Source organism: Oceaniferula marina, assembly GCF_013391475.1.
Classification (GTDB): domain Bacteria; phylum Verrucomicrobiota; class Verrucomicrobiia; order Verrucomicrobiales; family Akkermansiaceae; genus Oceaniferula; species Oceaniferula marina.
In genome coordinates this window covers 115,343-172,601 of record NZ_JACBAZ010000008.1, presented here as the reverse complement: position 1 = coordinate 172,601, position 57,259 = coordinate 115,343, and the positions used below count along the sequence as shown (strand labels likewise).

The following is a 57,259-nucleotide window of genomic DNA, read 5'->3' as shown; positions in this document are numbered from 1 at the left end:
TGATTTTTCCTCACCTGCCTGACGGTAGGCGAGGTCGTAGTGGTTGACCAGAATGGAGGCGACGAAGTCGGGCCATTGTTGCTTATCGATTTGCTCTTGCCATTCGCGGATTTGGTCGTGACCTCTAAGCTTGATGAGTTTATCGAGCAGGGACTTCAGGTCTTGCGGGGAGCGGGTGAAATACGGGTAATCATCGAGTAGGAATGCCGCACGGTGCTTGAGTGGTAGGCTGATGCTGACGACCTGGCTTTGCGCCAGTTTTTTCCAGAGTGCCGGAGGGCAATGCAGCTTGCCGATGCGATTGCTCTCGGATTCGGTGAAGATCGGCTGTGAGGGGTCGAACTCCGAGAGTGTTTTCCAGAGTTTGGTTTCGAAGTGTTTTTGGCTGGGTTGGTAGGTGTCCGGGGGGAGGCCGAGGATGGACCCTTTATGTTTGGCGAGTCCCTCGAGGTCGAGCACCTGGGCGCCACGGGCTTGCAGGGTTTTGAGCAGGCGGGTTTTGGCCACGCCGGTGGGTCCTGCGAGCACGGTGAGTTGGAGTTCCGGGTGTTCCAGGATGTGTTCGAGTTCTCGACTGGAGAATGTTCGGAATGCCTTGTAGCCGCCTTCGAGCACGCGAGCCCTCCAGCCGATCGAGCGCATGACGTGTGCCAGAGAGTTCGACCTCATGCCTCCTCGCCAGCAATGAACCAGAGGGGCGTAGGATTTATCTTTTTCGGCGAGGTGATCGGACAGGTGGCGGGCAATATTGGCAGAGATCAGCCCTGCGCCCAGTCTGCGGGCTGCAAAGGGGCTGGTTTTGTGCAGCGTTCCAATCTTGCGCCGTTCGTCGTCGTTGAGGACCGGAAGATTGATGGCTCCCGGGAGATGGTCTTCTGAAAACTCCGACGGGGAGCGTACGTCGATGATCTCGGTGAATTCACGGAGATCGTGGGGAAGTTTGATGGTTTCGACGTGGTGCATGAACCCCGGCGGGGTGAAGGGTCGGTTTATTTCGTTTCAGTCACCTTGGCTTTGACGCTGAACGTGGGGCGGTGTTTCGCCAGATAGACAGAGCAGAGCCCGAGGGTCAGGATGAGAACCCATGCGGTGAAGCCGTTGATGACACTCTTTTTAGCCAGCACGAGGAATCCTCCGAAGGCAACCCAGATGAGTAGTTTGAGGATGATCCAGATCGGAAAACCATGGTTCATGACGGCTTGCATGCCAAATCCGCTGACGAGAATCAACAGTAGCCCGACGCCGTGTAGCATGGCGGCTCCCTTGTTGTAGTTTTTGCCAATGAAAAGAGAGCCAAAGGCATACAACAGGGTGAAAATGCCTGCGAAGTGGAGGAGACGGTAGATTTCGAATTTGGACATGGTTCAATATAGGGTTTGATGCAGCGTAAGATCGTGCGGAGACGAGTTATGTGGAATTATTGCCGTCAGGTAAACTTAATAATTGGCTTAGGACATTGTTTTCAGTTGGCAGGGCGGGTATTCGCGGGCAGGATGCGCGCATGGCACGTTTTACAGATAAAGTTGCAGTCGTGACCGGCGCAGGCCGGGGAATTGGATTGGAAATTGCCAAGGCCTTTGTCGCTGAAGGTGGCAAGGTGGCGGTAGTGAGCCGGAGTGAGAGTAGTTGTGGTGCCGCCGCAGAGGCGATCAATGCGGAGACTCCCGGAGCAGCCAAGGCTTATGCGGTGGATGTTGCGGATTATGATGCTGTGCAGGAGCTTGGCAAGCAGGTGATCGCCGATTTTGGAGGAGTCAATATTATCGTTAACAATGCCGGAGTGACCCGTGACGGGTTGCTGATGCGGATGAAGGATAGCGATTGGGATTTGGTGCTCAACACCAACCTCAAAGGGGCCTTTAACACGGTGAAAGCCTTTCAACGGCCCTTGATGAAGGCTGCAGATCCGCGGATTATCAACATCAGTTCCGTGATTGGCCTGATGGGGAATGCGGGCCAAGCCAATTATGCCGCGAGTAAAGCGGGCCTCATTGGTTTCACCAAATCCGTGGCTCGTGAACTCGCAGGGCGCAAAGTGACCTGCAACGCGATTGCTCCCGGCTTTATTGTCACCGACATGACGGATGAATTGAATGATGCTCAGAAAGAGGGCATCGTGGGGAACATTCCTCTCAAGGAGATGGGGCAACCTGAAGATATTGCCACATTAACGCTCTTCCTCGCAAGTGCTGAGGCTCGTTATATTACCGGCCAGGTGATCGCCAGTGACGGCGGGATGACCATGTAAGATCTGCTTGGGCGACCCGACTCGTCGGGCGAAACATGGTAGCATGGGCCTTGGTGAAACATCCACCAAGGTCTGCATCACCCATTGAACTTAAATAATGCAATCATGGAACTACTATTGATACGCCACGCTCAGGCTGAGTCCCATCGTTTTGACGATGCTGCTCGGGTCTTGACGGAAAAGGGAGAACTCCAAGCCCGCAGTGTGGGGGAGTTTCTCAAAAAAAATAAACTGCTTCCGGAGGTGACGCTGGCCAGCCCGCTGATCCGGGCAAAGCAGACCGCTGAGATTTTTTGTGATGTTTGCGGCTTGGACGCACCGGTGATCGAACCGTGGTTGGCCTGTGGGATGCGTCCCAACCGAGCCGCGGCTGAACTGAAGGCCTACGCTGAGTTCGAGCGTGTGGCGATCGTTGGGCACGAGCCGGATTTTTCCTATCTCGCCGAATGGTTGCTGGGTTGCGAAGCCGGTGGCATACACGTTCGCAAGGCCTCGGTGATTCAGATCAGCGATGTTCGCCCGCCATCTCAAGGCGGCTACCTGCAGATGCTGGTCCCAGCCAAGGTGCACCGAGCGGTATCCGAATAAGCGCGTGCACGCAGCAGAGCGACGAGCCCTAAGACAACTTTTAGGCTGTCGGTAGGCAGGCGATCAGTGTGTCGACACGTCTGCCTGGGCTTAGTCGAGAGATGGCTGCTTTGCCGAGATGCAACAGCATCAGGCTCAAGCATTCCCGTCTGTTTTGCTGATCTTATGCGCAAGACGGGAACCCGTCGTTTATACCATTCTCCCGGTTATTTTATCGGAATGGACAAATAGTGAAGAGCTTGAGGTGGAAGCTAGTCAGCGTAGCTGATGGGAATGAAAAGCGGTATTTCTTTGGCTTGATTTCGGCGTTTTTCCTCAGTCATGTAGCTCGCTACATTCCTTTGTCACGCCTTGAACTCAAGGCCAAACGAACACCGCCATTCCGACAAACGAACCACTCAAATGGTATTAGTCTTCGAGGACTTCGACTTTGCAGTGGACTACGCCGGTTCTGATGAAATCGAGTTTTTTGGCGGCCCCTTTGGTGACGTCAATGACTCGGCCCTTGATGTATGGCCCGCGGTCGGTGATTTTAACCACAACGGACTTGCCGTTACGCTTATTGGTGACGCGCACTTTGGTGCCCATGGGCAGGGTTTTGTGGGCCGCTGTCATGGCATGGTCCTTGAGAGGAATGCCACTCGCGGTATGGGTCCCTCCGTTGCACTTGATTTCATACCAAGATGCCTTGCCGTGCTCGGTCTTGAGCACTTTGGCTTCTTTGTCTTTATCAGGTGCGGTCTTGTTTGTTTTAGCGACGCTGGGCGTCAAAAACATCAAGGAGGCGGTGCTGAGAAGTAATGGAAGTTTCTTCATGGCGGAGGGGCCTATCGACGCTAAGTCGCTGCATGTCAAGGACGACTCCCGAAAAAAAAGAACTTTTTACGTCTTTTGAACCGGCTGCATCAAGACAAATGGGGATACGACGAGGGCGTTGAAGGTTTCGGGGTTTTTCTTCCACCATTCGACATGTAATTCGGATGGCTTAACTAGATCTCCCGATTTGAGCCATGTTTCGACCGCTGCTTTGTTGTCGTCTGCCAGTGCCTGTCCCACCTCGGTCAGGCTGAGCGAGGGGTCGACGTAGATGAGGGCACCTGAATCAAAATGAGGCTGTAAATACTCCCAGTCGACCGTTCCGGTATACTTCTCGAGTCGCTCCGGCGTGCTTTGTTTGTCATCACCGAGGATGCCGTAGTTCATCGACTCGGCAGCAGTATGTTGATGTTCAGGGTCTTGGTTCATCGTTGTGTGGCGAAACTGATACACTGTCACATGCGTCGTCAATGTCGGACTGTGGCTTAATAGCTGCGGAATATTAGAAAAAGAAGATGAGAATTGAAATTGTAACGGATACATATCGACCGGACGTGAACGGAGTGGCCATGACGCTGGGGAAATTGGTGGATGGATTACGTGCCAGAGGCCACCTGGTCTACGTGCTGCATACAGCCCCTGAAGAGGGGCAAGGGGAAGTGAAGCTGCAGTCATTGCCTCTGCTCGGCTATCCCGAAGTTCGGTTCGGGTTTCCCAAAAAGGGCAAATTGCTCAAGCGATGGCAGAAAAAACGTCCGGATGCCCTGTATGTGGCGACTGAGAGTCTGCTTGGCTTTTCGGCCATGAAGGTGGCCCGTCGTTTGGGGATCCCCACCATTGCTGGGTTTCACACCAATTTTCACCACTACATGAAGCAATATCATCTAGGAAAGATGCAGAATGCCGCACTGGCATACTTGCGGCGGGTGCATGACATGGCGAACTGCACCTTGGTTCCCTCGGAGGATGTGAAGTCGATGTTGGAGCGTGATGGTTTTAACAATATCAAGCTCATGGGGAGAGGGGTGGATACCACCTTGTTTTCGCCGGACAAACGGTCTGCAGAGTTGCGTATGCGTTGGGGGGCGAGACCTTCGACACCGGTTGCCATGGTGGTGGGGCGTCTGGCTCCGGAAAAGAATCTGGAGTTGGCAATGGAGGCGTTTCGGATGATGCGGCAGAAAGTGCCCGATATGCAGTTTGTTGTTGTTGGCGGAGGCCCGATGCGTGATCGGCTGAAACAGGAACATCGGCATGTGCATTTTGTAGGTGTGCAGCAGGGGACGGCTTTGGCGACTCATTACGCCTCGGCGGATATTTTGCTCTTTCCGAGTGAAACCGAAACCTTTGGCAATGTTTTGTTGGAAGGGATGGCGAGTGGCATGGTTACTGTTTCCTACAACTATGCAGCGGCCAGGCAGCATGTCGTGGATGGTGTCAACGGTTTGGTCGCAACCAAGGGGGATGCGTTTGAGTTCTTGCAAAAAGCCGAACAAGCGGTGGATTTGAGAGGCTTGAATCATTTGCGGCAACGTGCTTGCCGTGATACGCAAAAATTAGGGTGGAATGAAATCACTCGTCAGTTTGAATCCCATCTGCAAGAGGTCATCCGGCAAAATGGTAGAGGGAAGCAGTCGAGCAAAACCAGAAAGCCGATGAATGTGAGGACTCTATTTTTATCGGACCTGCATTTGGGGTCACACGACAGCAAGGCCCGGGAGGTGGTTGACGTTCTCAAGCATACCCGATGCGAGAAGGTGGTGCTCAATGGTGATATTATCGATGGTTGGGCGCTGAAGCGCGGGAGCAAGTGGAAAAAGATCCACACCCGGGTGGTTCGAATGCTGCTCAAGAAAATGGAAAAAGAGGAATCGGAAGTGGTGTATTTGCGTGGCAATCACGATGATTTTCTTCAGCAATTTCTGGCAATGGAGTTAGGTCGCTTGCGTTGCCGGAATGAAATCGTTCATGTGGCTGCTGACGGACGCAAGTTTCTCGTGCTTCACGGAGATGGCTTTGATGCGGTATCCACGGATTTCAAATGGATGGCGGTGTTAGGTTCTTTTGGTTACGATGCCTTGTTGCGCTTCAACCGTGTTTATAACCGGTACCGAAGCTGGAGAGGGAAGGAGTATTACTCCGTAAGTAAGGCGATTAAAGGTAGGGTGAAATCAGCGGTGAACTTTGTGGGCAAATACGAAGAAAAACTTGTCGAACTGGCGGTGAAGCGAAATTGCGACGGCATCATCTGCGGCCATATTCATACCCCGGCGGATGAGGTGATCGATGGCGTTCACTATCTGAACAGTGGCGACTGGGTGGAGACCCTTAGCTGTGTGGTGGAACATCACGATGGTCGGATGGAAGTGCTGTATTATCACGACTTTCTTGAACGCACCCGGAAAAATCAAGATCCGGAAATTGATGTCATCGAGCAGAAGTTGCCCGAGCAAGAATGGGAGGTTTCCGGAGGCCTGTTTGATCGCGACCGGATCGAGGAAGATGAGAAAATGGGGCTGTTTAGTTAGCTTTTCGCTTGTCGGGAATGAAGCGTCGGTGCGGGCTGAGGTATGCCCTACTTTTCTGCGTGCCATATGCGGATGAATTCGGTAAGATTGCAAAATCACCTCCCGATTTTCAAAGCTGAAGTGCCTTCCCCGAGTGCAGTTGCATCGACCGGGGCTGGAGCCGTTGACTCTTTTGACGGTATCGTTGATTGCGGTTTATGCCTTGCTTGCCGTGGGCGGTGGTGTTGAGCGGTGGCCTGAGCCATTTGTGTGGTTTGGCTTGTCGTGGGACGGATTGTCCAAGGGGCGGGTGTGGCAGTTGTTGAGTTATGGTGTGCTGCATGGGAACTGGCTGCACCTTTGGGTGAATGTGTTGATGTTGTGGATGGTCGGTGGCCGGGTGATGCACATTCTGGGGTGGCGGAAGTGTATGGAGATTATCTTTTACGGTGTATTATTTGGAGGTGTTTTGCATGCCTTGACCGGGTTGGTTTTTGCCTGGACCGGACATGACGAACTTTATTTGGTCGGGATCTCCGGCGCCTGTTTCGCTCTGCTGCTGGCTTTGGTGTCCTTGTCTCCCGAGGTTCGAATGTGGCCGGTCCCTGTGAGTGGTAAACATTTGGGGATGGGTTTGATCCTGGCAGAGCTCGGTATGTGGTTGATGCATCCGGGGCTGGGTTTGCCCGGTTTGTCCCAGATGGGAGGGCTTGTCGCGGGGTGGGCCGGAGGCGGATTGTTTGAAATCAGTCACGCATGCCACTTCGGCGGATCGGTTGCGGGGTGGTGGTGTGTCAGACGTTTGTTGACGTCTCCTCCGACCTTGCAGCAGCTGCAGGACGAACGGGCACAACGCGAAGGCCCGCCGCCGCGTGGGTGAGATGTCAGAGAGTGTTCAAGATCATACTTGCCATGCTGCAATAACGTGGCTTAGTGTCCGGAGTTCTTACGACGGTCCATGGGAAATTCTCAGGCTTGAACGTGAGATACTGATCGGTCTAACGGATCTCCTGATGGGCTCCAAGATTGATTCAACCTGACTTAGATACTATCGATCAAACCACCATTAACCACCAAACTACCATGTCTATTCAAATTGGCGACCAAGCCCCTGATTTCTCCCTTGTCTCTCAAACTGCCGATGGCCCCCAAGTCATTGCCTTGTCCGATCTAACGGCTGATTCCCATGTGTTGCTTTTGTTTGTGCCGATGGCATTTACCGGTGGTTGCACTGCTGAATTTTGTTCGATTACCAAGAGCCTGGATGCTTACACCGCTTTGGATGCCAAGGTTGTTGGAATTTCCGGAGACAATCCCTTTGCTCAGGAAGCTTGGGCGAAAAAAGAGGGGATTGGCCTGACCTTACTCAGCGACTACGAACACGAAGTCTCCGAGGCCTATGGCGTGGCGTATGAAAGTTTCATTCCCGAGGCCAATTTGATTATGGGAGGTGTTTCCAAGCGTTCGGCTTTTGTCGTCGATAAGGGAGGAGTGGTTCGTTATGCCGAAGTGCTCGACAATCCACATGATATGCCTGACTTTGATGCGATTCAGGCTTGTTTGAAAGCGCTCTAATCTTTAGTGCTAGCCCCATGATATGGGCATTGCATGGAGCCGTTGGACGCCCGGCCGACTGGTTGGGTTTGTCCGACGCCTTACGCGCCCACGGGCTTCCCTTAAGAGGGGAAGTTCGGCGTCTGGACCTGTGGCGTTTTCTTGATTGCTGTCCGATGCCCTTGAGCCAGTTTGGTGACACTCTGGCTTCTGAGATTGCACGGGTTGATGATGAGCCGATTCTGATTGCCTATTCGATGGGTGGACGATTGGCGCTCCATGCCCTGATCGCCCGTCCCGAGCTCTGGAAGGCTGCCGTCATTATCTCGGCTCATCCCGGGCTGCAGGAGGAATCGGAGCGGGCTGTAAGGAGGGCTCAGGATGCGATCTGGTCGGCTCGGGCGTTGAAGGGGGACTGGCGGGAGTTTTTAGAGCAGTGGCAAGCTCAGTCGGTTCTGGCTGATGGTCCAGCGATGCCGGACCGGATGCAGCTCAAAGATCGGCGGACGTCGGTGGCTCGTTCCTTTGTTGACTGGTCACTGGGGGCTCAGCAGGACCTTCGACCACAATTGAGGGCGGTGAGCTGTCCGGTTCTGTGGTTAAGTGGTGCCAGGGATGAGAAATTCACTGCATTGGCTGAGGAGGTTGTCCCATTCTTCCAGAATGCGAGCCACCAGGTGCTTGAGGATTGCGGGCACCGGGTTCCCTGGGAAAAATCGGAAGCCTTTGCCGGTGTCTGTGTGCAATGGCTCGAAGCGCTTGCAGAGAAGTGACCCCGGGACATACCAGAGCCCGGCTGAGAATTTTGCTTTTTTAGCGGTTGCACGCTTCCATGGATGTATGGATGATTTCGGCATGTGGAAATCTGCCCAACCTGATGACTTTACCGATGTTCTTTACGAAAAGAGTGAAGACGGCCAAATTGCCAAAATCACAATCAACCGGCCGGAGGTGCGTAATGCATTCCGCCCTGAGACCACCCAAGAGTTGTTGAAATCGCTCGATCTCGCCCACGAAGACCCCGAAGTGGGTGTGATCATCCTGACGGGAGCGGGAGACAAGGCGTTTTGTTCCGGAGGGGATCAAAAAGTTCGTGGTCATGCCGGATACATTGGTGGTGACGGAGTGCCTCGGCTGAATATTCTGGATGTGCAACGCAAGATTCGCAACCTACCGAAACCCGTGGTCGCGATGGTCGCTGGTTATGCCATCGGAGGTGGACATGTCTTGCATGTGGTCTGCGATTTGTCGATTGCTGCCGACAATGCCATCTTTGGCCAGACCGGGCCGAAGGTCGGGTCCTTTGACGGAGGATTGGGCTCGAGTTACCTGTCACGGATCGTCGGACAGAAAAAGGCTCGTGAGATCTGGTACTTGTGTCGCCAATACAACGCGGAGCAGGCGCTTGAGATGGGGCTGGTGAATACCGTGGTGCCACTGGCCGAACTTGAAACCGAAACGGTGCAGTGGTGCCGTGAAATGCTTGAGCACTCGCCGATCGCTCTCCGCTGTCTGAAGGCTGCCCTCAATGCGGATTGCGACGGCCAGATGGGACTTCTTGATTTGGCTGGAAATGCCACCATGCTTTACTACATGAGCGAAGAGGGTAAGGAGGGTAAAAATGCCTTTGTCGAAAAACGTCAACCTGACTTCTCGAAGTTCCCGCGTGTGCCATAATACCACTCCGCAAAGCAGACGAGACGATTGATCGTTGTTGAGGTATTTGGAAAAGCACTGCGTGATCCATGAGCGTTCCGTATGAATGACTCCTTTGGCTTTGTTTCTCCTTATACCATTTGATCCGTTAAATTGGCTGAATGGCACTGAAGGTTTTCGATTTTAACTAGGCGCAAGGAAGGCGCATAGCGGGCTATGCAACCGACGCGCAACAACGGTAAAATCTAAAAGATTCAGTGCCTCCTTGCCGTTCAGCTTGCTGACTGACTCATCATCTTAAACTCAAACCATTCTGCCAATTTAACTGGGAGAATGGTTTGAGTCATGGTGCCCGCACCATTCCTTCGTCGTGCCTTACCAAAGAACTCATTCATCTCGGCTATCGTCCCGTCTGTTTACTACTTGGTATAAGGCTTTGAAGAAAGGATAAAAAAAGCCCCGTCCTGTGAGGGTGGGGCTGATGGTAGAAGCTAAAATTTGAAAGTAAAAAGCATGGGTTTGGAGCCCATGCTTTTTTGTATTTAGGCGGCCTCTCCTGAAGCGGCTTCTTGTTCACCTTCGGCATCGACCATGGCCCCATACTTGGTTCTCAGGGCGACAGTAACCACCCCGAAGATTTGCCCGACAACGCAGGAAATCAAGATGACGGGAATCGATTTGGAGTAGTCGCCTCCGAGCAAGTTGTTGGCCCCAAAGAAACAGGCAGCCCCGACAAACCAAGCCGGGATGAAATCGAGCCCCGGAACTTTTTCAAAGAGAATCACAAAAAAGGCGATAAAACCAACGGCAATCGGGAACCCCACAGAGGCATTGCCGGACGCTTCGGTTAGTTTGAGACCCAGTTCGATGATGGCAACCGAGGCGATGACTCCGGTGACCCAGCACGAGATCACTTTGACTCCTCCCTTGGGCGTGCATCCTGCAAGAAAGTAACAGGCCCAGGCTGCGAAGCCGACCCAGGCAAAAAAGTAGCCTCCGGATTGAAGGTCGAGGAGTTGCATCAACCCGGCAAGCAGGGCAATGATCAGGGCGTGTGGCGCGAATTTGAGGAAGTCTTTCATCGTTGGTTTGTCTTAGTGGTTCCAGCTTGTGAAAAATGAATCACAAGCATTGTTGGAATTTAGATTTCAACTATTGATCTATATGACAAACTAAAACGTGTGCTGGGGCAAGTAAGGTGTAGCGATGAGCAAGATATGCGGGGTGCGGGTCTGATTCTCGGACATCAATTGTGACCTATACCCAAATCATTCTACAGGCAGGGGCTTTAGTCGGTCGCGATAAAGTGAACCGTCCGGAGAGATGACATCGGCTTGAAGAACAAGAACGATGGTGCGTTTGCCGCTGTCAGGGTGTCCTAGTTCGACGATGGTGGGGACGCCGTCTGTCATGACAAAATTAGAATTCAGTTTGGTTGTGGTTTTGTTACTTCCTAATGGAGGTATTTCCAGATGCACTCGCATATTGAGGACTTGCTTATAATCACTGATGGTGGTTTCGATTTCGCAGCACGGTTTATATCTGAGTTCTTTCTGGGCTGCTTTGTTCGGTAGGGCTAGAGGCTTGCTGGTATACTCCCCGAAAATGGATTTTTCACCACTCCGGGTAACGGTTGCATATGATTTGAGCAACAGAGCGTTGTTATCTTTTATTTGATCAAGCTTCCAAATTGGATTTGTGTCAGGGTTATTTGAGATTTCGTAGAATGTGATTTTCATATTCACCATGACGATTTGAGGTAAAAGATCGTCTATGATGGTCATGATCTCGTGGCCTTGATAATCAGGGCTGTAAATGATGATTTTTTGCGTGCTTTTGTTGTAGTGTACCCATTGTTGAGCTTTGAAGCTATAGCCAATAGCACGGAGACATGGTGTGATATCGAAGACATGCTGGTCCGGCGGGTAAGCTTTGCCATTTTGTTGTTGTGTCCGAATTAGAGGTTGGGCTTTGACCTCTGTGTATTCATTGAGAAAATCGAGCAGCGATGAATTCGCATGATAGTGTCGTATGATATTTTTTTGTTCTGTTTCAGTTTTGTTAGTTGGGCGTTTTGCATAGATGCCCTCGATTTTGTCCATGCGTTTGAGAATTTTGATGCCTGCATCGGAGTGGGGAGGGGTGATATCCTGTTGATGAATGATGAGTAGGAAAGTTTCATTCTCATTTCCATAGGTGCCGCAATCAATGATGAAGGGTGTGTCAAGTTGTCCGGTGTAGGCTGTTTGTTGTTGAATGAAAATGTCAGTGTCTGGGATTTGGCATGTAAAATGGATTTGTCCGTCGTAATAAAGGTTGTTTTCTCCGATAGTGAGTTCGAAATCGAGGGAGCCTGAATGGCGGGGTGATTTGAGATGTAGTCTGCTTCTTTCGCCACTGATAGTGACTGCTCCCAAGTGCATGCGTGGAATGGGATTGAGCTCTTGCAGGTTCTTCCATGTTTTGATTGGGGGGGCATGGTTGGTCATCTTCAGTGAAACCAGATCTACGTGGGTGATAAAGGACTTGGGCATGCCCACGCACATGACCATGAAAATTTGGTCAATGATGTCGGCATTATGGGATGTGGAGCAAAAGTAGATTCGATGATCTGCATTCGGGCCTGTTGAGAGGAGTATCCACTCTGGATTTTTTATATATAATCCATATTGCGAGACTGCTTTTGAAAGGTCGCGGTAGCGGGCTTGTTGAGGAAGGCACAGTGGTATGCTGCTAGGATCGAGTAAGGGAGCAAACTCAGATAGTGTTTTTCTAGGCTTAAGCTTTGTTTCGGGCTCCTGTGCAGCAAAGGGGTCATCTTCTGAACTCTCTTCTTCATCTTTTTGAAGCATGTTCAGCAGGTTGAGTGGAGTCGAAATGTATCCGAATACATATTTTCCGGACTGAGGGGGTTTGTCTGCTTTTGCCGGTTCTTCTTCGGCGTGCAGCCACGGGCTGAAGAAAAGAGCAAAGATTAGAATGAGCATGCAGCGGGCATTCATGGTAAGTAGATGGCTAACATAAGCTTCACTTCGGAGAAAGAAGAAAGCTGATTTCAGCAGGATGGAAGAGCTGCTTCAGCAAATGGGAGAGCTTTGGGCGCTTCTCCCCGGCCAACTTCTGTGTTTTCCGTGTCTTCTGTGGTTAAAAAAGGTTGCAAATCCCTTCCGGTAGTGGCTTTTTCGCTGCAACATGTCCGAAGCAAAAAACGAACGTAAGACGCTGGAACAGCGTCATCAAATGAGTGATCTGGAGCGCCTGCGGCATTCTTGTGCCCACGTTCTGGCGACCGCCATTCTGCGGATTTGGCCGAATGCCCAGTTAGCGGGTGGTCCTCCGGTGGATAGCGGCTTCTATTACGATGTGGAGCTGGATCATGCGATTTCAACGACGGACTTTGAGCGGATTGAGGCTGAAATGAAGAAGGTGGTGAAGGCCAATGAAACCTTTGAGAAGGTGGTGGTCAGCCGTGAGGAAGCTTTGGCACTCGCTGAGAGCGGTCGCTTGGGTGGGTTGTCCGAGCGCGATGCGGTGAGCCAATTCAAGGTGGATCTTCTGAATGACATTCCGGAAGGGGAGGAAATTTCGATTTATAAAAATGGAGAGTTCTGGGACCTCTGTGCCGGACCACACGTGGGCCGGACCGGCAATTGCAAAGCGTTTAAGGTGATGAGTGTGGCGTCTGCCTTTTACAAAGGCGACAACACCCGACCTCAGTTGCAACGGGTCTACGGGACCTGCTTTAAAAATAAAACCATGCTCAACGAGCATTTGGAAAAACTTGAAGAGGCCAAAAAGCGAGACCACCGCCGCCTCGGTAAGGAATTGGGGATTTTTCATATCGATGAAGCGGTTGGTCAGGGCTTGATCCTCTGGAAACCCAAAGGCGGCCTGATCCGCCGTGCCCTCCAGGATTTTATTACCGGTGAGTTGGACAAACAGGGATACTCCCAGGTGTTTACTCCGCACATCGGGAAGCTGGATTTGTATCGGACGAGCGGACACTTCCCATATTATCAGGAGAGCCAGTTTGCAGCGATTCCTGAGAGGGATGCGCTCGAAAAGCTATCGGATGAGGGCGCCACCTGCGCGACGCTGACCAATGGCCTGAATACAGGGACTATCGAGGGATACATGTTGCGTCCGATGAACTGTCCGCATCATATCAAAGTTTATGCCAGTGAGCACCACAGCTACCGTGACCTTCCGGTTCGCCTTGCTGAGTTTGGTACGGTTTACCGCTGGGAGCAGTCCGGTGAGCTGGGCGGCATGACCCGTGTGCGTGGTTTTACCCAGGATGACGCCCACCTTTTTTGCACGCCTGATCAGGTGGCGGAAGAAGTCCAGAAGTGTCTTGGCCTGGTGAAAACCGTGCTGCAGACGCTCGGAATGGAGGATTACAGTGTGCGCCTTTCGTTGCGCGACCCTGACAGCACCAAGTATGTGGGGGACCCCGAAAATTGGGACAAAGCGGAAGATGCTTTGCGGCAGGCCGTGCAGACCTTGGGGGTCGATTACATTGAGGAAGAAGGGGAGGCTGCATTCTACGGGCCGAAGATCGACTTTGTCGTCAAGGATGTGATTGGTCGCGACTGGCAGCTTGGAACGGTGCAAGTCGACTACAACTTGCCTGAGCGTTTTGATCTGACGTATATCGGGTCGGACAACAAGCCGCATCGTCCGGTGATGATTCACCGCGCGCCGTTTGGTTCCTTGGAGCGCTTTACTGGTTTGCTGATTGAGCATTTTGAAGGGAAATTCCCGACTTGGCTCTCACCAGAGCAGGTGCGGGTGCTTCCGATCTCGGAAAAATTCAACGAGGCGGCGGATGTCGCCGTGAAGAAGTTGGCGGATGCCGGAGTCCGGGTCTCAGCCGATCGGAATGCCGATAAGGTGGGGGCGAAAATTCGTCTTGCCAGATTGGACAGGGTGCCTTACATGTTGGTTATCGGAGCACGCGAGGCCGAGAGTGGCAGCGTCTCTGTGCGTCACCGGGATCGAGATGATCTTGGTGCGATGTCGATCGATGAATTTGTTCAAACCATCCAACAGGAAATTGCCAGCCGGGCATTGTGAGCCGGCTGTCGATGTTTGTGTCCTGTGATTGCCCCCCGCTGATGTGCATGGAAAGCTTGATGGTAACAAAATCGACACCCTTTCAGAATCGACACGATTCTAAAAATTGCGTGCCTATTGGCCGATATTTCATTTCCCACAACTAACCAACAAAGGAGAACACCATAGCTAAACCGAAAAAGAAACCGTACCGTGGTCGTCGTGACCAGACCCGTGTCAATGAGCGAATCCGTGCCCCGAAAGTGCGCGTTGTTTATGAAGACCAGCAGCTAGGCGTGATGAGTTCACGTGAAGCGGTTGAAAAGGCGAAGGGCGTAGGATTGGATTTGGTAGAAGTAGCACCAAATGCCAAACCTCCGGTTTGCCGGGTTTGTGATTACGGGAAATACAAGTATGAGCAGTCGAAGCTGAAGAAAAACAAGGCCAAGGCAACGGTGAAAATCAAGGAGATCAAGCTCCGGGTTGGAACCGATACTCACGATTACAATATCAAGCTTGCCCGTTGTGAGCAGTTTCTCGAGCAGGGGAACAAGGTGCGTGTGCGCCTGCAGTTCCGCGGCCGTGAGAATGCTCACCGGGAGATCGGCTTTGAGGTGCTCACCAAGGTGGCTGAGGATCTCAAGCAGATTGCAAACGTTGACCTGCCAGCCCGACTGGCCGGACGCGCGGTGACCATGCTCTTGTCTCCTCTTCCGAAGGAGCAGCAGGTTCGTCATTTTCTGCTCAGTCACGGAAATCTGGTTGATCCTAATGACCAGGGTGATGAGCATCTGGATGACGATGATTTCGATGAGGGTGAAGAGTAAACATCCTCTTTACGGATAACTTGAGAAACCGGAATCCGGATCTATTTCCGAGGTTCCGGTTTTTGTTTTTACCGATCACGAGAAAGAGAATCCATGTCGCGTCTATTGTTATTTGATATTGATTGCACACTGATTGATACCGGTGGTGCTGGGATGGCAGCCCTGAAACAGGCGGCTTGTGAACTCTTCGGTGCTGATGGTCCGGAGTTGGATTTGGCTGGCAGTACGGATGCCGGGATCGTGATGGGGATGTTGGATCACTTTTCCCGCGACCTCGCACACGAGACGTTTTACGAGGTGTATTTGAATTACTTGTCGCCCAACCTCGCTCAATTCACGGGTAGCGTGCTTCCCGGTGTGGTTCCCTTGTTGGATTCACTGGTCCGGGAGGATGTGGCCGTCGGCTTGTTGACGGGAAATATTGCCGAGGGAGCTTGGGAAAAGCTGCGCCATTACGGCTTGCATGATTATTTTGCCTTCGGCGCATTTGGTGACGACCACCATGATCGCAACCGCTTGGGGCCTGTGGCTCTCGAACGGGCGTCGGCTCATTACGGTAACGAATTTTCAGCTGAAAAAACAGTGGTGATTGGAGATACACCGAAGGATATTGCTTGTGGTAAAGCGATCGGAGCGGTGACGCTGGCCGTGGCCACGGGTGGTTTTAGCTCTGAGCAATTGGAGCTCTATCAGCCGGATCATTTGTTTGAAGATCTTCAGAGCGACCAGGTGCTGGACGTTTTGTTATCGGTTTGATTCCGGGGGGCGGTTGTGCTGCTGTGGACTTTCGTATTTACCTGCGGGGGATAGTCGGTAGCTTGTGTTTGTGCTGGGTGGTTTACAGATGAAGTTTGGGCGTGGTGGGTTTTGGTGGATTTCGGTCGCCTTTTTCCTGCTTTTTGTCGCGCCTGGTTTATGGACGCCGGCGCTGCCCAATATTTTGTCCACCCGGGGCTTGGAATGGGTGATTCCATACGCGTTTGCCGCCGGGCCGCTGGCCTCATTGTTTTCCCCTTTGATTTTCGGTTCGCTGGCCGACTATCGGTTTTCGGCTCAAAAGTTGATGGGGACACTCTCCTTGGCTGGGGCGGTCTTCCTCGGCTTGGCCTTCGCTTCGATTGAGTGGGGGTGGGGACCTTGGGCCTACCTTGGATTTCAATGGCTCAATGCCTTGATTGCCGCTCCGATGATGGCCCTGCTCTCGACCGTCGCTCTGACGCATCTGGATGAGCCGGAGAAACGCTTCCCCTTGTATCGGTTGTGGGGAACCTTTGGTTGGATTGCTGCGGGTTTAGTGGTCAGTTTTCTGGCCTGGGATAGTTCGCCGATGGCTGGCATGGCTGCGATGGGTGCCAGAATTTTATTGGGCTTGGCCTGTTTTATGATGCCGGATACCCCACCACAAGGGACGCCGGGGCAGCAGCTTAGCTGGAGGCGTTACTTTGGCATGGATGCTATCCATTTATTTAAGGAGCCATCGATGCGGGTGTTTTTGATAACAACGGTTCTGCTCTCGATCCCATTGGCTGCATTTTACATGTATACGCCGATTTTGCTGCGTGATCTGGGGGACGGGCACCCGGCGGCATCGATGACACTTGGGCAGGTGACTGAAGTGGTGGCTTTGTTGTTACTCGGGGGCTTTCTTGCGCGAGGCAGGGTGAAGTGGGTTTTGGTTGCTGCCTTGGCCTTTGCATTGTTGCGTTACTTGTTGTTTGCCTTTGCAGGATGGTCCGGCAGTTTGTGGTGGGTCTGGCTGGGCATCGCGATGCATGGCCCTTGCTACACGTTTTATTATGTTACCGGGCAGATGCTGGTGAATCGACGGGTCGAACCGGGGATGCGGAATCAGGCCCAAGCTTTGTTGGGCACCTTGTCCAGCGGTATGGGAGCCTGCAGTGGCAGTTTGTTGTGTGGTTGGTATTATGGAGCCTGTATCGGCATGCCCGGAGGGTGGTCGTTTTTCTGGTTGGGTCTTTCGATGGTTGTTTTGGCTTGTGTGCTGTTTTTCTTATCAGGATACCGCAGCCAACGGTCGGGATCGGGCAGTGAACCGGGAGCTGTGCATGGAAAAAGTGGCAAATGATTGAACTATTCCTCCTTTTGAGACGTTATACCAATAGACATACTGAAATGATGAAAAACAAACGAATTGTATGCTGTGGCGCAGCCTGGCTGGTAGCATGTGCGATCCCGGCGATGGGACGGACGTTCACCGATGTTCAGGGGCGAAAAATTGAAGCCAACATTGTCCAGGTGATGGAAGGTAAGGTGGAGTTGAAACTCCAAAAAAATGGGAAAACCTACCAAGTGCCGTTTGAAAAACTTTCGAAGGAAGATGTCGATTACATCAAAGAGTGGCAGGAGAAAAAGCAGGAGGAGGCAGAAGAAAAACCCAAGGAAAATGAATCTTCGGGGGATACGAAGCGTGTTTCACGCGGTGGGTTTTCAGCGGCTGCTTTAAAAAAACAGTATGGCTTGAAGGACAACTTTGATGCGGAGTGGCCTGACCGGATTGATTCCGGGTTTGATGTCGAGATTGCCATTGTGAAGGAGGATGATACGAATAATGAGTATGTCTATCACAGCCCGAATTATGAGTTCGTATCAGATGTCAGGCTGAATAAGAGTGTGGTGAAAAAATTTGCCGCCATGTTTGAGGCGACGCGTGAATATTGTAGGGAATTGCCGATTGCTTCGATGAAAGCGCACATTCCAGGTGCGCAGTTTCGCCACAAAATTCTGCTGTTTGAGACAAGGGATAGCTACATTTCGAATGGTGGTCCTCCATCATCGGCCGGGGTCTTTATGTCCCGTGGAGGAAAGGGAGTGGTGATGGCTCCCTTGGAAGGATTGGGGGTTAAAAAGGTGGGTAGTGGTTATATGTATGACCACAAGGGAAGTAATAAAACCCTGCCTCATGAATTGGCTCACCAACTTACGGATAATGCCTATTTTGAATCCGGGGCCCGCGGATGGTTTTCCGAAGGCCTGGCCGAGTATGTGGCTGTTACACCATACCGTTCCGGTAAATTTATGGTGAAAACCAATTTGAGCGCCATCAAAGACTACGTGATGGAATACGGTAAGGGTGGGGTAGGAGGTCGTAATCTGGGGGATGAAATTGCCCTTCCTCCATTGAAGCGTTATATGTTGCAGCCGTATTCGAGTTTTACTGCCAACGGAAACCTGAATTACGGGGTCGGCTTATTGCTTACCTATTATTATTTCCATTGGGATGGCAATAAGGACCGAGCGAACATCAATGCTTTTCTCAAAGCCTTGAAAGAGGGCAAAAGTGGAGAGGATGCTTTGAATGTGCTTTTGGCCGGCAGGTCCTGGGAAGAAATGCAGGATGCGATCAGTAAGGCCTGGCGTTCCAGAGGAATAAAAATCACCTTCCGTTAGAACGGGTGGCTGGACCAAAGTCGGTCAACAAACCAGAACAGAGCGATTAGGCTGATGCCGGCGGACGCGATGGCTCTGAATCGGGGGTAGATCTTCGAGGTGTGCCAGGAGGTCGTTAGGATCCATGCTATCAGTAGCAGGGTGACTTGGGCAAGTTCGACGCCGATGTTGGCTAATACCAGGGAGCGAATGCCGTTTTCGCCGGAGGGGTTGAGCAAGGTGCCAAGGCTCCCTGCAAATCCTAATCCGTGGATGAGTCCAAAGAGAAACACGGTAACGAGTCGTCTCTTGCTTTGTTGATCCGTGAACAGGTTTTCTATCGCGACGGCCGCAATACTGAGTGCTATCAGCGGTTCGATTAGCCAGGCTCCCGGCCATTGTTGAATGGCCATTGCGTGGCTGCTGGCCAGTCCGAGCGTGATGCAGTGGGCGATGGTGAAACACAGGGATTGGGCGAGTAGCGCTTGCCAGCGGCGAGCCATGAGGAAAAGCGCAAGAATGAACAGGGCGTGATCCCATCCATCGGGCAGGACGTGTTGGTAGCCGAGACGGATCCAATCGAGATTGCCCGTGTGTTGGGGGATGTGCTCGTTGCCGCTTGGGTCAAGCGTGAACAGTTCGACCGATTCTCCCGGTTTGAGGATCCGGTATTGGCGCTTGCTTTGGGGGCCACTGGCGATGATGAAGTTGGGCCGATCTCCCTGTGCAATCGTGAGTTTGAGCGCTTGACCTTGCTGGATTTCAATGTTGCCGCGGAGGCTGATGTTGAAATAAGCACCTCCGTTCAGCATGGTTGGGAAGCTGGGTGGTCGGTTTGCAAAGTCGGGAAAGCTGACGGTGAAATCGGCGGTTTGATCTCCATAGCTGAAGAGCATGGACTCGCGCAGGTAGGTTTCGGCTTCAGTGCGTAGCGCCTGATGCTCTTTCTCGCTTAGTCCTGTTAGCCACGAGCGAGGAGGTTGCGGTGATGAGGCGTCGTCGCGGAATTTCGGCAGTGCGTATCCGGCGTCGAATGCGCTTGTGACCTCCCATTGGGGGCCTGCTTTTTCTAAAATGAAAAAGAGCTGTTCTACGACGTGCCCCCGGCATGTGAAGACTGACGAAAGCAGGGTGATCAGGCAGCAGAGGGAGCGGAGGGATGGGGGCATGTTGAATCTAGGGCGTGATGCAAAAGAGAAAGGCCTAAAAGAGAAAGACCTCAAGGGAGCTGTGGATATGGTTTAGCCATTACGCCCTGAAAAAGCATTATTGCTCGACCACCTGATAGATACTTCCTTTGTAGGAAATAATCAGGAGGTTGCCTTCCGGGTCTTCTCCAAAGGAAGAAATCGATTTGATGGACTTTCCTTTGTATTTGAAGGTATCGGTCCAGTCTTCAAAGTTGTGCATCTTGCCATTTTTTATTTCGAACGACCAGATTCTCGGGTTGGCGTAGTCTGCGAAGAAGTACTTCCCTTGAAGTGATTGGATGGGGCCGCGGTAGACGTAGCCGCCAGTGACCGAGACTCCTTGATCGGGGCCGCTGCCGTGGCGGTAGACGTAGACCGGGTCGATGGCAGCTCTGGGTTTGTCTCCGCCCACTTTTTTCTTGGGGGTGGCGATCATGCCTTCTCTTAGTCTCCAGCCGTAGTTTGCTCCTTTGCCTTTGCCTGCGGGGACATAGTTGATTTCTTCCCATGCGTTTTGGCCGACATCTGCGATGTAAAAATCCTTGGTTTTGCGGTCCCATGAACAGCGCCAGGGATTGCGGAGTCCGTAGGCGTAGATTTCGGCTTTGGCCTTTGAATTGTTTTTAAACGGATTGTCCTTGGGAATGCGGTAGCCTTTTTCTGGGGACACGTCGATGCGAAGAAGTTTTCCAAGGTGGGAACTGAGGTCCTGAGCCCGGTCTTTGGGGTCGTTGGCTGACCCTCCGTCTCCGTTGCCGATGTAAAGATAGCCGTCCGGCCCGATGCCGATCCATCCACCGTTGTGGTTGCGGTAGTCTTGTTTGTAGGTGAGCAGGACTTCAGCGGATTCTGGTTTGCATTGACGTTTGTCTTTGCCGTGAGCGGTGAAGCGAATGATTTCGGTGAAGCCTTTCGGGTTGGTCAGATTGACGTAGAATCTTCCGGATTTAAGGTAATCTTTTTCAAAGGCGAGTCCGAGCAGCCCTTCTTCGTTGCCCTTGGAACCGACTCGCGAAACGATGTCGAGAAACAGCTGCTTCTTTCCCGATTTTCGGTCGAGAATCTGGATGGTTCCCTTTTTTTCGACAATCCACAGCAACTGGGACGTTCCTTCAGGGGCGCTGGCCCATACGGGGAGTTTTAATTCATCCGTGACCAGCGTGGTGGTGACGCCGGCATGCAGGTAAAATGCGGAGGCTATCCACATCAGGGTGAGTCGGAGGTAATGCATAAGATGCATCCTAGGCCGTGCCGAGCATCGCTGGAAAGGCAGAAATACGCCATCTTCACCCGCGCTGGGAGCCTCTACTGATTGAGGTATTGTTGCAGGGTTTCCCTCAGGGTGGTTCTGGCCCGGAAGAGTTGGCTTTTGACCGCTGAGATTGAAAGCCCGAGGACCTCGGAGATTTCGTCGTATGGCATCCCTTCGTAACGGCGGAGAATGACAGCCATCCGTTGCTTTTCGGGTAGCGAGGCAATTGCTTGGTCAACAGCGTGTTGGAGTTCTGCGTGCAGAACGTCTTGATCCGGCCTCGCTTGTTGGGGGTCAGGTGTCTGGAGGTGAAAATCATCCTCCCGCTCGTCCATCGAGTATTCTTTTTTGCGGCTGCGTCTCCGGCTTTCATTGAAGACGAGGTTGCGTGCGATGGTGAAGAGGAAGGTCGTAAATTTGGCGGTAGGCTTGTAGCGGGGGGCGCTCTTCCAGATTCGGATGAATACTTGTTGGGCAATGTCTTCGGCGTCAGACGGGTTGCCCAGCATTTTTGCCACGGTTCCGATCACCGCATGTTGGTGGCGCTCAATCAGCTGCTCAAAGGCTGCTTCGTCCTGTTTGGCGACACGCTGCATCAGCTCGACGTCCGTGTCATCCTCACTGAGGTGGCTGGCGGAAGGGCTGACATCGTCCGTGGAGGCTGGACTGCTGGCGCGGGGGTCGGGCATAGGTGTTGCTTCGATGGCAGCCTGCGGGAGCTTGATGGTGGCGGATGCGCTGGTCATGGTTATGACTCGTTCAACCCCGGAGACTGGCAAAGGTTGCTCATATTTTCCATTCTCTTGCCTCTCTGGCAAGGTGATTTGTTGATTTGCTTGCCTTCGAGAATCTGTGCTTTCCATGCGAATCGGAATTTGTTACCCCTCGTCGCGATTATGGCAGACCAAAAACAGAGCGACAGACCCAAGAAAGCAGAGGCTCAGTCCCCAGCGAAGGTCAGAAAGGGAGGTTTCTTCAAGCGATTGTTGTTATTGGGATTGTTTCTGGTGATGGCTTACCTTGGGTTTCACGTCTATTTTATCTGGCAGCCGGTGGGCAAACCTGAAAAATTCAACCAGCAAGTGATGGATTTGGAGCTTTCCGGAGTGAAGGTCTTTCCTGCCATCAAAAGTTATGATGTGGATGAAATTGATGGTCGTCGCGAACTTTTAAACGGAACGCGCTTGCCGGTGTCACCCTTGCCGCAGCGATTGAAGACGGCGATTGAGCGCAATGAGCCGGTGAGTTTTCACGAGCGGGAGGTGAACGCCTGGCTGAGAAAGCGGCTGCAAGTGAAGCAGGGCGGGCTGTTGGAAAAGGAGTTGTCGGTGGTTGGAACCTGGGTGAATTTCAAGCCTGGCGAGATTGAGTTTGCGATTGAAAGGGAGCTTCCGAAGGGAATTCGCCATGTGACATCGATATTCATGCGCTTCGAACCCATCGACAATGGCTTCAGTATTCATCGGCATGCTTCCCAAGTGGGCCAAGTGAAGTTGCCTGGCGGATTTGCGCGTCTTGTGATGCCGGCATTCAGTGCGATGGCCGAAGAACTGGCTGAAGAGCTTAAGCTTTACCGCGATGAGTCCAAGGGGGCTGAGAAAGCGCTTCAAATTCATGATGTGGTCGTCGAACACGGGCGGATCACTCTGGACCCCCGATTGAGTAATCAGCCCGCGAGGTAGTGATGAGTTGTTCTTTGTTTCCCGTAAAAACAAAGCTTGCCGTTCTGGCTGGCTGGTTTTTTTTTCTAGGTGCGGGATGGTTGGATGCGCAGCTTGACGCGGAGGATGGTCTCGACAGGCAACCGCCGGCTGCGGTTCCCGTGGAAGAAGAAAGCAAGGTTCCAGAAGAGGCTGGCGATGGGATCGAGCAGGTGACTACCTTTGAAGGTTTCACCGTGGTCGGGAGTCATCAGCGTGTTCGAGGTGGTATTGCATCTCTGGCTGGCAAGTTAGGAGGTGAATTGGCGGAAATGACCGGAAACAAAGGCCGCCAGCTGAAGCTTCCCATCATTATTTATCTCTACGGCCAAGAGGGGGACCGGGAGCAGAAACGCAGCTTGGTTCGCGAGATTGAACAAATCCAGGGAAAGACGTTTTTAAAACTGCATCTTCATTTAGCCAAGGGGGTGGACCATCAGCGGCTTCGATATCACGTGATGGAGTTGCTTTTATACGAGCGAGGCTTGTGCGATGGACAGCGGGTTGCTGAAGGCGAGGATGTCTTGGTGCGGCCATGGTTGGTGGTCGGGATGTTGGAGGCCTTGGACCTCAAATACGGCAGGGCGAACCGGAAGATTTATCAGGCGGGGGTTCCTTATTTTGAGATTCTCCCCTTACAGCAGGTGTTTGAGTCGACCGAAACCGAGTGGAAGGCATTAGACGGGCGACGCCCCTTGGCATTCCGTGCCATTTCAGGGGCGATGGTCAGTGCCTTGTTCCGTCAACCGGATGGTCGGCGGGGAATGGAAGGTTACCTTTCTGATGTGGCGACCTTCAAGGGGGAAGAGGAAAACCTGATGCGAAAACACTTTCCGAGCATGAACAAATCAAAGAACAGCTTGGAAAAATGGGTGGATTTGGAAATGGCGGAACTCGGGACCGCTACGGTGTCGCAGATCTATTCCCTGCTGGAAACCGAGAAACGATTGGAGAGTATACTCAAGCTGCGTTACCGCGATGAAAATGAAGCGTCGGTGACGCTTGGGATGGATGGATACCGTGAAATTTTATCCTTGGAGCCTGAAGACCGGAGAGCGGCTGTGGCAGGCGCCAGTGCGGAGTTGGAACGCATCAGTTACCGTTGTTTTCCCAATTACCGACCGTTGATTGCCGAGTATGAAATCATTCTGCGGGAAATTGTCCTGGGCAAGGACAAGGATATTCAGATGCGCCTAAACAAGCTGGCCGATGTTCGAATGAAGTATCAGGAAGCGGGAACCAGGGTGCGTGATTATCTGGATTGGTATTATATTACTCAGGCCGACGAGGTCAGCGGTAGCTTCAAGCAATACATCGATTTGAGCCGGGCGTTGAAGCGTGAGTCGATCAAGCCCAGGGAGTCGGATTCGATTCAGGAGTATCTGGATGGGATCCAGGCGCTTTATGTCGGTTCTCGGCCAGGAACCGGGATGAAATAATGGCCCGTCTGCCGGGTACGTTTGTTTATTGAGCCATTTGGCTCAGCCATGTTCCAGCCTGGTGATAGTCGGTAGTGGAATCAAAGGCAGAGTGGGGCAGCCAAGTGTAAGATGTTTTACTATGGTAGATCAGGATGCCCTGTGTGGTCGGTACGCACTCGACGATTTGGTGGGAGTCGAGACGGGCGGATTTACTTTCTCCGTCGATGTGTAAAGCCTCGGGGGTGATTGTGTAACAGACTTCCTGGCCGTAGCCCGGGAGTTTGTGCAATGAGCGGACCTGCATCATGTTCCAGATGATGGGGCGCAGCATCACCAGGGTGCCGACCAGCATTAGAAGCATGGGCCATGGTGTCCAGCCTTCGCTGAAAATGAGCCAGATGGCCAATGGAAAAACTCCGATGCCGATGGCGCTCCGGAGCCACATCCAATATCGATAGCGGTGCCAGCGATGTAAACGAAAGGCCCCATGGTGGGACCTTTCGTCAAAGATGATTCGGGCTTTGATGGGGGGGGGCATCTGCCGGAAGAGAGGGGCGGGGAGGCGCACAGGCGGCCTCCTCCTTCCCTCGGTTTGAGTTTAAGCAAGTGCCGGCAGGGATGCTGCGGCAACCGCCTGGCCGTGACGCTTCATTTTTTCGTCCGGCTGGGTGATGGTGATTTGCTCAGCGAGCTCAGGGAACTCGGCCTCGAGCACCTCCTTGGCTGCATCGATCATGATTTGGCCTCCGGGTCCGGAAGTGGCGCGGCCCATGATGATCAGGGTGCCAATTTCGTAGAAGTCCGCATAGTGGGCGATGGCGTAACCGAAGCATGTTCCAATCGTTTGGTAGATCTTGGCAGCATTTTCGTCACCTTCGGCCATGGCCTCCTGCACTTTGATCAGTTGCTCGGGGAAGGGCATGTCGCCGAAGTCAAATCCAGCGGCTGGTGCGAGGCGGGCAACCCCTTGCTGGCAGAAGAACTGGACGCCGCATCCTTCGTCGCCGGACCACTCATCAACCGGCCCGTTTTCGCGGTAATCCACCGGAGCAAAGGCGAGTTCGTTGATCTGGGTGGTGACATTGCCTTGAGGATCGACATAACCCACGGCTTCGGAGGTTCCCATGGCGACTCCGAGCACGGAGTTGGTGTCGAGCGAAATGGATCCCGCCAATGCGGTGACCTCACCGTCGTTGATGACGTCGAAGGGGATACCTGGGTATTCTTTTTCAGAGATATTTTTGAAGATTGGGCGAACGACGGTATCAAATACCTCCGGGTCCTTGATTCCTCGGAAAAGCGAAGCGATACGGACTTCGTTGTTGATGTAAACACCAGCGGAAGATCCTCCGATGGCATCGACGCGTGGCAGATGCTCGGCAGCCAGCTTCAAGGAGTGAATAATTCCGTCGTATTGGTAGCTTGGGTCCTCCTTGAAATAAGGGTCCCATGGGACTTCCTCGGAGAAGACCACCTTGCCATCGATGACCGCAGCGCATTTGCGGTCCGATCCCCCAAGGTCGAAGCCGATCCGGCATCCTTCCAAGTGGCGGCCGAGTGGTGCTACCGGGCTGTTTTCTGCTGGAATGGCATCGGCGGTGGTGGCTGTCACGTTGATGTATTCGCCAAACATCCCTTTACCGACGATGTCCCAATCGAATTTACGGGAGCCGTTTTCTGAATACATCTCGGCCAGTGCTGCTGCAACAGCATCGTTGCCGGCAATAAAAATCTGGCTTCCACCCTGTCCCCAGAGCATGAATTTGATCAGGCGCTCAACGTATTTGATGTTGTCGGCCATGTTTTCACCTTCATGGGAGAGAATGCGAACGGAACGGCGGAAGACGGTGCCGTCGGTGCGGCCAAGGGCTACCTCAACATCGTGAGCTCCCGGGTCTTCAGCAACCTTGGCTTCAAAGGCACGGTTCCAAAGGACGGCAGGGACAAATTCCGGGTCAAGAACGGGTGTGATTTTCGCGTGTGTGGTAATCATAAGTCGTAGGCTTTTTTCGCCAGCCACATTCAAAAGGATGTGAAGTCAGCTGAAAAGAAGAAATATGTGGATATCAGAACTTATTCCCAGAAGTGAAAAATGACCCCGAAGGAAAAATACTTATTGCAACAGCGTCTCAATTGCGCTCTATTGCGCGTGGAGATGATTGCCGATATTGCCAGCGAGCTGAAAGTGGACAGTGCGATGACCTTGAGTCAGGCGCAAGCGGGCTGCATGCTGCGTATTTGCAAACTGGAGGGAAAGGGCTGTCGCCGTTTGCGGGAGATTGGTCTGTGTGAGGAAATGCAGATTTGCAAGCTGTCGAACGGTCGTAACATGTTGTGTTCGATGTGTGGGACCAAACTGGCGGTGAGCCGGAAGCTGGGTGAGCAGGTGATGGTTGAGGTGGCTTGAATCGCGGGGTACGTCCAAGGCCGATGCGGTCGGGGTAGCCCGGCAGGTGAAGAATTTAGCTGATCAAACGAATGATGGAAACCATAGCTCTTGTCGGAAACCCCAACTGTGGAAAAACCACGCTGTTTAATTCGCTGACCGGGGCGAATCAGAAAACCGGTAATTATCCGGGGATTACGGTGACCCGGGTGTCTGGGACCTTTCGCACGCCCCACGGCAATCGGTATGAATTGCTCGATCTTCCTGGATGTTACTCGCTGGATCCCAAGTCTCCGGACGAAAAGATTACCCGGGATGTGCTCTTTGGTTCGCAAGAGGGCGAGGCACAACCATCAGCTGTCGTCTGTGTGGTGGATGCCTCCAATCTGGAGCGGCACCTTTATCTGGCGCTACAGGTTGTGGATCTTGGATTGCCGGTGGTAGTGGCCTTGAATAAAGTGGATTTGGCTGAATCCCAGGGGGTGAGAATCAATGTGGAGATGCTCGCTGAAGAACTCGGCTTGCCCGTGGTGCCATGTCAGGCCAATACGGGGAAGGGAGTGATCGATCTCAAGCACGCGATCCGGCATCCGTTCCCTCACCCGGCACAAGCGGCCAGCCATGGTTTGAGTCGTGAGGCCATGGTGAGTGATGAGGCCCTGTCTCAGGCCCGAACTGCGCGGGTGCAGGAAATATGTGCACACGCGACGCGGCGCTTGGAGTTGGGAGGCATGACGATCAGTGACAAAATCGACCAGGTGGTGTTGCATCCACTTGCCGGTTGGGGCATTTTTATCGGCTTGATGCTGGGGATTTTTTACACGATTTTCAGTGTTTCCGCGTATCCCATGGGCTGGGTGGAGACCGGGATTGATGCGGTCAAAGGGCTTGTTGACGGATGGATGTCCGAGGGGGACGTGAAGGATTTGGTGATCAACGGGGTGATTGACGGAGTTGGGAGTGTGGTGATTTTCTTACCGCAGATTTTGATGTTGTTGTTTTTCATCGGACTGATGGAAACGACGGGGTACATGACACGGGCGGCGATGCTGATGGACGGCTTGATGGGGAGGGTCGGCTTGAGTGGTCGGGCGTTTTTACCATTGATGAGTTCTTATGCCTGCGCCATCCCGGGGATTATGGCGACGCGCAGCATGGATAGTGCCAAGCAACGCCTTCTGACGATATTGATTGCTCCGTGGATGAGTTGTACCGCCCGTCTGCCGGTGTATTCTCTGCTGATTGGCATGTTAATGGCCGGACAGGGGGCTTGGATGCAGGCTCTCGTTTTGGCCGGAGTCTATGCTCTGGGAACGGTGACGGCCTTGTTTGCCGCCTGGTTGCTGGCGCCCAAGGTGAAGGGGGAGGAAGAGGCGTCACATTTTTTGATGGAACTTCCGGTCTACAGTCGGCCTGACTGGTCATACATTGGGCGGCATTTACTTGAGCGTGCTTGGGCCTTTATACGGAATGCGGGCACGGTGATTCTTGGGCTTTGTATTTTACTTTGGGCGCTTCAGACGTATCCCAAACCTGAGGAAGGCTCCCCGGCTGCTGAGAACCCCTCATTGGCTCTAGAACAAAGTTATATGGGGAGGGTTGGCCATGCGATCGAACCCGTGGTCAAGCCTCTCGGCTATGATTGGCGAACGGGAACGGCCCTGATTGCATCGTTTGCAGCGCGTGAGGTTTTTAATGCCAATTTGGCGATTTCTTATTCGGTTGAAGAAGTGGATGACGAGGAGGCTTTTCTGGAGCGGCTTCGTGGCCAGTTGGATCAGGCGACCTGGCCTGACGGGCGCAAGATTTACACGCCGGTCACGACCTTGAGCTTGTTGGTCTTTTTCGTCTATGCTCTGCAATGTTTGCCGACCACGGTGGTGGTCCGGCGGGAATCCGGGTCTTGGAAGTGGGCATTGGCCCAGCTGGGAGGGATGTCGCTGGTTGCCTGGTTGGCCGCATTCACCGTTTACCAGCTTGGTAGTTTGCTGGTGTAATTGTGCTTTCGCTTTGAGCTCTTAAAATCATGTTGTAGTTTGAACCATGGATTGGATGAACTGGCAGAGTTACGCGGCTCCCCTGATTGTTGTCATCACGCTGGGCATGTTCTTGTGGCGTTGGAAAAAGGCGCATGATGCCAAATGCTGTGGCGGGCGGTGTGGTTGTGCTGTTTCGAAGCGGAGAAAGCAAGCCGTGGCACCAGCGCAACTTCGGCAGTCACGGAAAGAGTGAATTTTTAGTTTCGTTGTGAAATATGCGCAGGAGGGCTGTCGTATAGCTCTGGATGGTGGCTAAGGATCAAATACAAAACCTCCCCTCAAGTCTCGCTCTCAGCTCACGGATGATCACTCGATTGTTTGCGCTGGCATCCGGCATGTTGCTCCTCTCCTGCGATCAGGATCAGGGTTCAGGCAGTGACGAACGCTCTGCGAGCCATGTTTCGACTTCCCCATCGACATCCCCATCGACCTCCCCGGAATCCGATGGTTTACCTGAGTTGGTGACTTTCAATGCCCACATCCAGCCGATATTGTCGGAAAAATGCTACCATTGCCACGGTCCGGACTCGGGGACTCGCGAGCCGAAGGATGCACCCTTACGGATCGACCGCGAATCCTTTGCCTTTGAACCTCGTGAAAATGGGAAGCCGGTGATCGTCCGTGGAGCTCCGGAAGAGTCATTGCTGCTGGATTTGATGAAGTCGGAGGATGTTTCGGAAATCATGCCGCCTCCTAAAAGTCACAAAACGATGAGCCCGGAAGAGATTGCGCTTGTCGAAAAGTGGATCAAACAAGGGGCTGAATACCAGGAGCATTGGGCGTTTTTGGCCCCTCAAAAAGCTGAGCTTCCCAAGGTCAAAGCAGATCGTTGGGTGCGTAACCCCATCGACCAGTTTGTTTTGGCGAAGATGGAAGAGGCTGGGTTGCAGCCGAACCCCCCACAAAACCCGCGTCGATTATTGCGGCGGATTACCTTTGATGTCATCGGATTGCCACCGGAACCAGAAGAGGTGGACCAGTTCGAAAAAGCATTTCAAGAGGATCCGGTCGCAGCGGTGAATGAGGTGCTCGACCGCTTGTTCCAGATGCCGGCATACGGTGAGCAGCAGGGGCGCTTGTGGTTGGATGCCGCGCGGTATGCGGACACACACGGTATTCATATCGATAATTTCCGTGAGATTTGGCCATACCGCGACTGGGTGGTGGATGCCTTTAACCGGAACATGCCCTTTGATCGGTTTACGGTGGAGCAGTTGGCGGGCGATTTGCTCGAATCTCCGACTCTCGACCAAAAAGTTGCAACGGGCTTTAACCGCTGTCTGCCGACGACAGGTGAAGGGGGGTCGATCGCGGATGAGGTGAATGCCATGTATGCAACCGACCGGGTGAACACCACCTTTGGTGTCTGGCAGGGGCTGACGGTGGGATGTGCCGAATGCCACGACCATAAATTTGATCCTGTCAGTCAGAAAGAATTCTATCAGTTGACTGCTTTTTTCCGCAATACAACGATGGCAGCTCTGGATCGGAACAACGGGCGGCATCCTCCAAGCGTGTTTGTGCCACGCCCGGGCGACCGACCACGTTTGGCGGAAATCGAAAAAGAGATTGAGCATTGGCAAGAGGTCGCCGGAACAAAACAATCTCAATATAAGTTAGAACGAAAGAAGGCCTTTCAAGATTGGCTGAAGCAGTTGCCGGATCGCGGTGGACAGCCGCATCGCACGGTGGATAAAGAGATCGTATCGTTGCCGCTAAGGGTTACGGGTGGCGGAGAGCTACTTGGTTATACGGCCGGGAATCCGACGTCATGGAAAGTCGATGTGAAGTCGCGTCCCGGAGTCTTTGGGCCGGCTTTGTCATTGGGTGGTCAGTCATCGATCGAGCTGGGTGATCTCGCCGACTTCGATGGGAAACGTGGTTTTTCCTTTGGAGGTTTTGTTTATGTTGAAGGCTCTCCTAACGGGGCCATTCTTGCCAGAATGGATTCGAGTGATCATCACCGTGGCTGGGACCTTTGGTTGCAAGGGGGAAAGGTTGGCGCCCATATCGTCGACCAGTGGCCGGATCGGGCCGTGAAAGCAGTTGCCAACAAGGCGTTGACAGCGAAACAGTGGCATCATGTTTGGGTTGTGTATGACCCCAGTAAAAAGAAGTCATCGTTGACGATCTATATCGATGGCAAGGCCGAGGCTCTGAGCTATTCTCATAATACCAAGCTGCGTGCGATTGATACCAAGGTTCCTTTACGTCTCGGTGCGAGGGAGGGGAATGACAGTGCCTTGCAGGGCGTGGTGGCAGTGCAAGACCTTCGTATTGTTTCCCGTCCGATGCCGGCAAAGGAAGTTAATAAAATGCTTTTCGATTCACTGGTCGATGAAGCCGGACAGCTTCAAGAAGTGAAAGGGCGAAAAGGGAATGCAGCTTTGCTCGCAGCTCTGAGAAAACAATTTGATGTGACTCATCCGTCGAAACCAACGGAAGAGGATCAAAAAATCAAGGCGCTGACTGCGGAAGCCGAGCGATTGAAAAAGCGAGGATCATACTCGTTGGTCATGGAGGAAAAAAAGGACCGCGATCCTTTTGCCTATATTCTTGAACGAGGCGATTATGCTTCCAAGGGGGAGAAAGTCTCGGCCGGAACACCTGCCGTGTTGCCGGCAATGACCGAGGAGATGCAGGTAAACCGCCGTGGGTTGGCTGAATGGCTGGTCTCGACCGAGAACCCCTTGACGTCCAGAGTTACGATCAACCGCTATTGGCATTACTTGTTTGGTCGTGGCATTGTCGAGACCACCGAGGACTTTGGCATCATGGGTGGTCGCCCCAGTCACCCGGAACTCTTGGATTGGTTGGCTCTTGAATTTGTCGAGCAGGGGTGGGATGTGCAACACATGTTGAGAACAATCATCGGTTCGTCAACCTACCAGCAGTCGGCTGGTTTATCGCCGGAGAAGTTGGAAAAGGATCCGTTGAATGTCTTATTCACCCGGGCTCCGAGGTTTAGGATGCATGGGGAGCAGATCCGTGACATGGCATTGTCGGCGTCCGATCTGCTGGTCGATGAGGTGGGGGGGGCTCCTGTAAAACCCTACCAGCCGGAAGGCATCTGGGAGGCTGTGGCCATGAATCAATCGAATACCCGTCATTACAAACAAGACAGCGGGGAGAAGTTATACCGACGTTCGATTTATACCATTTGGAAGCGAACGGCACCTCACCCGGCGATGGAGTTATTGAATGCTCCGGCCCGGGAGACGTTTTGTGTTAGACGCGAGCGGACAAACACACCGCTGGCCGCATTTGTTTTGATGAATGACGAGCAGTTGGTGGAAGCCTGTCGGGTGTTGGCGGAGAAGGCAATGAAAGAGGGAAAGGGGGAGCAACAAAGACTGGACCTGATTACCCAAAGATTGCTGGCCCGATCGTTGAAGGATGATGAACGAAAAATCGTTGCCCAATCACTGAACGAAGCGTTGCAGCTATACCAGTCCGATCCGGAAGCTGCATCCAAATTGTTAGCTGTTGGAGACAGCGAAGCGGACCCTTCGCTACCTGCTGCTGAGTTTGCCGCATGGACGATGGTGACTACCCAGATACTCAATCTCGACGAGGCACAAACCAAATAAACCTAAACCCCACTGACTTAAAATGAATGATCTTTTCGACCTAAATGGCATTGTTAATCGCCGACAGTTTTTCCGTAAAAATATGACCGGCTTAGGGGCCGCGGCCCTGGCTTCGTTGTTACCCAAAGAGTTGATGGCTCTCGGGGGGCATGCGGGAGCAGGGGATGTCCAATTGCCGCATTTTGCGCCGAAGGCGAAGCGAGTGATTTACATGTCGATGATTGGGGCCCCCAGCCAGTTGGAAACTTTCGACTACAAGCCGGGATTGGAAAAGCGTTTCAAGGAAGATCTGTCTGGATTTTTGAAAGAGTCAGGTGTGAGACTAACAACGATGACGTCAGGGCAGAAAGGTTTCCCTGTTGCTCCTTCCCGGTTTGCATTTAACCAGCACGGGGAATCCGGGGCCTGGGTCAGTGAGTTGCTGCCGCATACGGCCAAAATGGTCGATGACTTGTGCATTATCAAGTCGATGCATACGGATGCCATCAACCATGAGCCCGCCAACTATTTGATGTACACCGGATCGATGATTCGGGGGAAAGCCTCGATGGGCTCTTGGTTGTCTTATGGCCTGGGGAGTATGAACCAGGACCTGCCGACTTTTGTCGTATTGCACGCATACCACACGAACCCGAAGTCGAATGTGCAGGCGATTTCCTCAGGTTTGTGGGGGAGTGGTTTTTTACCCGGGGAACATGCTGGCGTCTCATTACGAGGTAAAGGTGATCCCGTGTTGTATTTGAAAAATGCGCCCGGCATTTCGAGGGAGATGCGCCGATCGATGTTAGATGGCTTGAACACGCTGAACCGGAAATCGTATGAACAGGTCGGGGATCCTGAAATTCAAACCAGAATTCAACAATACGAAATGGCTTTCCGGATGCAGGCGAGTGTTCCCGAGCTTACGGATATGTCAGGGGAGTCTGAGCACACCTATGAGCTTTATGGTTCCGAGGCCAAGAAGCGTGGCTCCTTTGCCTATTCTTGTTTGATGGCCAGGCGTCTGGTCGAGCGCGGGACTCGTTTTGTTCAGATTTTTCACCGGGGGTGGGACCAGCATGGTGCATTACAGCGTGATTTACCTGAGCAATGCAAAGATGTGGATCAAGGTGCTTATGCCTTGATTCAGGATTTGAAACAGCGAGGTATGTTAGAAGATACTTTGGTTGTCTGGGGTGGGGAGTTTGGGCGGACGGTGTATTGTCAGGGGCCGTTGTCTGAAAAGAATTACGGGCGGGACCACCACCCGAAGTGTTTTACGATCTGGATGGCCGGAGGGGGGATCAAGCCTGGTATGGTTTATGGTGAAACCGATGAAATGTCATTTAATATCACCACTCCTGATCAGGCAGTGCATGTGCGGGATTTACATGCAACGATCCTACACCAATTGGGCATTGATCACGAGCGCTTGACTTACCCATATCAAGGATTGGATAACCGCTTGACCGGGGTGATGCCGGCCAAGGTGGTCCGTGATATTTTAACTTAGCGTTTGCCTTTACGGATTCCAGGAGGTGAACGATCTTCCATGGTCTCTGTTTCCCATAGGGACAAAAAAAGGGCACCGCGAGGGTGCCCTTGAAGATGCGGAGGTTTTGATTTGAGTGGTCAGGATTGGATCTTCCAGCCAGAGTTTTTATACTCTTCGGTGAGTTGCTTGAGCTCTTTGCCCGTGATCTTTTTCCAGATGTCATCGGTGTAGGTGCCGTTGCGCACTTCGATAGAGACCGGTTTGACGATTTCTTTTTTATAGGTTTCTTCCAGGTAGAGCAGAAACGCTGCCGAGCTCCAGTAAGCGCCAAGCGGTTTATTGAGATCGATGTTTGCGCGGTGGCGTTTTTTCCAATTGTCTTCGACCGGGTTGAGTTTGTAGCGGGTGTAATCAGCCACTCCTTCGATGAACCAGTGCGGCTTGTAGTTCGGGTAGTGTTGGATGACGTGGGTGAGTTCGTGAACAAACACGCCGATGGTGTCGGCTTTGTTTTTTCTGAGATGGTCCGCGGAGATAACGATGTAGCTTTTATCCGCATAGGCAGGGTACTTCATGCTCGCACGGTAGTGGATATCGACATCGACATAGGTGTCATCGAGTGGTGAACCAAGAATGCTGACGAGTTGGGGCCAGAGGTCAAAGTAGAGCGCCGCCATTTCATCAAAGCGAGGTTTGAGGTCTTCATTGCCTTCGAGGTTGGTGGCCAGTGAGAGCTGGAAGGTTTTGCCTTCCAGAGTTGCGGTCCCTTTTTGGATCAGGACGGGGGAGGCGGCATCGGTGAATTCGATTTCACGGACCGCGATGTGGTGACCGTTGGCTTCGGTAGCGAGCAAGCGCAGGTGAGTGGTGTTGGCCGGGATCTTGCTATCGATGAGCGCAGCGCGTTCGACTGCTATTTTTTTCCAGCTGTTTCCATCGGATGAAGCTTCGAGAACCGCTCCATTGAAAAAGTCTTCGCTACCTGAGATCCCGGTGTGAACACGCAGGTTTTTACCAGTGGGTAGAGCCTCGGGGAAACTGAGCTGGATCCAGTCACCGGGTTTGGTTTTTCCCTTGGTTTGGTAATAGGTGTCGAGTTTGCCATCTGTGATGAGTTCGAGGGCGTGGCCGTCCTTGGCCGGAAGGTTGCTGCTGATCTTGGCTTTTCCAATGGGAGACGCGGTGGCCAGGGCTGGGATGAGTGTGATAATCGGAATGAGGTATCGCATGAGAAATATAAAGTAGGTTTTTTCTGGAGTATCTGGTTCAATTGTCGCTTGCTTCAGCCGTAAGGGTGCTTGCGAATGACGGGCAAATATACGATGGATTCGTTTAATTCATACGTCTTCTTATGTGTAACCTTAGGGGACAGATTTGCCCGGGTTTGGCGTTCGTGGCGTTTGGGTTGCAGGTGTATCCAAAGCGGACAAGGACGTGGGGTGATATAGCGCTTGAGTGCGTAGGTAATGAAATTACTCTTTTGTTTTGTCGACTCAAACAAATCCTGAGATGAAAATGCTGTATCGATTATCCTTAGCTTTGACGATGGTGACTTCCGGTCTGTGCGCCGAGCGTCCTAACATTGTGTTTATTTTTTCTGATGATCATGCCCTGCAGGCTATTTCCTCCTATGGTGGTCGGCTCAAGGATGTGGCTCCCACTCCTAACATTGACCGCTTGGCCAAGCAGGGGGCAATTTTCGATAACTCGTTTTGCGCCAACTCGATCTGTGGCCCGTCCCGTGCTTGTATTTTGACCGGAAAGCATTCCCACCGCAATGGTTTCATGCGCAACGGCGACAAGTTCGACGGCTCTCAGAACACGTTTCCCAAGCAACTACAAGATGCGGGCTACCAGACGGCAATCATCGGGAAGTGGCATCTACACACCAAGCCGACTGGGTTTGATTTCTGGCAGGTGCTTCCCGGCCAAGGGTCATATTACAATCCAGACTTCCGGGTGATGGAGGGGGGTGACAACAAAGGGCTGAAACGCTTTCCCGGATATGCCACCGACCTTATTACGGATCATTCGATCGAGTGGTTGGAGAAGCGTGACAAAACCAAGCCGTTCCTGCTGATGTGCCAGCATAAGGCTCCGCACCGCAACTGGGCACCAGCACCGCGCCACCTGACATTGTTTGATGATGTTGAGATCCCTGAACCTGCGACCTTGCGCGATGACTACTCGGGGCGTTCCGAGTGGTTGAAAAAAAACGAGATGTCGATCGATAAGCATTTTCACTGGCAGCACGACCTCAAGATTCACGGCACCAGCCCGTTCCCCGGGAAGATGCCCGGCACCTGGACCAATGGGGAATACCCGCGAATGAGTGACCGCCAGAAGCGCGATTGGGACAAGGCATACAGCCCGAAGAACTACCGGCTCTTAGCCAAGGTGGCGGACAACAAGGTCAGTGATGATGAAATCCTGTCGTGGAAATACCAGCGCTACATCAAGGATTACCTGAGGGTGATCCGTGCGGTGGATGAAAACGTTGGTCGCTTGTTGGATTATCTCGACAAAGAAGGTCTGGCAGAGAACACTATCGTGATCTACTCCTCGGACCAGGGGTTTTATCTCGGTGAGCACGGATGGTATGATAAACGCTGGATGTTCGACCTTTCGATGAAAATGCCCTTCCTAATCCGCTGGCCGGGGGTGATCAAACCAGGGTCAAAAAATGCGGCCTTGATTCAAAACATCGACTACGCTCCGACATTCCTCGAAGTCTCAGGCGCAAAAGATTACGACGGCATTCAGGGGCAAAGTCTCGTGTCCTTGCTGAAAGGGGAGGTCAAGCCGGAGGAATTTCGCCAGAGTGTGTACTACGCATACTACGAAAACCCAGGGATCCATAACGTCCCTCGGCACGATGGAATCCGGACAGATCGTTACAAGTTGTTTTATATTCCCCAAAGTGATGAATGGCAGCTGTTTGATTTGCAAAAAGATCCGGACGAGATGCGTAGTGAGCATAACAACCCGGAGTATGCAGAGGTGCTGAAGGTGATGAAAAAGCGTTATCAGCAACAGAAATCGCGCTACGGGTCCCAACATAAATAAATTTCATGAAACGATCCATTCTCATTCCTCTTTGTGCTTTGTTTTCCGTGGCACCGCTCAGTGCGGCGGAGAAACCGAACATTATTCTCGTGATGGCTGACGACCAGGGGTATGGCGATGCTGGATACACAGGTCACGCCGTCGTTCAGACACCGAACATGGATGCCATGGCGAAAGAGAGTGTTGTTTTTAAACGCTTTTATGCCGGGGCTCCGGTCTGTTCGCCCACACGTGCCAGCGTGATGACGGGGCGCACACCGATGCGGACCAATGTCCTCAATCACGGGCATTATCTGCGGCCTCATGAGATGACGATCGCAGAGGTTCTCCAATCCCGTGGCTATGTAACCGGACATTTCGGGAAGTGGCACATCGGGTCGGTGCAGAAAGAATCGCCAACCTGTCCGGGGCAGGTTGGTTTTGACGAGTGGCTGACGGCCTTGAATTTCTTCGACCAGAACCCCTACATGAGCCATAACGGTCGCTTTAAGCAGCTTCAGGGGCAGGGGTCGGTTCTCACCATGGATGCGGCCATCGACTTTGTCGACAAACACCGGAAAGGTGAAAAGCCGGTTTTTGCCGTGGTTTGGTTCCCCGCACCGCATGACCCGCACAAGGAGCTCTCGAGCCAGCCGGAGAGGTATGCCGGAGAAAAACATCGTGGGTATTTTCAGGAAATTTCACTGATTGATGAACAGCTTGGCCGCCTGCGTAAGGAGCTCCGGAAGATGGGAATTCATAAAAATACCATTGTTTGGTATTGCTCGGATAACGGGGGACTTGTCAAAGAAACGTCCGGAGGACGCGAACGGAAAGGGTCCATTTATGAAGGCGGGATACGTGTTCCTGCCATGTTAGAGTGGCCGGCCCGATTGTCGTCTCAAGGTGTGGCCGTACCGGCATCTACTTCGGATATCTATCCCACGTTGCTGGCCCTTACCGGTGGTGAAGAACAACAGCAACCGCTTTTGGATGGTGTCGATCTGATGCCATTGATCGAAGGTAAGCAATCAAAACGTAAGAATATGATAGGCTTCTGGCATCAGTTTACCGGTGGACAGCCGACACACAGTGACCGGATCATTAAGCAGCTGATGGAAGCTCAGCAGGGAGACAGGGCATCCCCGTATCCGATGCGTCTATTGAAAAATGTCAATGTATTCCCAGCTCATCAGCGCGGGGAGAACGGGGGCTACCCCGGGCATGCAGCTCTGTTGGATTGGCCATACAAGATCCATGTCATCGGGCATCGACAGAAACCTTCGAGATACGAGTTGTATGATCTTGAAAAGGACCCAATGGAAACTCGCAACTTGATGGAGGAAAAGAAGCCGGAGGCTGCCAGAATGAAAAAGGCCATCGACGCTTGGCAAGATTCCGTGATCAATAGTTTGAACGGGAATGATTATGCCGATAAAAAGCCTATCACCGGATTATAGATGCGTCTGGCTCAGACCTTGTGTCATGGGTTCCACGCCACAGTCATGCTGAGAGAAGGGACGAGGCCGGAAGGGGGGCGAAAGAGAGAGGAGCTTCAGGTCTAAACAAAAGTGGAGGATTGATTCCAATCCTCCACCTCGTTTGACTGTGACTACTGGTTACTCCGGGATGGAGTGATAGATTTGTTCCAGTGTGAGCACGGCATAGGCCGTTACCAGCACGGGGTCGCTTTCCCACCAGCGGGAATTCTTATTAAGCCACGAGCCGTCTTCGCGTTGGGCGGTCAGGAGTTCACTGGCGATGTCCTTGCGCCAGTCGGCTTTTTTGCCACCTTGTAAGGGAAGCTTGTCGATATTGGCTGCGGCGAGAGCCTTGGCCATGGCATGGTAGTAATAATACAAGCCTTGTTGTCCGAGGGTGGGGTCTTCCTTGGTTGCCATTCCTGGGTTTTCTTTGACGGAATAGTTATTCCCTGCCCATTTTTTAACGGCAACAACACGGGGGTCGGATGCATCCAGATCAGCATAAATCATGGAAAGGAGTCCGGCATAGGACATGGAGCCATACCCGCGCAGGGTTTTGGTTCCGTCCGGGTTGGTGTTGTGTCCGGCTTTGGAATCGCCGGGGAAGTAGTTGAATGATCCGTCATCACTGATGCCGAGCTGGTCATTGGTTGCTTTCAGGTTCTGCGTGCGCGAAATGAATTGAATGGCGGCATCCCAATTGAGCTCGGGCTGTTTGCCTTCGGCATTATCCTGGGCGATACTCCGTGAGAGCCGCAGAGCCTCGATAGCGAGATAGGTGTTGGACATATCGGAGTGGTTGTAGGACCCCCCGTATCCAATACCTCCATCATATTTATTATCGGCCTGGCCCTTGGTATCCCAGTCTGCTTGCTGGTTGATGAGGAAGCGGCGGGCTTTGAGGATGGCCGGATGATACGTTTTGTCGCCGGTGGAAACGAGAGCGACAATCGCGGTCGAGGTGTTGTAGGTTCCCAGACCTTTTCCGTAGATGCCGCCATCGTCTTTTTGTTGTTTGGCAAGCCAAGCGTATCCCTTGTCGATATATTCGGCTTTTTCGTGCGACGGGGAGCGCATGGCGGCTGTGAGTGCCAGCGCAGTGTATGCCGGGTACTTGGGTTCGCGCCAGTATCCCTCTTTGTCTTGCTGGGTCTTGAGGTAGGCGTTGCCTCGTTCGATCGCTCGTTTCATTTCGAGTTTGATCGAGAGGTAGGGGTTGTCCTGGGCCTGGGCATTCAGGCTGAGGCATGAAATGACCATGGGCATGGCCAGGCGCTTGAGCATCGTGTGTGTATTCATTATTTGACCTTGGTTTCTTGAGGTGAAAGTTTTCCGTCCCATGGTTTCAGGATGACGGTGACCTTGCTGCCTTCCCGGGGGAGTCGTTCTGCGGGTAGCCAGAGGGTGTCGTCTTCGCGGTCAGCGCCCGGGTAGTTGGCGAGGGCGCTTTCATTGGGGAAAATAGCCAGAATGTTGCCATTGAGTTTGGCTTTGAATTTCCCCTCCCAGACGTAAGACCCGTTATAGACCCATGGCGTGGCTGGCATCGGCTTTTCGGTGATTCGGTGTTGAAGCCACTGGGTGATGGGGGCTGTTTTTTCTTTGCCCTCAGCCTTCCATGTGAGGTGCACGGTGAAGCGGGCAGCTTTACGAATGGTATCGGCCACGACCGGGTAGTGGTCTTCAAGGGTATGATCCGGCTTGAGCTGACGGAAGAGTTCCTGGGACTCTTTGTAGTTGAGCAACTTCAGGGCGATGTTCAGGTGGGTGGGGTCGGCTTCTGTTACCAGTAGAGATTCGTGGACTTTCTCTCCATTACTGTGGCAGAGAAGAAATTCCAGCGGGGTGCCGGGGTCCACGATATTGGTCATCGTATCCAGATGGATTTCACGAGTGGACTTATTGAAGGTGATCTTACCGATTTGGTATGTGTCGCCCGAGATCTTTTTGACCATCGGCTTGGTTTCTTTTTTTGCCGTTTCCGGACCGGAATCAGCCGGGGCTGCCTGATCAGCAGCCGTTGGTGGCTCAGCCATGACAGGCAGGCTGAGGATAGCACTGAAGAGGTAGACGGTGGGAAATCTCATGATCGTCAGGAAGAGTAACGCAGCTTGGGTAATTTTCTTGGGAAAAATGGGAGGAAATCCGGCCAAGGCGACAGATGGTATCCCTTGGCCGGAGCTTGAGGTTCCAGGATTAGTCCTGTTCAGCTAGCCAGCGTTCGACTTCGATGGCCGCTGCACAGCCTGCTCCGGCGGCGGTGATGGCCTGGCGGTATTCCTGATCTGAGACATCACCTGCGGTGTAGAGTCCTTCGACATTGGTGCGAGCACCGTGCTCGGGCAGAATGTAACCTCCGTCGTCGAGATTGACGAGATCTCCTAAGAATGCGGTGTTCGGCGTATGGCCAATGGCCATGAACACCCCTTTGACCTCGAGTTCGGAAGTCGAGCCGTCCTGAGTGTCCTCAAGCAGCAGGGCGCGGATGTCTCCTTTGTCGTCTGTGAGGTATTCCTTGATGGTTGCGTTCCAGACCGGGCTGACTTTTTCATGATCGAGCAGTCGCTGGGCCATGATTTTGGAGGCTCGGAGCTCGTCCCGACGGTGAATCAGATACACCTTACTGGCGAATTTTGTCAGGAACATGGCTTCTTCACAGGCGGAGTCTCCTCCTCCAATGACGCAGACCGGAACGTCACGGTAGAAAGCTCCGTCACAAGTGGCGCATGCAGTCAGACCATGACCACCACTGACCAGCTCATCCTCACCCGGAAGTCCAAGGTAGCGGGCGGATGCTCCGGAACAGATAATGACGGCTTTCGACTGATATGTGGTGGCTCCGGCATTCAGGGTGAAGGTGCCGTCGTCTTCTTTGACCAAGGAGTCGATCTGAGCGAACTCAACCCGCGCGCCAAAGCGCTCCGCTTGTTGCTGCATGTTGACCATCAGGTCCGGGCCGGTGATCCCTTCGGGGAAACCTGGGAAATTTTCGACTTCGGTGGTGGTGGTCAGCTGGCCTCCCGGCTGAGTTCCGGTGAGAACCAATGGCTTGAGGTCGGCGCGGGCGGTATAAATGGCGGCGGTGTATCCGGCAGGGCCGGTTCCGATAATAATAACGTTTTCCATGTTGCTTAGAGTATGAACGAGCGAAATTATGCCCCGAAAATGCTCTTCGGCAAGTGGTTTCCCAACAGATTGCTCTTCATTGGCCGGGATCTCCAAAATTAGGATTGTTCACCGACCTCCGTCTGGGGTACTGATGCTGTATGCCCAAGACTTCGTATCTGTTTTTTCCTCTGGCCGTGTTCTTGTGCTCCTGTGGCTCTTCAGGAGATCAACGGATGGGCTCGGAGCCCGAGAATCACGTGCGCCTTGCCGGAAGAGTTCAGCGGGTGAATGAGCATTCCCGCTTTGTCTTGATTCGCCGCTACGGGGTGTGGAGAGTCTCGGACAATGAGGTTGTGGAAAGTCGGGGAGATGGCAGAACCGCCAGCTTGCAGCCGACAGGGGAGCGTCTCGGTGAGCATGTCGCAGCCGACATCCGATCTGGTAAGGTAGAGGTCGGGGATGCGGTATACATCCGTCGTTTGTTTGATAAGGAAATGCCTAAGGAAGCTGAAACATCAACAAATATTGAAAAAAAAGATACCTGAAAAATTTGTGAGCCGTCGTGCTTATCTATTGATATATAATGGATTGGAGGGGTGTTTTTGTAAAAACTTATGTTAGGGTGTGTTGGTTTTTTTAAAATAAACCTTGTGGAAAGTTAATATTTTAGGTATCTCTGATTTCGCAACGGTGTTCACATTAGTCGAAATTAAACAACTAATGTACACAAATAAAATGAAAACCAGTCCCTCCAACACAAGCTTGGTCGATACCGATCGCCTTGCAGATTTTGTGCTGTTTACCCAGCGCTCCTGCATTCTGAACCTCTCCAGTGAGTTGAACCGTGGAAATGTTTCTTTTCCTCAGTTTTTCCTACTGGCCTATCTTTCCAGCGAAGACTATCTGACGATGTCGGATATTGCGAAAAAGATGGGGCATTCCACTGCAGCCGCAACCGGTTTGGTGGATCGTCTGGAGAAGTTGGGATATGTCGAGCGTATGCATGCAGCGGAAGATCGCCGCAAGATCATGGTTCGAATCACCACGAAGGGAGCCGAGCTTGTGTCACGGATGCGCGGAGAAATCGCTTCCAACCTCTCGGATGTCATGTCCGAAATGGATGAAGAGGAAGCCGATATCATCGCCCATGCGAATCGTGCTATCACAGGCCGATCACATTAAAATAGAGACCCAACCAGGATTCGAAAGCCGGCCGCCTCCAAGAGGCCGGGGATCGGGGCTTGGCAAGCCAGGGCGCTTGCGTTACGACCTTAGGTCGACGATGCAAGCGCCTTGTTATTTAAAAAAGATCAATGGGTTGGCCGGTGTGCGGGCCGATTTTGTGGAACGCATCCCCGGGATTGTTGTGGATACGGACCGTGAGGCCACGCTGGCCCGGCTTCAGCCGGAGCATGAGGCGAGGGTGAAGGCTTTGGGCTTTGAGTGGGCTGAATTACAGCGAGCGGAGCAGGTGCATGGGGCGGAGATTGCGATGGTGGAACGTGAGTCCCCGGTTCGCATCTGGCCGGGAGTGGATGGCCTGTTGACGGCCGACCCCGGAGTGTTGTTGGGGATTTATGTCGCTGATTGTGGGGCGGTGTATCTTAGTGATCAAAAGCAGGGCGTGTTAGGTTTGTTGCATTCTGGAAAGAAGGGCACGGAGGGGAACATCACGGGAAAAGCGATAGCGATGATGCAGAATCATTACGGGTCCCGGCCTGAGGATATCGAGGTGGCTTTGGCTCCATGCATTCGCCCACCACACTACGAAGTGAATTTTGCCTCTCAGATTAGAAAGCAGGTATTGGATGCCGGGGTGCCTGAGCATCGGTTCACGGATTCCGGGCTGTGTACGGGGTCGGATCTGGAACACTATTATAGTTATCGGATCGAACGTGGCTGTACTGGAAGGATGTTGGCTTTGTTGGGGCGTGTGGATGTTTCCTTTGCCTCGTCTGAGGGGCGCGCTAAAAATGAGAAACCCTACGCGCAATAATGTGTTGGGGGCTGCCGTATGGATGGAGGTATGGGAAAAGAGGAAATGATCTCCGAGGAGAGAGCACAAGGCGCGAAAGGACGGTGGAAATATCGACTTTTAGCCGGGCTCCTGCTGCTGGGGGCTGCGCTGTTTACCTTGCTTCCTCATTCCTGGTGGCAGGGGCTTCAACAGGGGGCGCTGTTTTCTTCAGCTGAGCATGCTCCCGACACCGTGGGAGGCCGCATTGCCGGTGCTGCGATGTCTCAGATTGATCGAACGGTGCGCTATGATCCAGCTTATGTAAAATTGGACTACCCGATGGGGGATGTGCCTATCGAAACCGGGGTGTGTACGGATGTTGTGATCCGGGCCTTGCGCCAGGCGATGGACTTTGATTTACAGCAGCGGGTGCATGAGGATATGCTTGTGCATTTCAAGCTGTATCCCCAGCGATGGGGCTTGGACCGACCGGATTCCAATATTGATCATCGGCGGGTTCCTAATCTGCAGGTGTTTTTTGAGCGAGCCGGGTATGCTTTACCTTTGACCCGGGATCCTGACGACTATCATCCGGGGGATATTGTAACCTGCCGGTTCGACACCGGCCGTGATCACATCATGGTTGTGAGCTACCAGAAAAGTTGGAAAGGAGACCCGCTGACCATTCATAATGCGGGTGGCGGAACCGGACAGAACGATTGTTTGTTCCGCTATGAACTCACCGGACATTACCGGGTTAAATGAGTGTGTCTTTCGAGGCTGGGCAGGGCTCCTCCATGGAGGTTCCACCTCCTGCTTGAATGTGAGTTGAGATCAAAGGAGCTCGATCAGTTCATCCAGTGAGTAGATAAAGTGGTCGGCCTGTTGGCGAACTTTTTCCCGTGCTGCATACCGCCCGAATCCGATGAAGGCGTCGACCTCGTTTTGAGTTTCGAGGTCGGAGATGCCGTCGCCGACCATGATGACACGTTCTGGGTGGAGCTCGGATTTCAGTTGGGCAATGATTTCCGGTTTGCCTCCATTCCGGGTTGGCGGGGCGTTATGGTCATAGCCAGCGTAGGATCCATCCGGGTGGAACCTCAGAGGGACGGCATCAACGCGTTGGATCCCGAGTGATTGGGCAAGCGGTTCGATGACTTGCGTGAAACCTCCTGAGATGATGGTAATCGTCCAACCGTCTTGACGGAGTTGATCCAGCGTTGTTGCTGCGGTGGGTTCGATCTCGTCGATGTAGAGCTTGCCGACGGCCTGACAGGCTTCCAGATCCGGTTGGATGATTTCAAGACGGCGTTCGAAGATTTCATCGATGGGGACCTCACCGTTCATGGCGGCGTGGGTCAGGGCCTCAACTTCGGCGTAGGCGGCTTCACCCCGCCACCGGGCAAGTTCGTCAATTCCTTCGATCTTGGAGAGCGTGGAATCGCAGTCGAAAACGATGAGCTTGGCCATGGGCTTCTGTCTGAGGGTGGACGCGCAGGGAGGACAATCGAATTACGATTTTTTGCCGTAGACCGCGTTGGGGTCGAAGCTGAGGTCGGTTTCTGTGAATCCCAGAGCGACGGGGTCGGAGCCCTTGGCCGTGGCAACTTTGCGGTAGAAACAGGTGGAGCGACCGGTGTGGCAGGCTCCAGCACCCAGTTGTTCGACGTAAAGGATGAGGGCGTCCTGATCGCAGTCGGTCCGGATTTCGTGAATTTTTTGCACGTGGCCGGAGGTGGCTCCCTTGTGCCAGATTTCTTGGCGGGAGCGGGAGTAGTAAACGGCCTCTCCGAGGTCGAGGGTCATTTTCAATGACTCTTCATTCATGTATGCGAGCATCAGGGGCTCTTTGGTGGCGGCATCGATGGCCATGGCCGGAATCAGACCGTCTGCATCGAACTTGGGTGCGAAGACCGGGTTTTCCTCGAGTGCTTTTTTATCATCACGAGGACCGAAGCTGATAGTGGAAGATGGTGTTTCCATGCGGATGGATGTAGCATTTTTCTCCGCGCTGTCGAGTCTAGGTCAGGAGTATTTTTGTGTCAGCGGCGAAAAATCGGCTGAAAGGGTTCGACAAACCATCATATTGGGGTGAATCTACTTCAGGCTGTTGATACACAGCTATTTTTTATGATGAAGCAATCACTCTTGAAGATCGTGGCCAGTGGGCTGCTCATGACATTGACCTCCGTTTCCTGTGTTTCGGCAAAAACCGACTTCAATGAGGTGGGCAGGCAGATGGTTATTATGTTGCGTAATAGCCATTACGAGCGTTTTGCCTTTGATGAGGATTTGGGTAAGCGGTTTTTTGATTCGTATTTTTCCCATCTCGACCCTAGCAAACAGTATTTCTTGGAGTCTGATGTCGAGATGTTCCGCAAGAAGTATGGGAGCAATATGCACCAGTTGTTGATTGATGCTCAATCGATGACGGCGGCAAAAGAGATTTATGCCGTTTACAAGAAGCGTGCCAACCAGCGGATCGGCTATGCTCAGGAGTTGTTGAAGAATGAAGCAGAGTTTTCGTTTGATGGGGATCGGACGGTGATGTTGAGCCGCAAAGATGCTCCATGGCCTGAAAATGAAGCTGCCGCCAAGCAAGTGTGGCATGATTTGGTGGAGCAGGCGCTGCTCAGTGAGAGCCTGCGTCGTGAGAATATCGCGGCTCTTGCTAAAAAACAGGGTAAGGAAGATCCCTTGAAGGGCAAAGATGCGCCGGGTAAGATGATTTCGCTGCGATTTGAACGCATTTTGCATGGGATCAACGATGTGACGGATGAGGACATTGCCGATCAATTTTTTTCTGCTGTGGCCAAGAGCTACGACCCCCACACTGATTATTTCAGCAAGTCCCAGATGGAGCGATTCATGTCCGGCATGCAGAACTCACTGGTTGGAATCGGAGCCTTGCTTCAAGCTGAAGACGATGGGGCAACGAAGATCACCGGTATCGTTGTCGGCGGTCCCGCTGACAAGGGAGGTGAGTTGAAACTGAATGACCGGATTGTGGGTGTGGACACCTTGAACAAGGGGACCACCGAGGCAATGGAAGATATCATGTTTGCGAAGCTTGACCATGTGGTGGATATCATCCGCGGCAAGGCTGGGACGGAAGTCCGCCTCAAAGTAGAACCGGCAGCTGGAGCTCCTGGTGAAATTAAGTTTATCGTGATCAAGCGAGGGAAGGTGGAACTCAAGGATGAGTTGGCCAAGGCTGAACTGGTTGAAATGGCTCGCCCTGACGGCGCCAAACGTCGCCTGGGTTGGATTTCCTTACCTTCATTTTATGCGGATTTCAAAGATTGGAAAACCCGCTGTTCGATCGATATCGAGGAGCTGGTTCTGCGGCTCAAAGAGGAGCAGGCTGAGGGGATCATCCTTGATTTGCGGGGGAATGGTGGAGGCTCACTGGAAGAGGTTCGCCGGATGACCGGCTTTTTTACCGGGAGTGGTCCCGTGGTGCAGGTGAAAAATACGCAAGGCCGGGTTGAATTTAAAGATTCGTCCCACCCCAAGCCGATTTATGATGGGCCGATTGTTGTCTTGATTGACAAAACAAGTGCCTCAGCCAGTGAGATTTTGGCCGGCGCCCTGCAGGACTACAACCGCGCTGTCGTGGTGGGGGATACTTCGAGTTTTGGCAAGGGAACGGTGCAGCAGCCGATGGAGATCCGCCGAATGATGCCCTTCATGTCGGATGCCCGCCGTGCCGGCGTGTTGAAACCGACGATCCAAAAATTTTACCGGGTATCGGGAAGCACCACGCAGCTCAAAGGGGTGGAATCGGATATCGTGCTTCCTTCCTTGTTGGATGCTTTTGAGATTGGAGAAAAATACCTGGACCATGCAATGGCTCACGACAGCATTCGCAGGGCTCCGGGCTTCCGGGAACTGAACCGGGGGAATCTGTTTTTGCCGACGATCAAGTCGCAAAGTCAGGCCCGTGTTACCGCATCCCAGGATTTCAAATACATCGCTGAAGATGCAAAGCGGATGATCGAGCGCCGTGAGAAAAATGAACTGTCGCTGAATAAGGAATTGCGTAAAAAGGAATTGGATGAGGCAGAGCAGCGCACCAATACCCGCAATGAAGAGCGGAAGCTTCGTTTCTCCAAGGTTGCGGAGGAAGATAAAAAGACGTTCCGTTTTTTCCGTTTGAACTTGGATGATCTTAAAAACAAGGAGCTGGTTGAGATCGACCGGAAAAAGGATAAGGAGAGTTACATGCACATGGCCAAAGACAATGTGGCCGATTTGGATGAAACCCCCGAGTGGCCAAGTTCGCTTGATCCTGTCAAACGGGAGGCTATTTCCATCCTCGCGGATTTGGTTGAATCCACCGAGCGTGCCCGTATGGCTGGTGCTCTGCAGAACAATAACAGTTAAGTTGCGACTCTGGCATTTACTGGTGTTATTTGTTGGAGAAGGGCTTGGATGGAGTTGACTTATGTCCGGAGTGATTGCTGAGAATTTAGCGAAAGTAAAGCAGCAGCTTGCTGAGGCCTTGATCCGTTCGGGCCGGGGTGAGGATGATTGCGAATTGCTGGTGGTCTCAAAGACCTGGCCGGCGGAAGTGGTGGCCGAGGTGATTGATGCCGGCCACCGGGCGTTTGGAGAAAACAAAGTGCAGGAGGGGATGGAAAAGATTCCTTCGTTGCCGCAGGGGGTGCGCTGGCATTTGATTGGTCATTTGCAGCGAAATAAAGTGCGTAAGGCCTTGCCTCTGTTTGGCACTTTGCATGGTATCGACTCGCTTAAACTGGCCCGGTATACTTCCAATCTCGCTGTTGAGTTGGGTTGTCATCCTGATGTATATCTGCAGGTGAACCTGGCGGGGGAAGAGCGAAAAAGCGGTTTTTCTCCTGATGATTTGCGTCGGGAGTTGGAGGAGCTTGACGGATTAGACGGCTTGAATGTGCTAGGTCTGATGTGTATTCCTCCCGCGGTGGCATGCCCTGAGGATGCCCGTCCGTGGTTCGCGCGTTTGCGTGAGTTGAGGGATGAATTGGAGTCGACTTCAGGCTTGTCTTTACCTGGCTTGAGTATGGGGATGAGTGGCGATTACGAAGCGGCCATTGAAGAAGGGTCCACCATTGTTCGGGTAGGCTCGGCGATTTTTGGTGCTCGGAATTACGCAGTTTGATCTTGTCCTGACTGCATGAGAACCGAATAATCTGCTATGCTTCGTTTGCTTCAACAGACTGTGATTGGTGATGAGTTGGCTTTGGCTTGGAGTGATGGTGAGGAGAGCTACATCAAGCTGAACGTGTTGAGGGAATCCTGCCCCTGCGCATCTTGTCAGGGCGAGCCGGATGCTATGGGTCGGGTTTTAAAACCCAAGGTGATTCATACGTCCCGTAGTTTTCAGGCACTGCGGATGCAGCAGGTCGGGGGGTATGCCTTGCAAGTATTTTGGGCGGATGGCCACAGCTCAGGGATATTTCCCTTTGATCTCTTGAGGCGCTTGGGTTGATCGCAGGAGACCTTCTACCGTCTATTGGGTGGTGGTTGTTCTGGCGGGGAATGTTTTTTGTCTAAATTAGACAAAGCAGGCTGGCTTTGTCGCTGCGTGGGCATGTTTCGGAAGAGGTCTTCATGGATGTCTGGCCGTTTGGTCGCCTGACCTTTGAGGTGCCTCTTTCACAATCCTTGTATTTTAATAATCAGCGAATAGATGAAAACAAAAAATGTATTGATGTCGGGTATGCTTGCCCTGGGGGCGTTGACCAGTGCCGATATCCAGGCAAAAACGGTTAAGGTGGAGAGCCCGGCAGATCAGGCGGTGGTGGATGCCGCCATCGCCAAGGTGTATCCCTCGTTGGTTCGGATTCATGTGATCATGGAGAATCCCAAAGATGGAAGGATGCAAAAAAATGGAGGCACCGGTTCCGGGACAATCATCCACCCTGACGGCTATATTCTGACCAACCATCATGTTGCGGGCAAGGGCACCCGGGTTTGGGTTCGCTTGGCGAACAAGGAAAAGATCAATGCCGAAGTGGTTGGCACGGATCCTCAAACGGACCTTTGTGTGATCAAGATGAATATGGATCAGGTGCCCGATTCGATGAAACCGCTTCCTGTGGCAAGCTTCGGTGATATTAAAACGCTGAAGGTTGGTGACCGGGTAATGTCGATGGGTTCTCCGGCTGGAGTATCTCAGTCCGTAACCATGGGCGTGGTAGCGAACATGGAGATGATTGCTCCAGGAAATAGTTCTGGCGTGAAACAGGATGGTGAGACCGTCGGTGATTTGGTCCGTTGGATTGGTCACGATGCGGTGATTTATTTTGGAAACAGCGGGGGGCCTCTGGTTAATTTGCGTGGTGAAATTATCGGAGTCAATGAGATCGGGCTGGGCTCGTTGGGCGGTGCGATTCCTGCAGACATTGCCAAGTATGTGGCGGATGAACTGATTCAGAACGGAACGGTTCGCCGGTCTTGGACTGGGATGATTGCCCAACCTCGTTTGGAGTCCTCTAAGCACAAGGCGGGGGTGTTGATTGCTGCGGTGATTGATGCTTCACCGGCGGCTGAAGCCGGGTTGCAGGTGGGAGATTTAGTGACCCATGTGGATGGTTTGGCTGTGGATGCCTCGGCTCCCGAGCACCTCCCGCTTTTTAATCGGGTGGTCCTGGGGATTCCGGTTGCGAAATCGGTGGAAGTAAAATTTGAGCGCGATGGTAAAAAACAAACGGTGAACGTGACCACGGTGGAACGTTCAGCAGCCAAAGGTGAAGATCTTGCCATGCCTGATTGGGGCATCACCGCCCGGGATCTGACCTTGCGCAGCGCGCTGGCATTAAAGCGGGAGAATACCGATGGGGTTCGGGTTTCGAGCATCAGTAAATCGGGTCCTGCGGCGTCATGCAAACCGGCACTGAAGGCCGGCGATATCATCCTGTCGGTCAACCAGAAGCCGGTGCAGCAAATGAAAGACGTCGTGACAATCACTCGTGAGCGAGTGGCTGAACGGAAAGCCGGGCAGCCGGATGGAGTGAAGACCTTGGTTGAATTTGAACGTAAAGGCCAGTTGTTGGCCACGGTCGTGGAGTTGGGAAAGGAGCCCAACCAATCAAAATCATCGGCGGCGCAGCGTGCCTGGGTTGGGGTGGAAACGCAGGTGTTGACGCGCGAGTTGGCTAAGTTGCTTGGTGTGCCGAGTAAGAAGGGCGTGAGGGTCACCCAGGTGATTCCCGGCTCTAAGGCCGAAGAGGCCGGTTTTCTCAAAGGTGACCTCATACTGAAGATGGATGGCCAGGTCATCCGTGCCGAACGTGAACGTGATGCGGAAGTGTTCAAGAGTCTGGTCCGCGAGTATCCGGTCGATGAAAGTGTCTCCTTTGATGTGATCCGGGATGGCAAGGAAATGCAAATTACCTGTGTATTGCAAGCCGCTCCCAAGCCTTCCAGCGAGTATCGAAAGCTGATTAATAAAACCTTGGAGTGCACCTTGAGAGTTCCATCCAAGGCAAATGCGGTGGAGGCCAAAATTGAGCAGGGGATCTATGTCGACAGTGTTGAACGTGCCGGGTGGGCATCATTGGCAGGTCTTGCCGGTGGCGACGTGATCCTCCAGATCAATGGGAAAGAAGTAAGCTCGCTGGAAATGATAGAAAAAGAACTGGTTGAGATTGAAGCCAAGAAGAGCGATTACATTGTCTTACTTGTGAAGCGGGGTAAACTGACCAAGTTCATTGAAATTCATCCGATTTGGAAGAACCGTTAAGGAAGAGTCATCCAGAATATCGACATAACAAATCAACGATTAACCAACAAATACATACCATGAAATTGAAAAAAAGCATTCATTGGGGAGTTGCTGCAGGTCTTATGCTTGCCAACGTCTCACTCGTTCAGGCGGATATTAAAGAAGATGCCCGTAAGGTGTTTGCCGATCAGGCACCATCGGTGCTGGGCGTGCGTGGCGTGCTGAAAGTCAGCATCACCATGAATGGCCAGCCCGGGGGGAACCAAGAAAAAGAGCTCTGGAGCAATGGCGTTGTTGTTGCTGACGGGCTGGTGGCAGTGGCATACCGGACGATCAAGCCGGATTTGGCGGCAAATGTGGGGAACCGACCCGGACTGAAACTTGAAAGTGAGCTTTCTGAGTTGAAGCTGATCGACGCCAGCGGGGAGGACTATGATGCCAAACTCGTCTTGCATGACGAGGACTTGGGCCTGGCTTTTGTGGCTCTCAACCCGGAGGGCGATAAGGCTGCAGATTTTAAGGCCTCGGCTGTCGATTGCTCCAAGGATGTAGAGGTCTTACATCTGGATGAACTCATTGGAGTTGGCCGGATGTCGGAAAAATTACGTTCGGAGGCACAGGTGAATATGGGACGGGTTTCAGCTATCGTGAAACGTCCCAGACTGCTTTATATCCAGCAAGGGATCTCCATGAGTAAGCCTGTGTTTACGCAGAAAGGTGAATTTGTCGGGCTGACCGTAGCCCTGAAGAATACCGGGCCTGTTCCTGTAGTGCTTCCAGCCAAGTACATGCGCAAACTCATCGATCAAGCCAAGGAAAAGCAGGCTGAATTGAAAAAGTGATAGGCCACATCAGGCAGTTGACGGCCTGGAGTGGGTTGCCCCTGATGATTTAAACCAAATAAAACAGCCCGGGGTGACTGACCCCGGGCTGTTGTGTGTTTGGATAAAGACGATTGTCCGTTCTTGAGCTTGGAGCGCATTGGTGTATTAGCGCTGTTTGTTTTCCCATCCAACTACGCTGCCTTTACGAAAGTAGACAGAAGATCCCCGAGTCGGAACGTAGTAGACTTCAGGATAATAACCGGTTCCGTAGTAGGGCCCCCGTCCGTAGTAACCACGGCCATAACCGTAGTAGCCACCAAACCCGCTGGTATAAACGGGGGTCAGAACAGAGTAATCCCAGCGCTCGTAGCTACGTCCTTCACGGTTGCCTGTCACCTTGCTGTCGGGGTTGCCCATGGCAAGGTAGACAGCAGGTTGCTTCATACCCCGGTCAATTTTCCCTTGTTGAACCAGAGCTTTGTGTTTTTCCGGTAGTCGGTTGTAGAGTTCCGGGTTCTTTTGGATTCGGCTTTGCGGCGTGCTGCTGCAACTGCTGAGCAGAATGGCTAGCGGGATGAGACAGATGAACGGAAGTAATTTCATAGTGGATAACCTATCCGTAGATCGGAAGAGGTGCAACGAGAATTTTGCCATGTCTGGGGGCTCGGTGTTGGCGCTGGGAGGCGACTTGCCATTTGATTATCAAGGAGGGAGCTTCTGCCGACCGGGCGGCCTCGGGGTGGAGTTGGAGCGGGGCGCTCACCCAGTGGGACAGCTTGAAATTACCATGAAGCAGAAAAAATGAAAAAAGTTGGACAAACAGACTTGCCAAAATGGTTCATCATCACTCAATCTGGCGCCGGAACCCCACGAACTACCCTATTCTATGTCAGAAGAATTGATTCCAGCCGAAGAACTAGACGCCGCCTTGAAACGTTGCCCGGAATGGGAGGTTGAGGGCGATTCCATTACCCGAACCATCGAATTTGAGGAATACATGGAGAGCATCGATTTCGTCAACACCGTTGCCGAAGTTGCCGAAGAAGCTCAACACATTCCTGCGATTGATATTCGTGACGGGAGCGTCACCTTGCGTCTTAAGACCGAAGATGCTGATGGTGTCACCGAGCTTGATATTGAGCTCGCAACACGGATTGATACCGTGGTCGATTAAGCGTCTCCGGAATAGAACGGTTCCGGAGCTGTAAGCATGCAAGGACAGGGAATGAGGCGTGATGCCCATTCACCTGTCTTTTTTTTGAGAACGCTGAACATTCAACACGGATTCAAGGGTAGGACGGATGGGCCTGCATCCACCACTGCGAATCCACACCGATGATGTTCTGGCGCGAACCGTCCCAAGTGCACTTAGCGGGGGAGAAGAATTTCCTCGTTCTCCATACCGGTCAGAAGCTTGAGCTTACTGACGAATCTCCACATGGTAACCATGAGGATGACCATCATGGGAATGCCGATGACGGCAAAGCCCCAGCCCGTCAATTTGGCTACACCGTCATTGAAGTCCTCTTGGGAGCCGGTGTTACCGTTGAGAAAATACATGGCTAGGAAATAGTTCATCACCATGCTGATGAAAAAGGAGCCAGCGAGCAGCAGCGTGCCTGAGAGAATCAGTTTTTTGTACCCCTGGCCTGCATTATTTGCCTTGATGCGTTTTTCGATCGCCGGAATGTTAAAAAAGTCAGGGTTGTAGAGGAAGACTCGGACCAGCGGGGTTTTGGTCCAGTGGGAGATCAGGATGGTAAGGCCGAAGACAAAGGGGATGGCAGCCTCTTTCATGGCAAACCAGAAAGGGGCCTGCTCGTCGACGGTGCCGTTGTCCTGGTAGGCCATGATCGCAATGCCCCCAGTCAGCAAAATACTGACGATTCCCAGAATGGAAAAAAAGTTCGGCTTTTTATTAATGATCAAATGACGCACACCATAAATCACAGGTAGAGACACGGCAATGAGCATGCCGAGAACCGGTCCGACATGATAGAACTTATCTCCATTTTTTCCGAGAAAGCTCAGGGCGACAATTGGAATCAATACGTTCCACATAATGTTCGCCAGCGGGTTGTCTTGTTGTTTTTGCTTCATGAATGCTTGTAAGGTCGGTCGGTTCAGTGAGTCGCGGGTTAATGTATTCGCCAAAGGGCGGGTGAAAAGAGAATTTTTCGAACGACTGTGTCAGAACCAGTTTTGACTGGCACGAAAAAAGCCACCAACCTGACGAGGTCGGTGGCTTGGTTGGAAAAAATGAGGAAGCTTTTATTTTTTGCGTCTCAGGAGAAGGCAAAGGCTTCCGAGCGTGAGCAAGCTTGCGGAAGACGGTTCAGGCACAGGAGCTGAATACGCTGCGAAAAGACCGGAAATCTGTTGTGATGTGAGAGCCGTGTCATAGGATGCCACTCCGTAGAAAGTACCTGTGGAGGGAGCTCCGCCACCATTGTTGGCTCCGATGTAACCGCTGCCACCGTTGAGAATCCAGCTGCCACGGGTAGCGATACCTTGGGATGTTCCATTAACGAAAATTTCCATTTCTCCATCGGTGCGGCCGTTGAAGAGAACGTGGGTATCGGTATCAAAAATAGAGGGTGCTCCATTGAATTTCCAGTCACCTGATCCGGGGATGGTGATTCCAAAGGTTCCTTGGTTCTGCCACTGTTCAAGTCTGAGGTTGGTCTGCTCTGTTCTCCAGCCGGTGTAGTTTCCCAGTGCAACGGCTCCGCCGGTGTCGGAAAGGTTGAAGATGTATTCAATGGCTCCTCCTGCTCCGATGGTGTCAGGGTTGCCGTCGTCATTCAGATTGCCGTAATCATAGACTACTCCCGCTGACCCATCCAATACCCAGCCAGAACCTCCATTGGTGCTGGAGGTGATGTTACTGGAAATGCCTTGCGAGAAGGTCTCCCATTGAGTGATGGTGGCACCAGTAAACCCAGTGCTGAGGATGAAAAAAAGTATGGACGTGAGTTTCATGAACTAATGAGGGTGAGGTAATGATACGCGTAAGTCACTTACACTGAGTTAGCATGTAACAGATCCAGAAGGGATGGTCAATATGTTTAGTTTATAATACCACTCCGCAAAACAGACGAGACGATTGATCGTTATTGAGGTATTTGGAAAAGCACTGCGTGATCCATGAGAGTTCCGGATGAATGACTCCTTTGGCTTTGTTTCTCCTTAGTCATGGTGCCCGCACCATTCCTTCGTCGCGCCTTACCAAAGAACTCATTCATCTCGGCTATCGTCCCGTCTGTTTACTACTTGGTATAACTTCGATCCGTGGGAGACTTCCACAGAGCGTTAAGCCGGCTGAAAATTCCCGTTTGTTTAACATTTTTAATGTGAGCTCTTGATCCATTGCCTCATGGGCTTGGCTTTAGGCTCAAAAAAAACACCGCAGCCGGTCCGGCTGCGGTGTTGGTAAATACTTTACTTTTTCGTCTTGAATTAGACGGTTCCGAAGATCGTCTTGCCGGTGGAAAGCAGGTCGTCACAAGCTTCCTTGAGGCGGTCGCAGAGACTTTGCTCGGCCTTCTTGAGGTAGCCGCGTGGGTCGTAGACTTTTTTGTTTCCAACCTCGCCGTCGATTTTCAGCACACCTTCGATGTTTTCGCAGATGTGAGTCGCGATGGGGCGGGTGAAGGCATACTGGGTGTCGGTGTCGATGTTCATCTTGACCACACCGTATTCAAGGGTTTCACGGATGTCCGAGAGGTCGGATCCGGATCCTCCGTGGAACACGAGGTCCATTTCGGCTTCCGGACCGTATTTTTCGGTCACGGCATTTTGGCCGTCGCGGAGGATGGTTGGCTTGAGTTTGACCGAGCCGGGTTTGTAGGCTCCGTGCACGTTACCGAAGGTGGCGGCAAACATGAAGCGGCCGATGCTGTTGAGCGTTTCGTAGACCTGCATCATGTCCTCGGTGGAGGTGTAGAGTTTCTCGGCTGGAAGGCCGGAGGTGTCGTGACCGTCTTCTTCTCCACCGACACAGCCGGCTTCGATTTCGAGGATGATGTCGAGCTCGGCACACTCCTTGAGAAGCTCTTTGGAAATGGTGAGGTTCTCATCGAGTTCAACGACGGAGCCGTCGAACATGTGGGAGTTGAAAAGAGGTCCTTTGCCTTCGGCAATACGCTTGCGTGAGGCTTCGAGCAGTGGGCGGAGGAATCCGTCGACTTTTTGCGGGTGGCAGTGGTCGGTGTGCAGGCCGACGAGGATGTCGTATTTTTCGGCGAGCAGGTGAGTTGCTTCGGCAAGCACGATGGCACCGAAGGCTTCATCGGCCACGGCAGTTCCCGAGGCGAAGGATCCACCACCGGTGGAAACCTGAATGATTCCATCGGATCCGGATTCAGCGAAAGCTTTGAGTGCACCGTTGATCGTGGTGATCGAGGTGACGTTGATGGCGGGGTATGCGTAGCCACCTTTCTGGGCGGCATCAAGCATAGCGGCGTATTGTTGTGGTGTTGCTACTGGCATGACGTCGGCGATGTAGCACAGGAGCTTGTGGAAAGCAAGGAATCCCGGTTCTTATTCAATGCGCATATTTTGTTTGTTTGCGCTATTTGCTCATGATCGAAGCCTTTGAATTTCAACGATTTTTGCGTTTTCGCAGCGGTAGTGGGTATCTGCCAGCCGGGCGGTCTGGCGGCGCGAGTGAGACACCAGAATCATCGTATAGCGTCCCCGGAGTTCGAGGAGAAGGTTTTCGATTTGTCCGGTGACGTCGGGATCGAGGGAGGCGGTGGGTTCATCGAGTAGCAGAATCTCGGGGTCGAGTGCAAGGGCCCGGGCGAGACAGAGCCGTTGTTGTTGTCCGCCGGACAGGGAGCTTGCCGGGTGGTTTATCCGCTCCCTGACATCGTCCCAGAGTTTTGCCTGTTGCAGGGATTTGCGGATGGTGGATTCCGCCTCCGCGCCTTTTAGGTTTCGGGTGACTTTGAGTGGGAGCTTTAAATTATGGGCGATGCTTCCAGGCAGAACGTTGGGGGACTGAAAGACCATGGCCACTTTTTGGCGCAGCGCAGCGAGGCGTGTGTCCGGCAGCGATTGGATGTCGATGCGCTGGTTCCCCAGCGTCAGATGGATCCGGCCACTGGTCCGGCAGTGTGGAAAGCACTCATTCAGGCGGTTAAATGACCGGAGCAGGCTGGTTTTCCCTGACCCCGATGGTCCGGAAACCACATGGATGAGGCCTTGTTCCATATTTAGTTCGGGCACGTCCACCACGGTCGTTCCGGAAAAGTCGACCTTGAGGTTTTCGAGTCGGGCGGCATAGCTGGAATCTTGTTGGAGCGTTTCAGTCATGGTGGGGGCTTAGTGATTGTTGATAGACCATCCCTGTGATCGCAAAGGTAGTGGCGGTCAAACACATTAGGGTGACGGATGCCCCGAAGGCGAGTCCAAGCTCACCTTTGGTCTGATATTG

At 52.7% G+C, this 57,259-nt stretch carries 53 protein-coding genes (2 of these 53 cut by a window edge); 30 read left to right on the top strand and 23 right to left on the bottom strand.

The window, feature by feature from the left end:
- Both mnmH and HW115_RS16305 read right to left on the bottom strand, forming a co-directional pair.
- Positions 1-963: the 5' portion of a tRNA 2-selenouridine(34) synthase MnmH gene (mnmH, locus tag HW115_RS16310; RefSeq protein WP_178934014.1), read on the bottom strand. The gene continues 102 nt to the left of window position 1, outside the view; only the first 963 of its 1,065 coding nucleotides appear in the window; its start codon is at positions 961-963; the stop codon falls past the left edge of the window.
- Positions 964-989: 26 nt separating this feature from the next.
- Positions 990-1,361, bottom strand: coding sequence for a hypothetical protein (locus HW115_RS16305; protein ID WP_178934013.1), 372 nt, complete (start codon positions 1,359-1,361; stop codon positions 990-992).
- A 140-nt stretch (positions 1,362-1,501) separates the two neighbouring features.
- On the opposite strand from HW115_RS16305, the gene fabG reads away from it, so the two are divergent.
- The gene (gene fabG / locus HW115_RS16300) at positions 1,502-2,248 is read left to right on the top strand and encodes a 3-oxoacyl-[acyl-carrier-protein] reductase (protein WP_178934012.1); all 747 of its coding nucleotides are present in this window, start codon (positions 1,502-1,504) and stop codon (positions 2,246-2,248) included.
- A 105-nt stretch (positions 2,249-2,353) separates the two neighbouring features.
- Entirely contained in the window at positions 2,354-2,836 is a 483-nt protein-coding gene (locus tag HW115_RS16295; protein WP_178934011.1) for a SixA phosphatase family protein, read from the top strand.
- A 408-nt stretch (positions 2,837-3,244) separates the two neighbouring features.
- Here the strand turns inward: HW115_RS16295 and HW115_RS16290 are convergent, their stop codons facing one another.
- Together HW115_RS16290 and HW115_RS16285 are read right to left on the bottom strand one after the other, a co-directional pair.
- Positions 3,245-3,652: a septal ring lytic transglycosylase RlpA family protein gene (locus HW115_RS16290; RefSeq protein WP_178934010.1), complete on the bottom strand. Its 408-nt coding sequence runs from the start codon at positions 3,650-3,652 to the stop codon at positions 3,245-3,247.
- Positions 3,653-3,718: 66 nt separating this feature from the next.
- Positions 3,719-4,081, bottom strand: coding sequence for a DUF2288 domain-containing protein (locus tag HW115_RS16285; RefSeq protein WP_227021590.1), 363 nt, complete (start codon positions 4,079-4,081; stop codon positions 3,719-3,721).
- 86 nt (positions 4,082-4,167) lie between these two features.
- Between HW115_RS16285 and HW115_RS16280 the strand changes: the two genes are divergently transcribed.
- From HW115_RS16280 to menB, 5 genes are all read left to right on the top strand, one after another.
- Positions 4,168-6,180, top strand: a complete 2,013-nt coding sequence (locus HW115_RS16280; protein WP_178934009.1) for a glycosyltransferase — start codon at positions 4,168-4,170, stop codon at positions 6,178-6,180.
- Positions 6,181-6,343: 163 nt separating this feature from the next.
- Positions 6,344-7,039: a rhomboid family intramembrane serine protease gene (locus HW115_RS16275; RefSeq protein ID WP_178934008.1), complete on the top strand. Its 696-nt coding sequence runs from the start codon at positions 6,344-6,346 to the stop codon at positions 7,037-7,039.
- A gap of 203 nt (positions 7,040-7,242) precedes the next feature.
- Positions 7,243-7,734 carry a redoxin domain-containing protein gene (locus HW115_RS16270; protein ID WP_178934007.1) on the top strand — a complete coding sequence of 164 codons (492 nt, stop codon included), beginning with the start codon at positions 7,243-7,245 and terminating at the stop codon, positions 7,732-7,734.
- A 17-nt stretch (positions 7,735-7,751) separates the two neighbouring features.
- Positions 7,752-8,486, top strand: a complete 735-nt coding sequence (locus HW115_RS16265) for an alpha/beta fold hydrolase (RefSeq protein ID WP_178934006.1) — start codon at positions 7,752-7,754, stop codon at positions 8,484-8,486.
- Between the two features lie 82 nt (positions 8,487-8,568).
- On the top strand, positions 8,569-9,390 hold the full coding sequence (gene menB, locus HW115_RS16260; RefSeq protein WP_178934005.1) for a 1,4-dihydroxy-2-naphthoyl-CoA synthase: 822 nt from the start codon (positions 8,569-8,571) through the stop codon (positions 9,388-9,390).
- 521 nt (positions 9,391-9,911) lie between these two features.
- Here menB and HW115_RS16255 read toward each other — a convergent pair.
- Positions 9,912-10,451: a DUF1097 domain-containing protein gene (locus HW115_RS16255; RefSeq protein ID WP_178934004.1), complete on the bottom strand. Its 540-nt coding sequence runs from the start codon at positions 10,449-10,451 to the stop codon at positions 9,912-9,914.
- A 186-nt stretch (positions 10,452-10,637) separates the two neighbouring features.
- A complete protein-coding gene (locus HW115_RS16250; RefSeq protein ID WP_178934003.1) occupies positions 10,638-12,356 on the bottom strand; it encodes a hypothetical protein in 1,719 nt (572 codons plus the stop codon).
- Positions 12,357-12,561: 205 nt separating this feature from the next.
- Here HW115_RS16250 and thrS point away from each other — a divergent pair, with 205 nt between their 5' ends.
- From thrS to HW115_RS16225, 5 genes are all read left to right on the top strand, one after another.
- The gene (gene thrS, locus HW115_RS16245) at positions 12,562-14,445 is read left to right on the top strand and encodes a threonine--tRNA ligase (RefSeq protein ID WP_178934002.1); all 1,884 of its coding nucleotides are present in this window, start codon (positions 12,562-12,564) and stop codon (positions 14,443-14,445) included.
- Positions 14,446-14,687: 242 nt separating this feature from the next.
- Positions 14,688-15,251, top strand: a complete 564-nt coding sequence (infC, locus tag HW115_RS16240) for a translation initiation factor IF-3 (RefSeq protein WP_425498144.1) — start codon at positions 14,688-14,690, stop codon at positions 15,249-15,251.
- 93 nt (positions 15,252-15,344) lie between these two features.
- Positions 15,345-16,007 (top strand): HAD family hydrolase, encoded by a 663-nt coding sequence (locus HW115_RS16235; RefSeq protein WP_178934001.1) that lies wholly within the window; start codon positions 15,345-15,347, stop codon positions 16,005-16,007.
- 88 nt (positions 16,008-16,095) lie between these two features.
- Positions 16,096-17,337: an MFS transporter gene (locus HW115_RS16230; protein WP_178934000.1), complete on the top strand. Its 1,242-nt coding sequence runs from the start codon at positions 16,096-16,098 to the stop codon at positions 17,335-17,337.
- A gap of 47 nt (positions 17,338-17,384) precedes the next feature.
- Positions 17,385-18,659 (top strand): SHD1 domain-containing protein, encoded by a 1,275-nt coding sequence (locus tag HW115_RS16225; protein ID WP_178933999.1) that lies wholly within the window; start codon positions 17,385-17,387, stop codon positions 18,657-18,659.
- Here the strand turns inward: HW115_RS16225 and HW115_RS16220 are convergent.
- The 3 genes from HW115_RS16220 to HW115_RS16210 form a co-directional block, all read right to left on the bottom strand.
- A complete protein-coding gene (locus tag HW115_RS16220; RefSeq protein ID WP_178933998.1) occupies positions 18,656-19,807 on the bottom strand; it encodes a HupE/UreJ family protein in 1,152 nt (383 codons plus the stop codon). The genes HW115_RS16225 and HW115_RS16220 overlap by 4 nt on opposite strands.
- 97 nt (positions 19,808-19,904) lie before the next feature.
- Positions 19,905-21,059: a PQQ-dependent sugar dehydrogenase gene (locus HW115_RS16215; RefSeq protein ID WP_178933997.1), complete on the bottom strand. Its 1,155-nt coding sequence runs from the start codon at positions 21,057-21,059 to the stop codon at positions 19,905-19,907.
- A gap of 74 nt (positions 21,060-21,133) precedes the next feature.
- Positions 21,134-21,826, bottom strand: a complete 693-nt coding sequence (locus HW115_RS16210; protein WP_227021589.1) for an RNA polymerase sigma factor — start codon at positions 21,824-21,826, stop codon at positions 21,134-21,136.
- A 150-nt stretch (positions 21,827-21,976) separates the two neighbouring features.
- Between HW115_RS16210 and HW115_RS16205 the strand changes: the two genes are divergently transcribed.
- Together HW115_RS16205 and HW115_RS16200 are read left to right on the top strand one after the other, a co-directional pair.
- Positions 21,977-22,762: a hypothetical protein gene (locus HW115_RS16205; protein WP_178933996.1), complete on the top strand. Its 786-nt coding sequence runs from the start codon at positions 21,977-21,979 to the stop codon at positions 22,760-22,762.
- A gap of 2 nt (positions 22,763-22,764) precedes the next feature.
- Positions 22,765-24,219 carry a hypothetical protein gene (locus HW115_RS16200; protein WP_178933995.1) on the top strand — a complete coding sequence of 485 codons (1,455 nt, stop codon included), beginning with the start codon at positions 22,765-22,767 and terminating at the stop codon, positions 24,217-24,219.
- A 25-nt stretch (positions 24,220-24,244) separates the two neighbouring features.
- Here HW115_RS16200 and HW115_RS16195 read toward each other — a convergent pair whose 3' ends face one another.
- Together HW115_RS16195 and HW115_RS16190 are read right to left on the bottom strand one after the other, a co-directional pair.
- The gene (locus HW115_RS16195; protein ID WP_178933994.1) at positions 24,245-24,646 is read right to left on the bottom strand and encodes a YcxB family protein; all 402 of its coding nucleotides are present in this window, start codon (positions 24,644-24,646) and stop codon (positions 24,245-24,247) included.
- Positions 24,647-24,799: 153 nt separating this feature from the next.
- A complete protein-coding gene (locus HW115_RS16190) occupies positions 24,800-26,194 on the bottom strand; it encodes an ROK family protein (protein WP_178933993.1) in 1,395 nt (464 codons plus the stop codon).
- 99 nt (positions 26,195-26,293) lie between these two features.
- Here HW115_RS16190 and HW115_RS16185 point away from each other — a divergent pair, with 99 nt between their 5' ends.
- The 4 genes from HW115_RS16185 (at position 26,294) to HW115_RS16170 (ending at position 33,708) form a co-directional block, all read left to right on the top strand.
- A complete protein-coding gene (locus tag HW115_RS16185; RefSeq protein WP_178933992.1) occupies positions 26,294-26,608 on the top strand; it encodes a FeoA family protein in 315 nt (104 codons plus the stop codon).
- 71 nt (positions 26,609-26,679) lie between these two features.
- Positions 26,680-28,584, top strand: coding sequence for a ferrous iron transporter B (gene feoB / locus HW115_RS16180; RefSeq protein ID WP_178933991.1), 1,905 nt, complete (start codon positions 26,680-26,682; stop codon positions 28,582-28,584).
- Between the two features lie 344 nt (positions 28,585-28,928).
- Positions 28,929-32,216 carry a DUF1553 domain-containing protein gene (locus tag HW115_RS16175; RefSeq protein ID WP_178933990.1) on the top strand — a complete coding sequence of 1,096 codons (3,288 nt, stop codon included), beginning with the start codon at positions 28,929-28,931 and terminating at the stop codon, positions 32,214-32,216.
- Between the two features lie 22 nt (positions 32,217-32,238).
- A complete protein-coding gene (locus HW115_RS16170; RefSeq protein ID WP_178933989.1) occupies positions 32,239-33,708 on the top strand; it encodes a DUF1501 domain-containing protein in 1,470 nt (489 codons plus the stop codon).
- A gap of 119 nt (positions 33,709-33,827) precedes the next feature.
- On the opposite strand, the gene HW115_RS16165 is transcribed toward HW115_RS16170, so the two are convergent.
- Entirely contained in the window at positions 33,828-34,919 is a 1,092-nt protein-coding gene (locus HW115_RS16165) for a basic secretory protein-like protein (RefSeq protein WP_178933988.1), read from the bottom strand.
- Positions 34,920-35,199: 280 nt separating this feature from the next.
- Between HW115_RS16165 and HW115_RS16160 the strand changes: the two genes are divergently transcribed.
- Together HW115_RS16160 and HW115_RS16155 are read left to right on the top strand one after the other, a co-directional pair.
- Positions 35,200-36,756, top strand: a complete 1,557-nt coding sequence (locus HW115_RS16160; RefSeq protein WP_178933987.1) for a sulfatase family protein — start codon at positions 35,200-35,202, stop codon at positions 36,754-36,756.
- 5 nt (positions 36,757-36,761) lie between these two features.
- Positions 36,762-38,195: a sulfatase family protein gene (locus tag HW115_RS16155; protein WP_178933986.1), complete on the top strand. Its 1,434-nt coding sequence runs from the start codon at positions 36,762-36,764 to the stop codon at positions 38,193-38,195.
- Positions 38,196-38,354: 159 nt separating this feature from the next.
- Here HW115_RS16155 and HW115_RS16150 read toward each other — a convergent pair whose 3' ends face one another.
- The 3 genes from HW115_RS16150 to trxB all read right to left on the bottom strand — a co-directional run bounded on the left by HW115_RS16150 (position 38,355) and on the right by trxB (position 41,345).
- On the bottom strand, positions 38,355-39,518 hold the full coding sequence (locus HW115_RS16150; RefSeq protein ID WP_178933985.1) for a prenyltransferase/squalene oxidase repeat-containing protein: 1,164 nt from the start codon (positions 39,516-39,518) through the stop codon (positions 38,355-38,357).
- Positions 39,518-40,306 (bottom strand): YdjY domain-containing protein, encoded by a 789-nt coding sequence (locus HW115_RS16145; protein ID WP_178933984.1) that lies wholly within the window; start codon positions 40,304-40,306, stop codon positions 39,518-39,520. The genes HW115_RS16150 and HW115_RS16145 overlap by 1 nt, the downstream gene beginning before the upstream one ends.
- 109 nt (positions 40,307-40,415) lie before the next feature.
- Positions 40,416-41,345 (bottom strand): thioredoxin-disulfide reductase, encoded by a 930-nt coding sequence (trxB, locus tag HW115_RS16140; protein WP_178933983.1) that lies wholly within the window; start codon positions 41,343-41,345, stop codon positions 40,416-40,418.
- A 140-nt stretch (positions 41,346-41,485) separates the two neighbouring features.
- Here trxB and HW115_RS16135 point away from each other — a divergent pair, with 140 nt between their 5' ends.
- The 4 genes from HW115_RS16135 to HW115_RS16120 all read left to right on the top strand — a co-directional run bounded on the left by HW115_RS16135 (position 41,486) and on the right by HW115_RS16120 (position 44,049).
- Positions 41,486-41,872, top strand: a complete 387-nt coding sequence (locus HW115_RS16135) for a hypothetical protein (protein ID WP_178933982.1) — start codon at positions 41,486-41,488, stop codon at positions 41,870-41,872.
- A gap of 190 nt (positions 41,873-42,062) precedes the next feature.
- Positions 42,063-42,509 (top strand): MarR family winged helix-turn-helix transcriptional regulator, encoded by a 447-nt coding sequence (locus HW115_RS16130; protein ID WP_178933981.1) that lies wholly within the window; start codon positions 42,063-42,065, stop codon positions 42,507-42,509.
- Positions 42,475-43,323, top strand: coding sequence for a purine nucleoside phosphorylase YfiH/LACC1 family protein (locus HW115_RS16125; RefSeq protein WP_227021588.1), 849 nt, complete (start codon positions 42,475-42,477; stop codon positions 43,321-43,323). Before HW115_RS16130 ends, HW115_RS16125 begins: the two co-directional genes overlap by 35 nt.
- A 30-nt stretch (positions 43,324-43,353) precedes the next feature.
- Positions 43,354-44,049 carry a DUF1287 domain-containing protein gene (locus tag HW115_RS16120; protein WP_227021587.1) on the top strand — a complete coding sequence of 232 codons (696 nt, stop codon included), beginning with the start codon at positions 43,354-43,356 and terminating at the stop codon, positions 44,047-44,049.
- Between the two features lie 69 nt (positions 44,050-44,118).
- Here HW115_RS16120 and HW115_RS16115 read toward each other — a convergent pair whose 3' ends face one another.
- Positions 44,119-44,754: an HAD-IB family phosphatase gene (locus HW115_RS16115; protein WP_178933979.1), complete on the bottom strand. Its 636-nt coding sequence runs from the start codon at positions 44,752-44,754 to the stop codon at positions 44,119-44,121.
- Between the two features lie 42 nt (positions 44,755-44,796).
- Positions 44,797-45,267 carry a phosphoribosyl-AMP cyclohydrolase gene (gene hisI / locus HW115_RS16110; protein ID WP_178933978.1) on the bottom strand — a complete coding sequence of 157 codons (471 nt, stop codon included), beginning with the start codon at positions 45,265-45,267 and terminating at the stop codon, positions 44,797-44,799.
- Between the two features lie 147 nt (positions 45,268-45,414).
- Between hisI and HW115_RS16105 the strand changes: the two genes are divergently transcribed.
- The 5 genes from HW115_RS16105 (at position 45,415) to HW115_RS16085 (ending at position 51,837) form a co-directional block, all read left to right on the top strand.
- Complete coding sequence (locus HW115_RS16105) at positions 45,415-47,670, top strand: carboxy terminal-processing peptidase (RefSeq protein ID WP_227021586.1); 2,256 nt, start codon at positions 45,415-45,417, stop codon at positions 47,668-47,670.
- Between the two features lie 61 nt (positions 47,671-47,731).
- Positions 47,732-48,427: a YggS family pyridoxal phosphate-dependent enzyme gene (locus HW115_RS16100; protein ID WP_178933977.1), complete on the top strand. Its 696-nt coding sequence runs from the start codon at positions 47,732-47,734 to the stop codon at positions 48,425-48,427.
- Positions 48,428-48,463: 36 nt separating this feature from the next.
- The gene (locus HW115_RS16095; RefSeq protein ID WP_178933976.1) at positions 48,464-48,757 is read left to right on the top strand and encodes a DUF971 domain-containing protein; all 294 of its coding nucleotides are present in this window, start codon (positions 48,464-48,466) and stop codon (positions 48,755-48,757) included.
- A gap of 201 nt (positions 48,758-48,958) precedes the next feature.
- A complete protein-coding gene (locus tag HW115_RS16090) occupies positions 48,959-51,013 on the top strand; it encodes a PDZ domain-containing protein (protein WP_178933975.1) in 2,055 nt (684 codons plus the stop codon).
- Positions 51,014-51,072: 59 nt separating this feature from the next.
- Positions 51,073-51,837 (top strand): trypsin-like peptidase domain-containing protein, encoded by a 765-nt coding sequence (locus HW115_RS16085; RefSeq protein WP_178933974.1) that lies wholly within the window; start codon positions 51,073-51,075, stop codon positions 51,835-51,837.
- A 147-nt stretch (positions 51,838-51,984) separates the two neighbouring features.
- Here the strand turns inward: HW115_RS16085 and HW115_RS16080 are convergent, their stop codons facing one another.
- The gene (locus tag HW115_RS16080) at positions 51,985-52,422 is read right to left on the bottom strand and encodes a hypothetical protein (protein WP_178933973.1); all 438 of its coding nucleotides are present in this window, start codon (positions 52,420-52,422) and stop codon (positions 51,985-51,987) included.
- Positions 52,423-52,705: 283 nt separating this feature from the next.
- Between HW115_RS16080 and HW115_RS16075 the strand changes: the two genes are divergently transcribed.
- A complete protein-coding gene (locus tag HW115_RS16075) occupies positions 52,706-52,993 on the top strand; it encodes a 4a-hydroxytetrahydrobiopterin dehydratase (RefSeq protein WP_178933972.1) in 288 nt (95 codons plus the stop codon).
- 194 nt (positions 52,994-53,187) lie between these two features.
- Here HW115_RS16075 and HW115_RS16070 read toward each other — a convergent pair whose 3' ends face one another.
- The 5 genes from HW115_RS16070 to HW115_RS16050 all read right to left on the bottom strand — a co-directional run.
- A complete protein-coding gene (locus tag HW115_RS16070) occupies positions 53,188-53,973 on the bottom strand; it encodes a VC0807 family protein (protein WP_178933971.1) in 786 nt (261 codons plus the stop codon).
- A gap of 117 nt (positions 53,974-54,090) precedes the next feature.
- Complete coding sequence (locus tag HW115_RS16065; RefSeq protein WP_178934071.1) at positions 54,091-54,801, bottom strand: LamG-like jellyroll fold domain-containing protein; 711 nt, start codon at positions 54,799-54,801, stop codon at positions 54,091-54,093.
- A 477-nt stretch (positions 54,802-55,278) separates the two neighbouring features.
- Positions 55,279-56,310, bottom strand: a complete 1,032-nt coding sequence (gene fbaA, locus HW115_RS16060) for a class II fructose-bisphosphate aldolase (RefSeq protein ID WP_178933970.1) — start codon at positions 56,308-56,310, stop codon at positions 55,279-55,281.
- 90 nt (positions 56,311-56,400) lie between these two features.
- Positions 56,401-57,138: a phosphate ABC transporter ATP-binding protein gene (locus HW115_RS16055; protein WP_178933969.1), complete on the bottom strand. Its 738-nt coding sequence runs from the start codon at positions 57,136-57,138 to the stop codon at positions 56,401-56,403.
- Positions 57,131-57,259, bottom strand: the end of a protein-coding gene (locus tag HW115_RS16050; protein WP_178933968.1) for a PstC family ABC transporter permease. It continues 738 nt past the right edge of the window; only the last 129 of its 867 coding nucleotides appear in the window; its start codon lies off the right edge, out of view; it ends in the stop codon at positions 57,131-57,133. Before HW115_RS16050 ends, HW115_RS16055 begins: the two co-directional genes overlap by 8 nt.

Bases quoted from the DNA above. Each gene is read 5' to 3' on its own strand.
- HW115_RS16305 (WP_178934013.1), bottom strand. From the start codon at position 1,361: ATGTCCAAATTCGAAATCTACCGTCTCCTCCACTTCGCAGGCATTTTC.
- fabG (WP_178934012.1), top strand. From the start codon at position 1,502: ATGGCACGTTTTACAGATAAAGTTGCAGTCGTGACCGGCGCAGGCCGG.
- HW115_RS16295 (WP_178934011.1), top strand. From the start codon at position 2,354: ATGGAACTACTATTGATACGCCACGCTCAGGCTGAGTCCCATCGTTTT.
- HW115_RS16290 (WP_178934010.1), bottom strand. From the start codon at position 3,652: ATGAAGAAACTTCCATTACTTCTCAGCACCGCCTCCTTGATGTTTTTG.
- HW115_RS16285 (WP_227021590.1), bottom strand. From the start codon at position 4,081: ATGAACCAAGACCCTGAACATCAACATACTGCTGCCGAGTCGATGAAC.
- HW115_RS16280 (WP_178934009.1), top strand. From the start codon at position 4,168: ATGAGAATTGAAATTGTAACGGATACATATCGACCGGACGTGAACGGA.
- HW115_RS16270 (WP_178934007.1), top strand. From the start codon at position 7,243: ATGTCTATTCAAATTGGCGACCAAGCCCCTGATTTCTCCCTTGTCTCT.
- HW115_RS16265 (WP_178934006.1), top strand. From the start codon at position 7,752: ATGATATGGGCATTGCATGGAGCCGTTGGACGCCCGGCCGACTGGTTG.
- menB (WP_178934005.1), top strand. From the start codon at position 8,569: ATGTGGAAATCTGCCCAACCTGATGACTTTACCGATGTTCTTTACGAA.
- HW115_RS16255 (WP_178934004.1), bottom strand. From the start codon at position 10,451: ATGAAAGACTTCCTCAAATTCGCGCCACACGCCCTGATCATTGCCCTG.
- HW115_RS16250 (WP_178934003.1), bottom strand. From the start codon at position 12,356: ATGCTCATTCTAATCTTTGCTCTTTTCTTCAGCCCGTGGCTGCACGCC.
- thrS (WP_178934002.1), top strand. From the start codon at position 12,562: ATGTCCGAAGCAAAAAACGAACGTAAGACGCTGGAACAGCGTCATCAA.
- HW115_RS16235 (WP_178934001.1), top strand. From the start codon at position 15,345: ATGTCGCGTCTATTGTTATTTGATATTGATTGCACACTGATTGATACC.
- HW115_RS16230 (WP_178934000.1), top strand. From the start codon at position 16,096: ATGAAGTTTGGGCGTGGTGGGTTTTGGTGGATTTCGGTCGCCTTTTTC.
- HW115_RS16225 (WP_178933999.1), top strand. From the start codon at position 17,385: ATGATGAAAAACAAACGAATTGTATGCTGTGGCGCAGCCTGGCTGGTA.
- HW115_RS16220 (WP_178933998.1), bottom strand. From the start codon at position 19,807: ATGCCCCCATCCCTCCGCTCCCTCTGCTGCCTGATCACCCTGCTTTCG.
- HW115_RS16215 (WP_178933997.1), bottom strand. From the start codon at position 21,059: ATGCATTACCTCCGACTCACCCTGATGTGGATAGCCTCCGCATTTTAC.
- HW115_RS16210 (WP_227021589.1), bottom strand. From the start codon at position 21,826: ATGACCAGCGCATCCGCCACCATCAAGCTCCCGCAGGCTGCCATCGAA.
- HW115_RS16205 (WP_178933996.1), top strand. From the start codon at position 21,977: ATGGCAGACCAAAAACAGAGCGACAGACCCAAGAAAGCAGAGGCTCAG.
- HW115_RS16200 (WP_178933995.1), top strand. From the start codon at position 22,765: ATGAGTTGTTCTTTGTTTCCCGTAAAAACAAAGCTTGCCGTTCTGGCT.
- HW115_RS16195 (WP_178933994.1), bottom strand. From the start codon at position 24,646: ATGTGGCTCCGGAGCGCCATCGGCATCGGAGTTTTTCCATTGGCCATC.
- HW115_RS16190 (WP_178933993.1), bottom strand. From the start codon at position 26,194: ATGATTACCACACACGCGAAAATCACACCCGTTCTTGACCCGGAATTT.
- HW115_RS16185 (WP_178933992.1), top strand. From the start codon at position 26,294: ATGACCCCGAAGGAAAAATACTTATTGCAACAGCGTCTCAATTGCGCT.
- feoB (WP_178933991.1), top strand. From the start codon at position 26,680: ATGATGGAAACCATAGCTCTTGTCGGAAACCCCAACTGTGGAAAAACC.
- HW115_RS16175 (WP_178933990.1), top strand. From the start codon at position 28,929: ATGATCACTCGATTGTTTGCGCTGGCATCCGGCATGTTGCTCCTCTCC.
- HW115_RS16170 (WP_178933989.1), top strand. From the start codon at position 32,239: ATGAATGATCTTTTCGACCTAAATGGCATTGTTAATCGCCGACAGTTT.
- HW115_RS16165 (WP_178933988.1), bottom strand. From the start codon at position 34,919: ATGCGATACCTCATTCCGATTATCACACTCATCCCAGCCCTGGCCACC.
- HW115_RS16160 (WP_178933987.1), top strand. From the start codon at position 35,200: ATGAAAATGCTGTATCGATTATCCTTAGCTTTGACGATGGTGACTTCC.
- HW115_RS16155 (WP_178933986.1), top strand. From the start codon at position 36,762: ATGAAACGATCCATTCTCATTCCTCTTTGTGCTTTGTTTTCCGTGGCA.
- HW115_RS16150 (WP_178933985.1), bottom strand. From the start codon at position 39,518: ATGAATACACACACGATGCTCAAGCGCCTGGCCATGCCCATGGTCATT.
- HW115_RS16145 (WP_178933984.1), bottom strand. From the start codon at position 40,306: ATGAGATTTCCCACCGTCTACCTCTTCAGTGCTATCCTCAGCCTGCCT.
- trxB (WP_178933983.1), bottom strand. From the start codon at position 41,345: ATGGAAAACGTTATTATTATCGGAACCGGCCCTGCCGGATACACCGCC.
- HW115_RS16135 (WP_178933982.1), top strand. From the start codon at position 41,486: ATGCCCAAGACTTCGTATCTGTTTTTTCCTCTGGCCGTGTTCTTGTGC.
- HW115_RS16130 (WP_178933981.1), top strand. From the start codon at position 42,063: ATGAAAACCAGTCCCTCCAACACAAGCTTGGTCGATACCGATCGCCTT.
- HW115_RS16125 (WP_227021588.1), top strand. From the start codon at position 42,475: ATGCGAATCGTGCTATCACAGGCCGATCACATTAAAATAGAGACCCAA.
- HW115_RS16120 (WP_227021587.1), top strand. From the start codon at position 43,354: ATGGGAAAAGAGGAAATGATCTCCGAGGAGAGAGCACAAGGCGCGAAA.
- HW115_RS16115 (WP_178933979.1), bottom strand. From the start codon at position 44,754: ATGGCCAAGCTCATCGTTTTCGACTGCGATTCCACGCTCTCCAAGATC.
- hisI (WP_178933978.1), bottom strand. From the start codon at position 45,267: ATGGAAACACCATCTTCCACTATCAGCTTCGGTCCTCGTGATGATAAA.
- HW115_RS16105 (WP_227021586.1), top strand. From the start codon at position 45,415: ATGATGAAGCAATCACTCTTGAAGATCGTGGCCAGTGGGCTGCTCATG.
- HW115_RS16100 (WP_178933977.1), top strand. From the start codon at position 47,732: ATGTCCGGAGTGATTGCTGAGAATTTAGCGAAAGTAAAGCAGCAGCTT.
- HW115_RS16095 (WP_178933976.1), top strand. From the start codon at position 48,464: ATGCTTCGTTTGCTTCAACAGACTGTGATTGGTGATGAGTTGGCTTTG.
- HW115_RS16090 (WP_178933975.1), top strand. From the start codon at position 48,959: ATGAAAACAAAAAATGTATTGATGTCGGGTATGCTTGCCCTGGGGGCG.
- HW115_RS16085 (WP_178933974.1), top strand. From the start codon at position 51,073: ATGAAATTGAAAAAAAGCATTCATTGGGGAGTTGCTGCAGGTCTTATG.
- HW115_RS16080 (WP_178933973.1), bottom strand. From the start codon at position 52,422: ATGAAATTACTTCCGTTCATCTGTCTCATCCCGCTAGCCATTCTGCTC.
- HW115_RS16075 (WP_178933972.1), top strand. From the start codon at position 52,706: ATGTCAGAAGAATTGATTCCAGCCGAAGAACTAGACGCCGCCTTGAAA.
- HW115_RS16065 (WP_178934071.1), bottom strand. From the start codon at position 54,801: ATGAAACTCACGTCCATACTTTTTTTCATCCTCAGCACTGGGTTTACT.
- fbaA (WP_178933970.1), bottom strand. From the start codon at position 56,310: ATGCCAGTAGCAACACCACAACAATACGCCGCTATGCTTGATGCCGCC.
- HW115_RS16055 (WP_178933969.1), bottom strand. From the start codon at position 57,138: ATGACTGAAACGCTCCAACAAGATTCCAGCTATGCCGCCCGACTCGAA.